Annotated in this window: 54 protein-coding genes, 1 tRNA gene, 2 rRNA genes and 4 pseudogenes (2 of these 61 running past the window's edge); 45 read left to right on the top strand and 16 right to left on the bottom strand. The window is 65.2% G+C overall.

Translation table 11 applies throughout. From position 1 onward, the window contains the following. Positions 1-336 carry the 5' end (the start) of an IS256 family transposase gene (locus JN22_RS09510; protein WP_085553231.1) on the bottom strand. Its footprint begins 861 nt before the window's first position, so 336 of the gene's 1,197 nt are visible here — the first part of the coding sequence; its start codon is at positions 334-336; its stop codon lies off the left edge, out of view. Positions 337-587: 251 nt separating this feature from the next. Here JN22_RS09510 and JN22_RS09505 point away from each other — a divergent pair, with 251 nt between their 5' ends. The 3 genes from JN22_RS09505 (at position 588) to JN22_RS09495 (ending at position 4,086) form a co-directional block, all read left to right on the top strand. Continuing rightward, positions 588-1,358, top strand: a complete 771-nt coding sequence (locus JN22_RS09505; protein WP_085553713.1) for an SDR family NAD(P)-dependent oxidoreductase — start codon at positions 588-590, stop codon at positions 1,356-1,358. A gap of 10 nt (positions 1,359-1,368) precedes the next feature. Beyond that, entirely contained in the window at positions 1,369-2,355 is a 987-nt protein-coding gene (locus JN22_RS09500; RefSeq protein ID WP_085553712.1) for an aldo/keto reductase, read from the top strand. Positions 2,356-3,156: 801 nt separating this feature from the next. Then, complete coding sequence (locus tag JN22_RS09495) at positions 3,157-4,086, top strand: DUF2493 domain-containing protein (protein ID WP_179166109.1); 930 nt, start codon at positions 3,157-3,159, stop codon at positions 4,084-4,086. Between the two features lie 125 nt (positions 4,087-4,211). On the opposite strand, the gene JN22_RS09490 is transcribed toward JN22_RS09495, so the two are convergent. From JN22_RS09490 to JN22_RS09475, 4 genes are read right to left on the bottom strand one after another with little or no spacing between them, the layout of a single operon-like run. Then, the gene (locus JN22_RS09490; protein ID WP_085553711.1) at positions 4,212-4,607 is read right to left on the bottom strand and encodes a response regulator; all 396 of its coding nucleotides are present in this window, start codon (positions 4,605-4,607) and stop codon (positions 4,212-4,214) included. A gap of 51 nt (positions 4,608-4,658) precedes the next feature. Next, entirely contained in the window at positions 4,659-5,015 is a 357-nt protein-coding gene (locus JN22_RS09485; protein WP_085553710.1) for a hypothetical protein, read from the bottom strand. Further along, on the bottom strand, positions 5,002-5,319 hold the full coding sequence (locus JN22_RS09480; protein ID WP_247877500.1) for a helix-turn-helix domain-containing protein: 318 nt from the start codon (positions 5,317-5,319) through the stop codon (positions 5,002-5,004). Before JN22_RS09480 ends, JN22_RS09485 begins: the two co-directional genes overlap by 14 nt. A 55-nt stretch (positions 5,320-5,374) precedes the next feature. After that, positions 5,375-5,692: a hypothetical protein gene (locus JN22_RS09475; RefSeq protein WP_179166100.1), complete on the bottom strand. Its 318-nt coding sequence runs from the start codon at positions 5,690-5,692 to the stop codon at positions 5,375-5,377. Between the two features lie 387 nt (positions 5,693-6,079). On the opposite strand from JN22_RS09475, the gene JN22_RS09470 reads away from it, so the two are divergent. The 17 genes and pseudogenes from JN22_RS09470 (at position 6,080) to JN22_RS09390 (ending at position 20,170) form a co-directional block, all read left to right on the top strand. Further along, positions 6,080-7,123: a hypothetical protein gene (locus JN22_RS09470; protein ID WP_179166108.1), complete on the top strand. Its 1,044-nt coding sequence runs from the start codon at positions 6,080-6,082 to the stop codon at positions 7,121-7,123. 586 nt (positions 7,124-7,709) lie between these two features. Further along, positions 7,710-8,039 (top strand): DUF736 domain-containing protein, encoded by a 330-nt coding sequence (locus tag JN22_RS09465; protein ID WP_085553709.1) that lies wholly within the window; start codon positions 7,710-7,712, stop codon positions 8,037-8,039. 444 nt (positions 8,040-8,483) lie between these two features. Next, positions 8,484-8,621: a hypothetical protein gene (locus JN22_RS09460; protein WP_179166107.1), complete on the top strand. Its 138-nt coding sequence runs from the start codon at positions 8,484-8,486 to the stop codon at positions 8,619-8,621. 1,005 nt (positions 8,622-9,626) lie between these two features. Continuing rightward, positions 9,627-11,222: a methyl-accepting chemotaxis protein gene (locus JN22_RS09455; protein ID WP_179166106.1), complete on the top strand. Its 1,596-nt coding sequence runs from the start codon at positions 9,627-9,629 to the stop codon at positions 11,220-11,222. 356 nt (positions 11,223-11,578) lie between these two features. Next, positions 11,579-11,839, top strand: coding sequence for a DNA -binding domain-containing protein (locus JN22_RS09450; protein WP_085553707.1), 261 nt, complete (start codon positions 11,579-11,581; stop codon positions 11,837-11,839). Positions 11,840-11,972: 133 nt separating this feature from the next. Continuing rightward, a complete protein-coding gene (locus tag JN22_RS09445; RefSeq protein ID WP_317852923.1) occupies positions 11,973-12,206 on the top strand; it encodes a transcriptional regulator domain-containing protein in 234 nt (77 codons plus the stop codon). Positions 12,207-12,303: 97 nt separating this feature from the next. Then, positions 12,304-12,759, top strand: coding sequence for a DUF2285 domain-containing protein (locus JN22_RS09440; RefSeq protein WP_085553706.1), 456 nt, complete (start codon positions 12,304-12,306; stop codon positions 12,757-12,759). Between the two features lie 138 nt (positions 12,760-12,897). After that, positions 12,898-13,188, top strand: a complete 291-nt coding sequence (locus JN22_RS09435) for a helix-turn-helix transcriptional regulator (RefSeq protein WP_085553705.1) — start codon at positions 12,898-12,900, stop codon at positions 13,186-13,188. Between the two features lie 11 nt (positions 13,189-13,199). Then, positions 13,200-14,279: a replication initiator protein A gene (locus tag JN22_RS09430; RefSeq protein ID WP_085553704.1), complete on the top strand. Its 1,080-nt coding sequence runs from the start codon at positions 13,200-13,202 to the stop codon at positions 14,277-14,279. Continuing rightward, a pseudogene (parA, locus tag JN22_RS09425) lies at positions 14,276-14,911 on the top strand (ParA family partition ATPase); the annotation flags it as partial. The gene JN22_RS09430 and the pseudogene parA, both read left to right, overlap by 4 nt. 16 nt (positions 14,912-14,927) lie before the next feature. Then, positions 14,928-15,683, top strand: coding sequence for a DNA-methyltransferase (locus tag JN22_RS09420; RefSeq protein WP_085553703.1), 756 nt, complete (start codon positions 14,928-14,930; stop codon positions 15,681-15,683). Continuing rightward, a complete protein-coding gene (locus JN22_RS09415) occupies positions 15,680-15,913 on the top strand; it encodes a hypothetical protein (protein ID WP_179166099.1) in 234 nt (77 codons plus the stop codon). The genes JN22_RS09420 and JN22_RS09415 overlap by 4 nt, the downstream gene beginning before the upstream one ends. Further along, positions 15,910-16,419, top strand: coding sequence for a DUF2840 domain-containing protein (locus JN22_RS09410; RefSeq protein ID WP_085553702.1), 510 nt, complete (start codon positions 15,910-15,912; stop codon positions 16,417-16,419). The genes JN22_RS09415 and JN22_RS09410 overlap by 4 nt, the downstream gene beginning before the upstream one ends. Beyond that, positions 16,416-16,958, top strand: coding sequence for a S26 family signal peptidase (locus JN22_RS09405; protein ID WP_085553701.1), 543 nt, complete (start codon positions 16,416-16,418; stop codon positions 16,956-16,958). Before JN22_RS09410 ends, JN22_RS09405 begins: the two co-directional genes overlap by 4 nt. A gap of 67 nt (positions 16,959-17,025) precedes the next feature. Then, the gene (locus tag JN22_RS09400) at positions 17,026-17,361 is read left to right on the top strand and encodes a DUF736 domain-containing protein (RefSeq protein ID WP_085553700.1); all 336 of its coding nucleotides are present in this window, start codon (positions 17,026-17,028) and stop codon (positions 17,359-17,361) included. A 4-nt stretch (positions 17,362-17,365) separates the two neighbouring features. After that, positions 17,366-18,262 (top strand): lytic transglycosylase domain-containing protein, encoded by an 897-nt coding sequence (locus JN22_RS09395; RefSeq protein WP_085553699.1) that lies wholly within the window; start codon positions 17,366-17,368, stop codon positions 18,260-18,262. A 153-nt stretch (positions 18,263-18,415) separates the two neighbouring features. Then, positions 18,416-20,170, top strand: a complete 1,755-nt coding sequence (locus JN22_RS09390; protein ID WP_085553698.1) for a relaxase/mobilization nuclease domain-containing protein — start codon at positions 18,416-18,418, stop codon at positions 20,168-20,170. 36 nt (positions 20,171-20,206) lie between these two features. On the opposite strand, the gene JN22_RS09385 is transcribed toward JN22_RS09390, so the two are convergent. Then, positions 20,207-20,923: a YoaK family protein gene (locus JN22_RS09385; protein WP_085553697.1), complete on the bottom strand. Its 717-nt coding sequence runs from the start codon at positions 20,921-20,923 to the stop codon at positions 20,207-20,209. 137 nt (positions 20,924-21,060) lie between these two features. Here JN22_RS09385 and JN22_RS09380 point away from each other — a divergent pair, with 137 nt between their 5' ends. After that, positions 21,061-22,029 (top strand): IS701 family transposase, encoded by a 969-nt coding sequence (locus JN22_RS09380; RefSeq protein ID WP_085553696.1) that lies wholly within the window; start codon positions 21,061-21,063, stop codon positions 22,027-22,029. 149 nt (positions 22,030-22,178) lie between these two features. Here JN22_RS09380 and JN22_RS35355 read toward each other — a convergent pair. From JN22_RS35355 to JN22_RS09370, 3 genes and pseudogenes are all read right to left on the bottom strand, one after another. Next, positions 22,179-22,265: pseudogene (locus tag JN22_RS35355) on the bottom strand (hypothetical protein); the annotation flags it as partial. 76 nt (positions 22,266-22,341) lie between these two features. Next, positions 22,342-22,494, bottom strand: a pseudogene (locus JN22_RS35350) (AAA family ATPase); the annotation flags it as partial. A 746-nt stretch (positions 22,495-23,240) separates the two neighbouring features. After that, positions 23,241-23,876, bottom strand: a complete 636-nt coding sequence (locus JN22_RS09370; protein WP_085553695.1) for a DUF5710 domain-containing protein — start codon at positions 23,874-23,876, stop codon at positions 23,241-23,243. Between the two features lie 159 nt (positions 23,877-24,035). On the opposite strand from JN22_RS09370, the gene JN22_RS09365 reads away from it, so the two are divergent. The 19 genes from JN22_RS09365 to JN22_RS09275 all read left to right on the top strand — a co-directional run bounded on the left by JN22_RS09365 (position 24,036) and on the right by JN22_RS09275 (position 42,803). Next, on the top strand, positions 24,036-26,027 hold the full coding sequence (locus tag JN22_RS09365; protein ID WP_085553694.1) for a conjugal transfer protein TraG: 1,992 nt from the start codon (positions 24,036-24,038) through the stop codon (positions 26,025-26,027). Between the two features lie 9 nt (positions 26,028-26,036). Next, positions 26,037-26,480, top strand: a complete 444-nt coding sequence (locus JN22_RS09360) for a ribbon-helix-helix domain-containing protein (protein ID WP_085553693.1) — start codon at positions 26,037-26,039, stop codon at positions 26,478-26,480. Positions 26,481-26,714: 234 nt separating this feature from the next. Beyond that, entirely contained in the window at positions 26,715-27,098 is a 384-nt protein-coding gene (locus JN22_RS09355; protein WP_085553692.1) for an XRE family transcriptional regulator, read from the top strand. Next, the gene (locus JN22_RS09350; RefSeq protein ID WP_085553691.1) at positions 27,091-28,005 is read left to right on the top strand and encodes an ABC-three component system protein; all 915 of its coding nucleotides are present in this window, start codon (positions 27,091-27,093) and stop codon (positions 28,003-28,005) included. The genes JN22_RS09355 and JN22_RS09350 overlap by 8 nt, the downstream gene beginning before the upstream one ends. Beyond that, positions 28,002-28,247, top strand: coding sequence for an ABC-three component system middle component 6 (locus JN22_RS09345; RefSeq protein ID WP_085553690.1), 246 nt, complete (start codon positions 28,002-28,004; stop codon positions 28,245-28,247). Before JN22_RS09350 ends, JN22_RS09345 begins: the two co-directional genes overlap by 4 nt. Next, the gene (locus JN22_RS09340; protein ID WP_085553689.1) at positions 28,244-30,007 is read left to right on the top strand and encodes an ABC-three component system protein; all 1,764 of its coding nucleotides are present in this window, start codon (positions 28,244-28,246) and stop codon (positions 30,005-30,007) included. Before JN22_RS09345 ends, JN22_RS09340 begins: the two co-directional genes overlap by 4 nt. A gap of 91 nt (positions 30,008-30,098) precedes the next feature. Further along, on the top strand, positions 30,099-30,830 hold the full coding sequence (locus tag JN22_RS09335; RefSeq protein WP_211099621.1) for a hypothetical protein: 732 nt from the start codon (positions 30,099-30,101) through the stop codon (positions 30,828-30,830). A 7-nt stretch (positions 30,831-30,837) separates the two neighbouring features. Beyond that, on the top strand, positions 30,838-31,635 hold the full coding sequence (locus tag JN22_RS09330) for a TIGR02391 family protein (RefSeq protein ID WP_085553687.1): 798 nt from the start codon (positions 30,838-30,840) through the stop codon (positions 31,633-31,635). A gap of 29 nt (positions 31,636-31,664) precedes the next feature. Next, positions 31,665-33,203 (top strand): hypothetical protein, encoded by a 1,539-nt coding sequence (locus tag JN22_RS09325; RefSeq protein ID WP_085553686.1) that lies wholly within the window; start codon positions 31,665-31,667, stop codon positions 33,201-33,203. 374 nt (positions 33,204-33,577) lie between these two features. Then, positions 33,578-34,558 (top strand): P-type conjugative transfer ATPase TrbB, encoded by a 981-nt coding sequence (gene trbB, locus JN22_RS09320; RefSeq protein ID WP_085554611.1) that lies wholly within the window; start codon positions 33,578-33,580, stop codon positions 34,556-34,558. Continuing rightward, complete coding sequence (locus JN22_RS09315) at positions 34,555-34,887, top strand: TrbC/VirB2 family protein (protein ID WP_085553685.1); 333 nt, start codon at positions 34,555-34,557, stop codon at positions 34,885-34,887. Before trbB ends, JN22_RS09315 begins: the two co-directional genes overlap by 4 nt. Then, positions 34,887-35,156 carry a VirB3 family type IV secretion system protein gene (locus JN22_RS09310; protein ID WP_085553684.1) on the top strand — a complete coding sequence of 90 codons (270 nt, stop codon included), beginning with the start codon at positions 34,887-34,889 and terminating at the stop codon, positions 35,154-35,156. Before JN22_RS09315 ends, JN22_RS09310 begins: the two co-directional genes overlap by 1 nt. A 7-nt stretch (positions 35,157-35,163) precedes the next feature. Next, positions 35,164-37,602 carry a conjugal transfer protein TrbE gene (gene trbE / locus JN22_RS09305; RefSeq protein WP_085553683.1) on the top strand — a complete coding sequence of 813 codons (2,439 nt, stop codon included), beginning with the start codon at positions 35,164-35,166 and terminating at the stop codon, positions 37,600-37,602. After that, positions 37,599-38,324, top strand: coding sequence for a P-type conjugative transfer protein TrbJ (trbJ, locus tag JN22_RS09300; protein ID WP_085553682.1), 726 nt, complete (start codon positions 37,599-37,601; stop codon positions 38,322-38,324). Before trbE ends, trbJ begins: the two co-directional genes overlap by 4 nt. A 6-nt stretch (positions 38,325-38,330) precedes the next feature. Next, entirely contained in the window at positions 38,331-39,686 is a 1,356-nt protein-coding gene (gene trbL / locus JN22_RS09295) for a P-type conjugative transfer protein TrbL (protein ID WP_085553681.1), read from the top strand. Beyond that, the gene (trbF, locus tag JN22_RS09290) at positions 39,686-40,375 is read left to right on the top strand and encodes a conjugal transfer protein TrbF (protein ID WP_085553680.1); all 690 of its coding nucleotides are present in this window, start codon (positions 39,686-39,688) and stop codon (positions 40,373-40,375) included. Before trbL ends, trbF begins: the two co-directional genes overlap by 1 nt. Continuing rightward, on the top strand, positions 40,372-41,364 hold the full coding sequence (trbG, locus tag JN22_RS09285) for a P-type conjugative transfer protein TrbG (RefSeq protein WP_085553679.1): 993 nt from the start codon (positions 40,372-40,374) through the stop codon (positions 41,362-41,364). Before trbF ends, trbG begins: the two co-directional genes overlap by 4 nt. Beyond that, positions 41,361-42,548, top strand: a complete 1,188-nt coding sequence (locus JN22_RS09280; RefSeq protein WP_085553678.1) for a TrbI/VirB10 family protein — start codon at positions 41,361-41,363, stop codon at positions 42,546-42,548. Before trbG ends, JN22_RS09280 begins: the two co-directional genes overlap by 4 nt. 3 nt (positions 42,549-42,551) lie before the next feature. Further along, positions 42,552-42,803, top strand: coding sequence for a DUF2274 domain-containing protein (locus tag JN22_RS09275; protein WP_085553677.1), 252 nt, complete (start codon positions 42,552-42,554; stop codon positions 42,801-42,803). Positions 42,804-42,861: 58 nt separating this feature from the next. Here JN22_RS09275 and JN22_RS09270 read toward each other — a convergent pair whose 3' ends face one another. Then, on the bottom strand, positions 42,862-43,917 hold the full coding sequence (locus tag JN22_RS09270) for a LysR family transcriptional regulator (RefSeq protein WP_085553676.1): 1,056 nt from the start codon (positions 43,915-43,917) through the stop codon (positions 42,862-42,864). A gap of 92 nt (positions 43,918-44,009) precedes the next feature. Continuing rightward, positions 44,010-45,008, bottom strand: a complete 999-nt coding sequence (locus JN22_RS09265; protein ID WP_085553675.1) for an AraC family transcriptional regulator — start codon at positions 45,006-45,008, stop codon at positions 44,010-44,012. Positions 45,009-45,467: 459 nt separating this feature from the next. On the opposite strand from JN22_RS09265, the gene JN22_RS09260 reads away from it, so the two are divergent. The 4 genes from JN22_RS09260 to JN22_RS09245 all read left to right on the top strand — a co-directional run bounded on the left by JN22_RS09260 (position 45,468) and on the right by JN22_RS09245 (position 48,124). Continuing rightward, on the top strand, positions 45,468-45,962 hold the full coding sequence (locus JN22_RS09260; protein WP_085553674.1) for a helix-turn-helix domain-containing protein: 495 nt from the start codon (positions 45,468-45,470) through the stop codon (positions 45,960-45,962). 98 nt (positions 45,963-46,060) lie between these two features. Beyond that, positions 46,061-46,417: a response regulator gene (locus tag JN22_RS09255; RefSeq protein ID WP_085553673.1), complete on the top strand. Its 357-nt coding sequence runs from the start codon at positions 46,061-46,063 to the stop codon at positions 46,415-46,417. Positions 46,418-46,670: 253 nt separating this feature from the next. After that, positions 46,671-47,456 (top strand): EAL domain-containing protein, encoded by a 786-nt coding sequence (locus tag JN22_RS09250; RefSeq protein WP_211099620.1) that lies wholly within the window; start codon positions 46,671-46,673, stop codon positions 47,454-47,456. 101 nt (positions 47,457-47,557) lie between these two features. Next, the gene (locus JN22_RS09245) at positions 47,558-48,124 is read left to right on the top strand and encodes a hypothetical protein (protein ID WP_085553671.1); all 567 of its coding nucleotides are present in this window, start codon (positions 47,558-47,560) and stop codon (positions 48,122-48,124) included. 681 nt (positions 48,125-48,805) lie between these two features. Here JN22_RS09245 and JN22_RS09240 read toward each other — a convergent pair. Next, positions 48,806-49,198 carry a response regulator gene (locus tag JN22_RS09240; RefSeq protein ID WP_085553670.1) on the bottom strand — a complete coding sequence of 131 codons (393 nt, stop codon included), beginning with the start codon at positions 49,196-49,198 and terminating at the stop codon, positions 48,806-48,808. A 52-nt stretch (positions 49,199-49,250) separates the two neighbouring features. Continuing rightward, positions 49,251-51,863: a PAS domain S-box protein gene (locus JN22_RS09235; protein ID WP_085553669.1), complete on the bottom strand. Its 2,613-nt coding sequence runs from the start codon at positions 51,861-51,863 to the stop codon at positions 49,251-49,253. 207 nt (positions 51,864-52,070) lie between these two features. On the opposite strand from JN22_RS09235, the pseudogene JN22_RS09230 reads away from it, so the two are divergent. Then, positions 52,071-53,116, top strand: a pseudogene (locus JN22_RS09230) (IS630 family transposase). A gap of 571 nt (positions 53,117-53,687) precedes the next feature. On the opposite strand, the gene JN22_RS09225 reads toward JN22_RS09230, so the two are convergent. From JN22_RS09225 to JN22_RS09215, 3 genes are all read right to left on the bottom strand, one after another. Then, positions 53,688-53,764 (bottom strand) — tRNA-Met (locus JN22_RS09225). Between the two features lie 95 nt (positions 53,765-53,859). Further along, positions 53,860-53,975: ribosomal RNA gene (gene rrf / locus JN22_RS09220) — 5S ribosomal RNA — on the bottom strand. 151 nt (positions 53,976-54,126) lie between these two features. Next, positions 54,127-56,207, bottom strand: a 23S ribosomal RNA gene (locus JN22_RS09215) (it continues 662 nt past the right edge of the window).

Here is a 56,207-nt window from a genome sequence, read left to right as displayed (position 1 = left end):
CGTCGAGATGCCCTGCACGTAGGCCTCCTGGATCACCGCGACCAGCACCTTCTCCGCCGTGCGCCGTGGCTCCAGGAAGGCCGGGAAGTAGGAGCCGCGCCGAAGCTTGGGGATCCGAAGGTCGATGGCCCCGGCGCGGGTTTCCCAGCTCCGCTCGCGATACCCGTTGCGCTTGGTCTGCCGCTCGTCCGTGCGCTCGCCGTAACCGGCGCCGCACAAGGTTTCGACCTCCAGTTCCATCAGCCGCTGGGCGGCGAAACCGACCATCTCGCGCAGGAAGTCAGCGTCGGCGCTCTTCCCAATCAGGTCCTGAAGAGCGATCCTGTCCTCGGTCATCGTGGTCTCCGTCACAGTTGATGGTCGTCAAGCAACCTCAACTTACCGAAGACACACGGTGACCGCCTGCTTCCGAACGGCTGGCCCGCCTGCGCCAGCTAGGGGGGAGCGCTCCGGCGGGCCAGCCTCACGTTCGGACACCACTCACCGGGACGCGACCCTCGAATGAATTCAATTCATTAATAGACCGATCGAGCCTTCGCCCGCAAAGGGTAAGGATGGCACCCGGAACAAAGGGAGCGGAGAACCTCATGCTCGAACAGGTCAGGATCGGCGATCTTGCGGACAAGCGGATTCTGGTGACCGGCGGCTCGACAGGAATCGGCGCGGCGGTCGCACTGGCATTCGCCGAGCAGGGAAGCCATGTCGCGGTGCACTACAACGAAAGCGCCGAGGCGGCGCGGACCGTGCAAGCCAAGGTCCCACAGCGGATCGTGCTGGTGCAGGGGGACATGGGTGAGACGGGCATCGCTCGGACGGTGGTCGATCAAGCCGCCGCTCTGCTCGGCGGCCTGGACGGCATCGTCAACAACGCCGGCGGCATGCTGGGCCGGGTGCCCACGACCCAGGTCACGCCCGAGCATTTCGACCGGGTGCTGGACCTGAACGCCAAGTCGGTCTGGGAGGCGACGATCGCCGCCTATCGCCATCTGAAGGCGGCGGGCGGCGGCTTCGTCATCAACACGACCTCGGTCGCCGCGCGGAACGGCGGCGGCGGCGGGGCGGTGATCTACGCCGCCGCCAAGGGCTTCGTCAGCACCCTGACCCGGGGGCAGGCGAAGGAGTTCGTCGCCGACGGCATCCGCGTGAACGCGGTCGCACCCGGCCTGATCCAGACGCCCTTCCACGACCGGTACACCGCGCCCGACCTGATGGCAACCCAGCGCGCCGCCATCCCGATGGGACGGGAGGGCACGCCGGAGGAGTGCGTCGGCGCCTTCCTGTTCCTCGCCTCGCAGTCCCTGTCGGGATACGTCACCGGCCAGGTGATCGAGGTGAACGGTGGACAATTGATGCCCTGAGGAGAGACAGATGAACGATCGCAAGTTCGGCCGAACCGGCCACCCCGTTTCCGAGATTGGTTTCGGCGCCTGGGCCATCGGCGGCTCCTGGGGGGACGTGTCCGAGGCTGACGCCCACGCCGCGCTGCATGCCGCTCTGGACACCGGGACGACTTTCATCGACACGGCGGATGTCTATGGCGACGGACGGTCGGAACGCATCATCGCCTCGGTCCTGAAGGAGCGTGGCGGCGCGCGGCCCTTCGTCGCGACCAAGGCCGGGCGGCGGCTGTCGCCGCATGTGGCCGAGGGCTATACGGCCGAAAACCTCCAGGCCTTCGTCGACCGGTCACGCCGGAATCTGGACATGGACTGCCTGGATCTGGTGCAGCTCCATTGCCCCCCGACGGAGGTCTTCTATCGCCCCGAGGTCTTCGACGCGATGGAGGAGATGGTCGCGGCCGGCCGCATCCGCGCCTACGGCGTCTCGGTCGAGAAGGTCGAGGAGGGGTTGAAGGCTATCGAGTATCCGAGCGTCGCCTCGGTGCAGATCATCCACAACATCTTCCGCCAGCGCCCGGCCAACCTGTTCTTCCGCGAAGCCAGGCGCAAGGAGGTCGCGGTCATCGTGCGCGTGCCGCTGGCCTCGGGCCTGCTGACCGGCAAGATGAACGCCGGGACCAGCTTCGCCCCCGACGACCACCGCGCCTTCAACCGCAACGGCGAGGCTTTCGACAAGGGGGAGACCTTCGCCGGTGTGCCCTATGAACTGGCGCTGGAACTGGTCGAGGAGATCCGCGCGCTGGTGCCCGAGGGCCAGACTATGGCGCAATTCGCGCTGCGCTGGATTTTGATGGAGGAGGCCGTGACCACCGTCATCCCCGGCGCCAAGAACGCAGCGCAAGCGCGGGCGAACAGTCTCGCCAGCGACCTTCCGGCGCTTTCGCCGGCAACGATGGATGCGCTGCGGACCCTCTATCTCCAGCGGGCCGCACCCTACGTCCATCATCTGTGGTGAAGGTCCCCTGCGATGCGGCGCCCGTCACCGGTCCCAAAGGCCGCCTGACGAGCGCGCCCCGCATCGGGCCAGCGCCCGATCACTCCGGCAAGGCCCCGGCCGAACCGGGGTGACCGGGCCGGTCGCCGCGGCAGTTTCGCTGCACCTTCCGGCAGCAGCGGCCGGCAGCAGCAGAAGGATCGGGTGCATGCTGTCGGTGCGCATGGCCCTGCCCCGTCTGCCGATGGTGGCTGCCCCCCTCCTTCGTTCATCTCGGCACCATTCTGTTCGGCACCGGCCCGCACCGTCTCCGATGCCGATCCGGCTGGCGCGGCGGTTCCAGCCCAACGCGCGGCCGAGGCCGGCATCGAGGCGATCCCCCTGGCACCGGCCCTGGGGGGCGTCAACGACGGTCCTCGCCAGGATGGTCTCCGCCGCCTTGCGCGAAAGCCGCAGGTCCAGACCGCTCCCGAGGATGCCAGCCGCTCATGCCGCCGTCGCCCTGACCGGTACGGGGCGGGGCGTGCCGTCCGCGCCGCCAATCTCCGGCCCGGCGCGTCTCCCGCATGCCGGAGAGGCCGCGCCCGGCCTTCAAGAGGGCGAGCGGGCCGCAAGCGTCCCGGCCCGGCAATGGCTGCGCCCGGCGATTTTCCGCCGCCCCTTCGGGGCTTTGCAGCGCGAAGCAAAATCGCCGGCCTCCGCCATCCTCCGCTGACGCTCCGGCCCTGCGCTCCGCTGCGGGTGCCGGTCCAGTACCGCCCGCGGCTGTCCGTCGCCATGAAGGCCGCGAGGGGCGCGGCCGATCCGGCAAAGGACAGCGCCATGACCACCGATGACGACCTCGAACCGCCGCACGCCGCCAGCCCGACCGCCCACATCCTCGCCGAACTCCAGCTCTACGGCTGGCGTCCCTTCCAGGACGAGCCCGACCCCCGCCCGCTGCCCGAGGGCGACCAGATCGCCGGGGCCGTCGCCGACATCTTCGCCGCCCTGGCCGGCACCCTGAGCGGCACCCGCCTCGAACCCGACCTCGAAGAGTTGCTGTGGGCGGCCGTCAACCTGTTCCACCGCGCCACCGCCCGGATCGAACGGGAACTGGACGACAACGAACAGGCCCAGCAACGGTCCCAGAGGGAACAGGACGGCTCCGAGGTGAAGTCGGTCGAGTTGGAGCGCCTGACCGCCGAGGGGATGACCCTGATCGAGCGCCGCGACGCCATGGAGATCTTCCGCGACGTCGCCGCCGAGGGCTTCGAGCGCCACACCGGGTCCTCCTGGCGGCCACGCACCGGCTCGCTGGTCAGCCACCGCACCCTGACCGCCGCGATGATCGACAGCCGCGATCACCTCGCCGCCCGCAAGCGGGCCGACACCGAGATCATGCTGCCGCCCGGTCCCAAGATCGCCGTCACCGGCGGCCAGGACTTCAACGACCACCGGTTGATCTGGGACAAGCTCGACCGGGTCCGCGCCAAGCATTCCGACATGGTGCTGCTGCATGGCGGCAGCCCGAAGGGCGCCGAGCGCATCGCCGCCGCCTGGGCCGACAACCGCAAGGTCCCGCAGATCATCTTCCGCCCCGATTGGACCCGGCACGCCAAGGCCGCGCCCTTCAAGCGCAACGACGCCATGCTGGCGGTCCTGCCGGTGGGCGTCATCGTCTTCCCCGGCAACGGCATCCAGAACAACCTCGCCGACAAGGCCAAGGCTCTCGGCATCCCGGTGATGCGGTTCGACAGCGGCGCCCTCTGACAGAGGGCATCAAGAGGCCGTGCCGGGCGTCCGCATGGCCTCTTCCCGACACCCGTGGATGGCTCGGAAACCGCGACGTCCCTCCGCCGGCCCGTTCACAAGGGCGCGGGCGGCACCAATAGCCATCAACCCGTCCCCGCCACCTCGAGCCGGTACGGCGAAGGCGTCTGCAGGACAGTGTCGAGGGCATCGAGGAGATCGGTGACAGCGGCCGGTTTGTGCAGGATTTGAATGTTGTTGACGCGGATCAGTTCATGCACCGCCCCGTCGTCCGAGGTGATGACGATGATCGGGGGAAAATCGCCGTTCCGGCGGATTTCGGCGATCAGGTCCATGCCATTGCCTTTGGGAAGCATCAGGTCGGTGATGACGACATCGAAGGGGACGGTGGTAAGCAGACCAACCGCTTCGGCTTCCCCCGAGGCGGTGGAAACACGCAAGCCCTGGCTTTCGAAGAACTCTTGAAAGGCAAGAGCGAGGACCGCCTCGTCCACCACCAGGGCATGCTTGCGATCCGGCATGGGGTATCCTCTTCTTGTATCGCTGCTGCGTTCCGATCAGGGCACGGCCGCTCATGCCACCTTTGCACCCTTGCCGGTCAGCGTGAACATGGCGGCCTTGGCGCACTCCCACAGATGGTCGACGCGCTCCATCCGCTGAAGGACGCCGTTGTCCCGCCACGCCGCTCGGAAGGCCTCTTCAAAGGCCTCGAAATTCCCGTCGCCGAGGAATCCCGACCGCAATCTCAACAGGCGCAGGCAATCAAGAACGCCAATGAGAACATCGATCCGAAGCTCCCGATCCGCAACGAGATCAAAGGCATCGATGTTGGTCGCTCGATCTCGCCGCCACCTGTTCCGCAGAAGCTCCCTCGTACAGAAGAGAACGAGCTCTTCGAACGGGTAGCCCGCCAGTTCATTCTCCGTCATCGTCCTTGCTCTTGTTCAAGAATGAAAGAAACGCGAAGATGCCCTTGCGCAGATTGTCCGGAAGAGCGCCGTAATTTTGCAGGAGCTTGATGTGTTCCCGGCAGACGAGGATGTCGTCGCCGTCCGGCGAAGACGCCCGTTGCGACTTTTTCGAAAGACCGTCGAAGAAATAGGAAACCGACACGCCGAGAGAGTTGGCGAGCCGATACAGCACCGAAGCCGACACACGGGTGGTGCCGTTTTCGTATTTCTGCACCTGCTGAAACGAAACGCCCAGCGCTCTGCCCAGGTCGGTCTGGCTCATCCTCAACAGGGTACGGCGAAGACGGATGCGTTTTCCTACGTGACTGCCAACAGGATCAGGACTTCTCTTCGAAGCCACGCGACCGTCTCTCTGGGTTTTCTGTTGCGTTGACATCATCTGATCTATTGGCAATGCCTACCCGGTCACGATTATACGGCCTGTCGCAGCAGAAGTATTTTCTAAGACTCTCAAATGATTTTTCCGGTCGTCCAGCGCTATGGATCGCCTGTTGTCGGAGGACCACCCCGATCACAGAATCCGGCAAGGGCGACTCCGCTGCCGTGACCATGTCGTCCGCCATCAGTTCCTGACAGGCGGAAAGCCAGCCCGGCAGGCACCGTGCCGCCGCCCGCGCGCGCCGTTCGATCGGCATGTGTCAAACCCTGAAACACCACCCATGTGAGGGAGTTGGAGGATCAACTCCCCCCACACCCGGCCGACATCGGGTTGAAATCCTGTACCAACCGCCCTGGGCTTGACAGGGGAAGCTGCCCATCCCATTCTTTGTTGCGGCGCAGCAAAGACATGAACCTGCTCCCTGGGAGAGACGCTTTCTCGAGTCATGAGGAGGCCATTTGTGAGCACGCGACCCAATCGCCACCCCGCCGGCCCCGGCCTTGTGGAAGGGCATAGCTTCCCGTAAGCAGCCCGGCCGTTCCGTCAACCGACATTCCTTTCGCCCACCCGCACCGCGGCGGTCGCTACGTGGGCTTTTGCGGTCGGCGACCGTTCTTACCGATTTTTTTGGTGGAGTCCGATCATGGAAAGACATGCGGTCGCCCTCGGCGGCTTCGGCGGCTTCAACCTGCACGGCGCCGGCGTGCTGACGGCGCTGGAGCGCCTCGGCACCCTCCCCGATCTGTTCACGGTGACCTCCGGACAGATCGTCGTGCTGGCCGCTTGGCTGCGCGGCGAGGACATCCGGTCCCTTCTGCTCGACGGCACCACTGGAGGCGGACTCCTGCGGGCGTGGCGGACGGCGCTGTTCGGCCATTCCGGCGTGTTCCGCCCGGCCCTGCATGACCATGCGCGGCGCTGGCTCGACGTGCCGCTATCGCCGGAGGCGGTGCTGGAGCGACTGATGCCGGCCCGCCAGTACGCGCCGGTGCGCGACGGCGGGCACGCCGGGGAGATCGCCCACACGCTCAACGAGGCCGCGGTGGGTGTGGTCTTCAACACCTACGACGTCCGCGCCGGCGAGGGCGTGCTGCACGGCAACGCCGCCGCCCGCCGGCTGATGGCCGGCGACGTCGGGCTAGAGGACATCACGCCCGAAGCGGTGGAGAGCGCGCTGTGGCTCTATCTCTACGGCTTCGATGAGGCGCCGGGCGGACTGATCGACGGCGCCTACCACCGCAGCGTCATCCTCGCCGAGTTGCATGGCTTCGAGCGGGTGACTGCCGCTGCCCCCTTCCCGGTGTCCTGGATCGGGCCGGTGCCGCGCAACCAGCTCGAGGTGGAGAACTGGAAGATCCGCCAGTGGTTCGCCAACTCCTACAAGGCGGAAGTGGCCCGCTTGCGCCGCGTCGTCGAACTGATCGACAGGGGCACGCTGCGGGACCCGGCCTACCGTATCCGCGGTCTGACCGAATTACCGCTACGCCAGCACTACGGCTTCTTCGACTATTTCACCGAGAAGGAGGAGGTCTACGAGGACGCCCTCGCCCAGTCCCTCGACCATTTCGCACCGCCCGGGCCAGGCGGAGCTGGGCAACAGCCACCCGATACAGGGGCACAGCCGCCGCGGGTGATTACCCCCGACAGCCGGACCAACCGTGGCTCTGATGTCTTCAGCCCGTCGTGAAGCCTCCCTAGGAGCGACACCTGAGAGAGCACCTCGGTCATCCTTTGTCCTCACCATGACCGGTTTGGCGGCGCAGCGACGATATGCGGTGCGCCGCAGAGGCCCAAAGGGCCTCCCCTCGCCAAATCTCCCGGCAACCGACGCTGCCCCCCTCGGCCAGTGCCGCCGATTCCGGGACGGGAACGGGCCTTCCGCAGCAGAAGGGGGAATCCCAAACCCGCATTCCGGCCTGGACGGGAAGACGGAAACCGCCGGGTCATACCACCGGTCTCCCCGGTCGCGTATGGGCCGCCATCGTCTCCCATGACCACCGCTGTCCCGGCGAGCGCCCCGAACGGCCTCTCCGATGGGCTGATCTGGCCCAAGGCCGGCTGACGCCTCGACCGGCCAGGGCGCAACGGCGCCGTCGTAACTTTCTTCCCCTGGGCTGTGGCCCATTCCTCGCGGAACAAGAAAGTTCCCCCGCTGCCGTCCTCCGCTGCGCTCCGGCCCCGCAGGGGTGCGCCGCCGGTCGCCTTGGGCCGGGCGATCATCATCGAGGCCGCAAGGGGCGGGCTCGAAGACAGCGATCACGAGGAGACTTACCATGGCGACCATCGGCACCTTCAAGAAGACCGGCACAAACGACTACACCGGCGAGATCATCACCCTCAGCGTCCAGGCCAAGAACGTCCGCATCGTTCCCGAAGGCCGCGCCACCGGCGAGAACACCCCCAGCCATCGCATCTTTATCGGCCGCGTCGAGATCGGCGCCGCCTGGTCCAAGCGCTCCGCCGAGGGTCGCGACTATCTGGGCCTGAAGTTGGACGACCCGAGCTTCAACGCGCCGATCTACGCCAATCTGGTCAGCGACGAGGATGGCGATGGGTTCAGCCTCATCTGGTCCCGCCCCCAGGGCCGCCGCAACGGCGAGTGACCCCCGGACCGAGGCCTCGCCCCGCCGGTCCGGGCGGGGCCTTCCCCCCTCAAGACGGAGTGAACCAACCACCTAACTTCCCGCGACGGTGCCGACAGCCTGCCGAGCTTTGGGCTCTCCTCATCCTCGATCGTCCGCCGTTCGATCCCAGGCAGGTGGCACAGGCTCTGGATGCAGCCCCGTGCCGGCGGAAGGGCCAATCCCTCCGTCGTCGCCAGAACCAAAACCCGTCTGCTCGGATCGTCCCAGCATGCCAGCCGCCAGCGGAATGCCTCAAGGTCGTGCGGCACCTCCAATTTTTGCGGGGATCTTCGGAAACGAAGATCCCCGCAAAAATCGGCTCCTCCGCACGCCGGCTGTGCCGGTCGCTGACGCGAACCTTGACTCACCCCGCCGCTCGCCTGGGCACCGACGTCATCCTTCACTTCCGTCGAGGAGATGACGATGACGCTCGAACAGCATATCGAGGAATTGCGCGCGGAACTCCGCCATTGCACCTGCAAGGAGCGGCCCTGGATCGAACGCGAACTCAAGGCGGCCCGCGACCAACTCGCCCGTCTTCTCACCGAAGAGCCGTTATAGCAGTTCCCGTCCGGGCCGCTCCGGTCCTCCTGGAGCGGCTTGTTCGCCGCTTCGCAATGCAGCGGAAGGGTGAGTTTGCACCTGTCATTGTTCCCTTCATCGATCAAAACAAGCCGACTTTAAGAAAATGTCCAAAATAACGAAACAATCTAACTCGTCAGGCTAATAATTTATCCAACACCCTGCGCAAAGACACAATCAATCACTGAAGAAGATAATTTCCTGGCAAACATTCTTTACCATCTCAACCAAAAACGCACTTTCTAAACGTTCTATACCACTATTTGAAACTGGAATGGACGCACAGAAAAAACAGATTGGACCTATGAAAAAGACTCCGTAGCCCGTTCGGCTATATACTTTGGATGTATCATAAATTTGAAGGACGTATACAAATGCAGGCAGGCAGTAACATATTTACTGGAGATTGTCAAGAAAATAATAAAAAATCTCCCAATGTAGTCGAACTCGGACATTTTACATTCTATCGCACACGCTTAATACAATATTATATTACTTCAAATTACTTCGAGAAAACTCCGTCCTGGAACTTTTTCTCTCTGCATCGCAGGAAAACACCCCACCGCCGAAGACGCCAACAGGTCCGGGGGGGTGAAGAGATCGCGTATGCTCCGGACCTGAGCAACTTGGCGCCTGTCGACAACGCGCCAGGAATCCTTCACCAGAATGCTCGGAAAACCGAGTGCCCTTCCAGGCACCTAACTCCATACATCTCGAAAATCGGTCCCGGTCCGGCGTCGAAACGCCCCGGAAAACGGCTCAGAAGGCCGTTCACAAAGGAACTCGCCTGGAAAACTGACATTTCCGACGAAGCCCCCGTAAGACAACCGTCCATTCTGGATAATTACTCCAGACACCAACCAGACGCAAAGGCGTAAAATCATGTTACAATATAGTAACTGGAAGATCCTTTACAAAATACTGCTCGTCCTTGGCTTGATGGGGGTTCTGACGGTCGCCTCGGCTTTCTATGCCGGACATCAGATGACAGTGATCGATGAAGCCGACAGTGCGATCATCGAACATCAGGATAAGGCGGCGATCGCCCTTGCACAGGCCAATCACGCCATCATGGCCTATTATTCTGGTATCTACAGACTGGCAACCGAAACGACCGATGAAGGCGACAAGGCCGCCATGCGCGATATCCGGGACGGGCGGGACGTCTTTTCAAAGAGAATCGCCGAAGCCATCGCTGCTGAGCCAGGACTGAAACCGAAGGCGGATGACATAACCCGCTTGTTCAAGTCCTGCGACGAACGGGCTTGCGGCGAGGCAATCAAGCTGGGGTTTTCAAACGATCCTGCCATGAACGCAAAGGCAGCGGCCTTCATGCGTGAAACATGCGCCCCAGAATTGGGAAAGCTAATAGAAGAAGTCGTGAAATTAACTGACACAACCATTGATCGTGGGAAAGAAATGTCGGCGGCCGCCACGGCGATGATCGATGGCATGGTCGAGACCACCGTGATCGCGATTCTCATCGGACTGGCTCTTGTCCTGGCGCTTGCCGTCTATCTGACCCGCAGCAACATCACCGATCCAATCCGCAGGATTGAAAACGGCCTCGCCGAGTTGGGCCGGGGGAACCTGTCTGCCCAGGTCAGCGGGACCGAGCGCAAAGACGAGATCGGCAGCATGGCGCGCACCTTCGCCACCCTGCGCGAAGGATTGAGCAAGGCCCGCGACCTGGAAGCGGCGCAGCGTGCCGAAGCGGAAGAAAAAGCCCGCCGCGGCGAAAAGGTCGCGCAGTTGGTGAGCGAATTCGAAACCATGATCAAAGGCGCCGTCACCGGCCTTGCCTCATCGGCCGCGGAACTCCAAGCCAACGCGGAGACCATGTCGGCTGCGGCGCAGCAAACCCAGCAGCAAAGCTCCGTCGTCGCTTCGGCGACCCAGCAGGCCTCGGCCAACGTCCAGACCGTGGCCGGCGCCACCGAGGAGATGACGGCCTCCAGCAACGAAATCGGCAAACAGATCAATCTGGCATCCGATATGGCCAACGACGCCGTCACCGAAGCGAAGAACACCAGCGTGACGGTCGACAACCTCGCCAAGGATGCCGAGAGAATCAGTTCGGTGATCCAGCTCATCCAACAGATTGCCGCTCAAACCAATCTGCTGGCGCTGAACGCCACCATCGAAGCCGCCCGCGCCGGAGACGCCGGCAAGGGCTTCGCCGTCGTCGCCAACGAAGTCAAGTCGCTCGCCAACCAGACGGCGAAAGCCACCGACGACATCACTGCGCAGATCGGTGCCGTTCAACAGGCGACCCAGACCACGGTGGGAGCGATCAGGGGTATCGAGGCCACGATCGGCAATATCAGTTCCGTCGCCACCACCGTCGCCTCCGCGGTCCAGGAGCAAATCGCCGCCACCACCGAAATCTCCAACAATGTCCAGCAGGCGGCGCAAGGCACGAACGAGATTTCCCGCAACATCGGCGGCGTGGCAGAAGCCCCTGGTCAGACCGGCATTGCGGCGGAATCCGTCCTGACCGTGTCGCAGGAACTGGCAAGGCAGTCGGAAAATCTCCGCACCGAGGTCAACGTGTTTCTCGCCGCACTCAACGCCGCATGAGAAGTCCGGCGGCGACCGGGGAGCGCTGCCGTGCCTGTACAGAGAACTCCGGCCCTATAAGCCGGAGTTCCACCTTCCATTCCCGCCGCAAGCTTCCAACGGCCGGTAGCGGGGCACGACCCCAAGACCGGTCGGGCGCATCCGGCAAGGCCGGACCGGGCTCTACTCCGCCGGGTGCCCCGGCTCCACGAAGCCCCTCCGGGTCTTCGCGCCACGGGCGTGACGATCCCTTGCGCGCAACACCCATCGACAGAGAGGCGGTTCAGACATCGTTCTCGGCGCAATCCGAAGAGGTGCTCCGAAAAGAATGGCAGTGCCACGAGGATCGATTACATTACCTCCTTGGTGGAGGACAGATGCCGAACAGCTTCCAGGACGAGCCGCCGCAAACCCCAGCGCTCACGGCTTACGACCGGGCGCACATGAAGCTCTATCTGCGCCTGCTCGACGCCGCCACCGACGGCGCCCCCTGGCAAGAGGCGGTGGCCGTCCTGTTCAGCCTCGACCCCGACCGTGAGCCGGAACGGGCCAAACGCGTCCATGACGCTCATCTCGCCCGCGCCCGTTGGATGAGCGAAACCGGCTACCGGCTTCTGCTTCGTCAAGACTACCCCTGACAGTAAACAGAGCTACTTCCGACGAAGAAGTCCCCGTGCAGGCAACACCTGTTCACTTCCCGAGCGCTACCGCGAACACTTCCCTCTCCCAATAGTGTCCTTATGGGGCATCTGGAGCACGATTGTGGAGAGGATGATGACACCCGATACCTCGCAATGGCGGATAGCGGAAATGTATGAGCACGTCGATACGATCGCGGCACCCGATCTCGCCTGGGAATGGCTGCGACGCAACGGGCATTACCAGCAGGCCTACCGCCATCACGCTGCGATGAGCACCCCTCGTCATCACGGCCGGGACGGGACGGACTGGTCCGGCCGCTGGGGGTTGCGATTTCCCGGTCAGGCCCGGCCTCAGCGCCCTTGACACGCGGGTCTACTGGGCACCGGCGGATCACACCTGGACCGTCCTGCTGGTTCCCGCCCTTTCCGCCCTGCCTTGCGGAACCAACCTGTTCCAGGCGTTGGACGGCATCACCGGCGAAACCGACAGCCTGGGCGTCCATCTCCACTATGACCTGGGCAACGGCGACCGGCTGCAACTCCTCCGCCTCGCCACGGTGGCCCCCGACCAACCGCTCGCCGCCCTGGTTCCCCTCGATGGCGACGGGCTGGACCGGCTGGAGGCCATCGACCGGCTGCTGCGCACCCTTCTCGGCCGCAAGATTCCCCAGGATACCCGGCTGACTCCCCAGCAACGCCGCCGCAGCCGGCATATGCTTCAGGCCATCGACGGCCGGATGAACGGCGCCAGCTACCGCGACATCGCCACGGCCCTCTTCGGGGCCGACCGGGTGAACGACCATCCGTGGAAGACCTCCCCGCTGCGCGACATCACCATGGACTTGGTCAAGGATGCCTTCGCCATGATCGCCGGCGGCTATCGCACCCTGCTCCGCCGCCGTCATCGCGGATCATAGCCCACGCCTCCCGTCCCTGGGGGGTGCGAAAAAAGCCCGGCTTTCTTCTCCCTCCCCCCTGCCCGGCCTTCTTCGCCACCGTGTCCGTCGTCCGCCGCTGCTCGCCAGCGGCCGCGCCGACACCACGGAGGCACGATCATGAAGCCCGCTTTCGCCACCCTCCCGCCGCGCTTCCTGCGCACGCCCGAGGCCGCCCTCTTCCTCGGCCTGTCCGGCCGCACCCTGGAGAAGCACCGGACCTACGGCACCGGCCCGGCCTACCGCAAGCTGGGCGGCCGCGTGGTCTACGCCCTGGAGGATCTCCAGTCCTGGGCCAACCGCGGCGCCGTCACCTCCACCTCCGATCCCAAGGGCGAACTCTCCGCCGCCAAGCCCCAGCCCTCCGCCGGCCGGACCGTTCCGCCGCCGGCCGGCCGGCGGCCCCGCTGAAGGGCACGGCCATGACCCGCCGCCTCAGCGCCCCCAGCGAACGTTCCCGACTCGACCCCTTCGTCGTCGCCGTCGGCGAAGCGACACCACGCGATCAACGCGACCTGATGGAGCGGCCCTTCTTCTCGCTGGCCAAGACCAAACGGCTGGCGCCGATCCTCTACGAGTCCGGCGGCGTGCGGATCGAGGTCTTCGCCATGCCCGAACACGGCATGGCGACCATCTGGGACGCCGACCTGCTCATCTGGGCCGCCAGCCAGATCGTCGAGGCGGAGACGCTGGGGCTGAAGACCTCCCGCTTCCTGCGCTTCACGCCCTACCAGCTCCTGACCGCCATCGGCCGCCAGACCGGCGCCCGCGATTACAAGCTGCTCAAGGGCGCCCTGGCCCGGCTGCAATCCACCGCGATCCGCACCACCATCCGCCAGGGCGAGCACTGGCGGCGCCATCAGTTCTCCTGGATCAACGAATGGGAGGAGATGACACGGCACGACGGCCGGGTCGAGGGCATGGAAATCGTCCTGCCCGACTGGTTCTACCGCGGGGTCGTCGACCGTTCGCTGGTGCTGGCCATCGATCCGGCCTATTTCCGCCTCACCGGCGGCCTCGAACGCTGGCTCTACCGCGTCGCCCGCAAGCATGCCGGCCACCAAGCGCAGGGCTGGCGCTTCGACCTCGTCCACCTGCACGAAAAATCCGGCAGCCTGGTGCGCCCGTCCGACTTCGCGCTGCACATGCGCCGCCTCGTCGCCCGCCAGCCGATCCCCGGCTACCGCCTGTCCCTCGAACGGGACGGACGCCGCGAAATGATGCGCATCCTGCCCGGACCGTCATCCATCGCCCCTGTGGACAAATCTGCGGACAACCCTGTGGGTAATTCAGGCGTTGCCGTGAATGGCATCGGGACTTCGCACGCAGGTCTATCGGGACTTCACACGCACGAAGGCCAGTTAACCCTTTGGCCCGGAAAGGCAAATCGCGCTCCTAATAAAGACTCTAATACAGAGTCTAATAAGAATCCCTGTTGTTGCACCCGCCATGGTTCCCCTCCGGCACCGCGGTCCGGCGCGATGCCGGGAGGCCGGCCATGATCGTCGCCCTGCTCAACCAGAAGGGCGGCGCCGGCAAGACGACGCTGGCCCTGCACCTCGCCGGCCAATGGGCCAGGCTCGGCAGGCGCGTCCTGCTGATCGACGCCGATCCCCAAGGCTCGGCACTCGACTGGTCGCAGCAGCGCTCCCGTGCCGGCCTGCCGCGCCTGTTCGGCGTCGTCGGCCTCGCCCGCGACACCCTGCACCACGAAGTGCCGGACCTCGCCCGCGACGTCGATCATGTCGTCATCGACGGGCCACCGCGCGTCGCCACCCTGATGCGCTCAGCGCTGCTCGCCGCCGACCTGGCGCTGCTTCCCGTGCAGCCGTCGCCGCTGGACGGCTGGGCGTCGGCCGGGATGCTGACCCTGCTCGCCGAGGCCCGGGTCTTCCGCCCCCAGCTTGCCGCCCGCTTCGTGCTGAACCGCTGCGCCGCCCGCACCGTCATCGCCCGCGACACCGCCCTGTCGCTGGCCGACCATGATCCGCCGGCGCTCGCCGCCACCATCGGCCAGCGCGTCGTCTATGCCGAAGCGGCGCAGGCCGGCCGCCTGGTGTTCGAGATCGACGGGGTCACCGCCGCCGCCCGCGAGATTGCGGCCCTGGCCGCCGAGATCGACCGGATCGCCCCCGGACGGGGGGGGTGCCATGACCGCCCCCTGGACGCTGCTCACCGGCGACTGCCGCGCCGTCATGCCACCGCGCGGACCGTTCGACCTGATTGTCGCCGACCCGCCCTACGGCGACACGTCGCTGGCCTGGGACCGCCGCGTCGACGGCTGGCTGCCGCTGGCGCGGGCCGCCCTCCGCCCCTCCGGCTCGCTGTGGGTGTTCGGCTCGCTGCGCAGCTTCATGGCCACCGCCGCGGCGTTCGAGGAGGCCGGCCTGCGCTACGCCCAGGAGATCGTCTGGGAGAAGCAGAACGGCTCCGGTTTCCACGCCGACCGCTTCAAGCGCGTCCACGAGCTGGTCGTCCAGTTCTACCGCGCCGACACGCCGTGGAGCGCCGTCCACAACGCCGTGCAGACCACGCCGGACGCCACGGCACGCACCGTGCGGCGCAAGCAGCGCCCGCCCCACACCGGCGACATCAACGCCGGCCATTACGTCAGCCGGGACGGTGGACCGCGCCTGATGCGCTCGGTGCTCGCCATCCGCAACTGCCATGGCCGCGCCATCCATCCCACCGAAAAGCCGGTGGCACTGCTCGACATCCTCGTCCGCACCAGTTGCCCGGCGGGCGGCCTGGTCGGCGACTGGTTCGCCGGTTCCGGCGCCGTCGGTGCGACCTGCCGGCTGGCGGGCCGGCGCTACGTCGGCTGCGAAACCGACGCCGCGATGGCCGAGCGCGCCCGTGCGCACATCGCCGCCCTGCTGCCCTTTCCGGCGGGAGACGGCGCATGACCAAGCGCCCTTTCACCGCCCGGCCCGGCGACGCCGAGCGCTGGATCAAGACGCCGGACCCGCCGGCGCGCGCCGACGCCCCCTTCTCCGCGCGGCTGACCGTCGACGTAACGCCGGAGCTGCGCGGCCGCATCAAGATCGCCGCATTCCGGCGCGGCCAGACGATGGCCGACATGCTGCGCGAGCTGCTGAGCCGCGAGTTCCCCCCAACTCCGGGAGACACGCCATGAACGACGCGAACCCGTCACGCTGGCCCGAGCCGGCCATGACCACCGGCCGCCTCACCGAGGTCGAGCTGACCTGGATCGAACAGCGGATCGAGCACTGGATCAGGTTCGGCCACGATGTCGAGGAACGGATCATCGACCGCCGCCGCCGCGTCCTGTCCTTCCCGCCCGACAGCGTCTTCGCCTTCGTCCGCTGGGCCTCCAACGACCATGGCACGGTCTTTTCCCACATCGCCATCCTGCGCGCGGTGGCGCCGGGCCAACCCTACCAGACCATGCCGGCGGTGCGGCCCGGCGGCGAGATCCTGCTCGCCATCGGCGGCTGGCCGAAGGTCGAGCGGGTGCTGCAGGCGATCGACGCCATCGACGCCTTCGGCATCGATCCGGCCGCGGTTTCCCCCGACCACTGGCAGCACGTCCACAACCGCCTGACCGCCGGCCAGGAGCCGCGCGGCTACACGCCCGGCCAGCACCGGGCCTTTCTCCTGCGCCGGAGGGCGACGCCATGACCCGCTTCGGATACGTCATGACCACCTACGTTTCCCTTCTCGCCGTCGGCGGGCTGTCCCTGGTTCCGGTGACACCCCGGCTGTTGTGGAACGCCACCGCCAGCACACCGGTCGGTCTCTACGCCGTGCGGCCGGACGGCCCCCCGGCGGTCGGTGATCTGGTCGCCATCCGCCCGCCCGAACCGCTGGCCGGCTTCCTCGACGAGGGCGGCTACCTGCCCCACGGTGTGCCGCTGCTGAAGCGGGTGGCGGCGCTGCCCGGACAGACCGTCTGCCGCACCGGCGTCACCGTCACCATCGACGGCGCGGTCGTCGCCACGGCCCATCGCCGCGACCGTCTGGGGCGCCGGCTGCCGGTGTGGAGCGGCTGCCTGACGCTGCGGCCCGACGAACTCTTCCTGCTCAACCGCCATCCCGACAGCCTCGATGGCCGCTATTTCGGGCCGATCCCGGCGAACACGGTGTTCGGCCACGCCCGCCCGCTGCTCACCGACGAGGCCGGCGACGGCGCCTTCCAATGGCGGGCGGCAACGCGGTGACCGCCCAGCCTGACGGCCGAAAAGCCCTTCGCCGTCGCTCTCCACCGCCTATACCGGAGCACACGCCATGTCCCAGATCGGTCACTTCACCCGCGGCACTTCCGGCTTCTCCGGCCGTGTCCGCACGCTCACCCTCGACATCGCCCTGACCGTCGTCCCCGCCGCCGCATCGGACGCCGAGAACGCGCCCGACTACCGCATCCACCTCGGTGAGGAGGACGGGCCGGAGGTCGGGGCCGGCTGGAAACGCAGCAGCGAGAAGGCCGGCAACTTTGTCTCGCTGCTGCTCGACGACCCCGCCTTCACCCAGCCGCTCCGCGCCAACCTGTTCCAGTCGCCCGACGACAAGACCGTCTGGACGCTGCACTGGAACCGCCCTTCCAAACGCAGCGACCGGGATTGAGCCCATGCCGTCGCCCTTCCGTCCGATCACCGTCACCAGGAACGCCGGGTGGAGTCGCACCGCCCGGCGAACCCTTCCCTTCCTCCTTTCCGGCCTGGCCTGTCTCAGCGGCCATCCCGCCATCGCCCAAACCGGCGGCGCCGCACCGGCGGCATCCACCACCCGGCCGATGGACCGCGTCCCGCCCGACCGTCCCTTCGCCGTTCACGTCGCCGAGGCGGCGCAGCGCTTCGGCCTTCCCGCCGCCTGGATACGCGCCGTGATCCAGGCGGAAAGCGGCGGCGATCCGCGCGCCGTCTCCGTCAAGGGCGCCATGGGCCTGATGCAGATCATGCCCGAAACCTGGGCGGACCTGCGCCTGCGCCATGCTCTCGGCGACGACCCGTTCGACCCGCGCGACAACATCCTGGCCGGCGCCGGATATCTGCGCGACCTGCTGGACCGCTACGGGTCACCCGGCTTCCTCGCCGCCTACAACGCCGGCCCCGGACGCTACGAGGACCATCTCGCCGGGCGCCCCTTGCCGAGCGAGACGCGCGCCTACCTCGCCACCCTCCTCCCCACGCTCGACGACGCCGGACACACGGCCCGGATGGACGCTGGGAGCAAGCCGGAACGCACGTCCTGGACCGCGGCACCGCTGTTCGTCGCGCTCGCCGGCCGCACGCCCGCCGCCGATCCGGTGCAGCCCGGCCGCACGCCGGAGGGCACCCTGCCGGCGGCTCCGGTGCGCGATCTCTCCGCCATCCTGCCGCAACCGGGCGGCCTGTTCGTCACTCCGTCCGGTGCCGGCCTGCCCGAACGCCGTGCCCGCTCCCTGGCGAGCCCTGGCGTGCCATCTGATGGAACGGACGGTCAGGCGGGAGGGACGGAAGACCACGACCAACGGACGGCGAGATAAAAGGGGGGTGCCGGCTCAACGGCAAGCCCTTGACAGGGCTTGCGTTTTGCCATGCCGGTCGGTCGGCGTGCGTGCCGCCCGCTGGATTTTCCGCAATGATTTCAACGTCATTTCCGGCACCGTGCCGCTCGATCCCGTCTGAAGGGGGAGCCCATGAGCGACGATGACAACAGCTTTCGTGTTCGTCCCGGGCGCATCCGCTCCAGCCGCTCCCCGCAGGCCAAGAGCTTCGTCCATCAGGTGCTGCGGGCCGCCAAGAAGGCCGGCCCCGTTTCCGGCAAGACCATCGGGAGCGGACGCGGCCCCGCTCATGGCCGCTCGACGTTCGGCCGGGGCCGCATCAGCTTCAGCCGCCCCCGCCTGTTCACCCCGGCCCGGCGCGTCATGGTGAAGGCCCGCATCGTCCGCCACCAGGGGAAGTCTTTCCGCTCAGCGCCGCTCAGCGCCCACCTCTCCTATCTCAAGCGTGAGGGCGTCAGCCGGGACGGGGAAAAGGGGGTGATGTTCGACGCCGGGTCGGACCGCGCCGACGACCACGCCTTCGCCGAACGCTGCACAGACGACCGCCATCATTTCCGCTTCATCGTCTCGCCCGAGGATGCTGGCGAGATGACCGACCTGAAGGCCTTCACCCGCGATCTCGTCCGGCAGATGGAGAGCGACCTGGGGACGAAGCTCGACTGGGTGGCCGTCGATCACTGGAACACCGACAACCCGCATGTCCATCTGCTGGTGCGCGGCGTCGACGAGACCGGAGCGGACCTGGTCATCTCCCGCGACTACATCAGCCACGGCCTGCGCTCGCGCGCCGAGGAACTGGTGTCGATCGAACTCGGCCCCCGCCCCGAACACGCCATCCGGAATTCCTTGGAAAAGGAGATCGGCGCCGAACGCTGGACCCGCCTCGACGCTGAGATCCGTTTCGCCGCCGACGAGTTGGGGTATCTCGACCTGCGGCCCGTCGCCGGTGCCGTCGATCCCGAGATTCGCCGCCTGATGATCGGGCGGCTCCAGCACCTGGAGACGATGGGGCTGGCCAGCCGGAGCCGGTCCGGCGAATGGGTGGTGGCGCTGGAGGCCGAGCGGCGGCTGCGCGACCTCGGCCTGCGTGGCGACATCATCAAGACCATGCATCGCGCCTTCACCGAACGCGGCCAGGACCGCGGTGTCGCCGACTACGTCATCGACGGCGGCAGCGGCACGCCGATCATCGGCCGGCTGGTCGACCGGGGCCTGCATGACGAACTGACCGGCGAGGCCTATGCCGTGATCGACGGCATCGACGGCCGCGCCCATCATGTCCGCTTCCGCGGCGTCGAGGCGTTCGAGCACGCCCCGCCCCCGGGCGGCATTGTCGAAGTGCGCCGCTTCGGCGGCTCCGATGACGGACCCCCGACCCTTGTGCTGGCTCCCCGCTCCGACGCCGACCTTGATCGTCAGGTCACCGCCCCCGGCGCCACCTGGCTCGACCACCGCCTGGTCGAACGCGAGCCGATGCCGCTCGCCATGGGCGGCTTCGGCGCCGAGGCGCGCAAGGCTTTGGCGGCCCGCACCGAGCACCTGATCGCCGAGGGGCTGGCGCAACGCCAGAATGGCCGGATCGTCTTCCAGCGCGACCTGCTGGCCACCCTGCGGCGGCGCGAACTGGAGGCGGCCGGGGCGGAACTGGCCGCCAGGACCGGCCTGCCCCACCGGAGCGCCGAGGCCGGCGATCCCGTCTCCGGCGTCTACCGTCAGCGTCTGGCGCTGTCCTCCGGCCGCTTCGTGATGATCGACAACGGGCTCGGCTTCCAGCTCGTGCCGTGGTCGCGGGAGATCGAGACGAAACGCGGGCAGCCTGTCACCGGCATCGCCAAGGTCGGGGGCATCGAATGGAGCATCGGGCGGAAACGCGACTTGGGGATCTGAGGGGCCGCTTCATGACCACGCTGCTGCCCGATCCCTTCACCGGACGCTCCGGCGTTCGGCCAGGATCGCCGGCATCGCAAAGGCGGACAAGACGAGCGACAGGACAATAAACAGCAAAGGTCCCCAAGCCGCATATCCCAGCACGCCGAGGACACCGCCAACGAAAAAGAAGCCGACCGTCGGGATATGGGTCTTCAGTCGGGCGAACATCAGCGAGGCCCGCAGAGCCGGTGCGCACTGGAGCAAGCCGTCGAGCAGGTTGCCCAATTCGATCCCGATGTCGGTGATCATGCCGGTGACATGGGTGGTGCGCACGCGCGCGTCGGAGATGCGGGTGACGATCGCGTTCTGCAACCCCATCAGGAAACTCAGCCCCATCACCAGCGTTGGGCCACGCAGATCGCCCAGCCAGAGATCGGCCCCCCCAAGGCCGGCGAGCATCCCGGCTTCGAGGAGGACGCTGTACGCATAGATGGCCGGCCGGTTCCGGCGCTGCCCGACATTGATCAGCAGCGTGGAGACCGCGGCACCGGTAATGAACATGAACACAATGGCAAGGGCGCTCGACACGGTGGTGAACTGGCCAAGCGCCAGATGATCGGCCATGGTCGAAATCGTACCGGTCATGTGGGACGAATAGAGGCCGGCGGCATAGAAACCGGCCGCGTTGATCGCTCCCGCAATGGCAGCCAATGACCAAGCTAATTGCCGGTCGACCGAATGGCCCCGGTCTTCCCCCTGACGGATCAACATGCTGATGTCTCCGGTCCCCGCACGGGCTCCCTCTATACCGCCAGGCTTTCAGTTCTGTCCATGCTGGACCTGAAGCTGAGGGGATCGGAAAACTTGTCCCGAAAGAATGGTGCGAGACGCTGCCCGGCACCGCTGCCATGGTGGCCAACTGCCAGGTCCTGGTCACCCTGACCCTGGCCCGCCGGGAGGTGCCGGTCCCGATGGCCATGCGCCTGTTCCTGCCCGAGGCGTGGACGAGCAAGCCCGCTCGGTGCCGGCGCGCGCAGGTGCCGGAAGCCCAGCAGAAGCCGCGGACCAAGCCGGAGCTGGCGATTGAGGAAGTGGATCGGGTCCTGGCCCTGGGAGTGCGCTTTGGCTGCGTCGTCGCCGACGCCGGCTACGGCATCAGCGCGGCGTTCCGGCGCGCGCTGAGTGAGCGGGGACTGCGGTGGGCGGTTGGGACGGTGTGCGTCCAGAACGTCTACGCGCCAGACGTGACCCTCTCCTGGCCGAAGGCGGCCACGGGGCGCCCCCGCAAGCACCCGCTGCCCAGTGAGGATCCGATCTCCGTCGCCGCCATGCTCAAGAAAACGACGTGGCGGCGGCTCACGTGGCGCACCGGGACCAAAGGGGCGCTGAGCGCTCGGTTTGCCGCGATGCGGGTACGCGTGGCCGATGGACCAGCGATGCGCACGGGCAAACATCAGCCGGGCGAGGAAGTCTGGTTGGTCGGCGAACGCCGCAGTTCCGGTGAAACCAAATATTACCTGAGCAACTTGGCCCCGGACACGCCGCTCCGCACCCTGGCGTCCTGGATCAAGGCACGCTGGGTGTGCGAACAAGGGCACCAGCAGATGAAGGAGGAACTGGGGCTCGATCACTTCGAGGGCCGGAGCTGGCACGGCCTGCACCATCATGCGATCCTGGTGATGATCGCTTTGGCGTTCCTCCAGCACCTTCGGCTCGCCGCCACGCCGGAGCGGGGGAAAAAGGGCCGACGGGGACAGCGGGCCACCCCCGCAGCCGACGCTGCCCGCCGTGCGCCGAGCCATTCTCGCGCACATCGTTCAGACGGCACCGATCCGATGTCCCTGCTGTCGGTGCTGGCTCGCCCCGTACAGGCGTGAGTAAAACTGCCAAAGTAGTGCGAGGATGACTTGAACTTGCCAAGACGCCGTTCGACGATGGCGCGGGCAGCCGCCGCGTCCGGCAGCGAGTATTCGATCACCTCGTCAAAGCGCCGAGCCAGAGCCTCGTCCAGAATCTCGACATGGTTGGTTGCCGCCAGCACAAGGCTGTCGGTCGAGTTCGGCTCTTCCATGAAAGCCAGAACGGAATTCAGCACGCGACGGATCTCGCCCACATCGTTGGGGTCGCCCCGGCGGGCGCCGATCGCGTCGAACTCGTCGAGAAGATACCCCCCGCGTCTGGGCGATCTGATCGAAAAGCAGGCGCAGCTTCCCTGCGGTCTCACCAAAGAAGCGGCTGAACAGGGATTCCAAACGCACGGTGAAGAGCGGAAGACGCAGTTCTCCAGCCAAAGCCGATGCGGTCATGGTCTTGCCCGTTCCGGGCGGGCCGACGAGCAGCATATGGGTCGCCGGTGTCTGGCCATGCTCCCGCAAGGTCGCACGCTCCTGCTGCTGGCGCACGATGCGCGTAAGGCGCTTGTCCACGCTGTCCGCCAGCACCATGCTCGACAGCACGACCTTCGGATAGGTGCTTTCGACCAGCCCTTGCAACTCGCCTCGCGGCCGTGCCAGCGGAATTGGCGTCTGCCCACCGACAGGTTTGCCGCCTCTGCGCTGATCCCTTGCTTTCTGGACGAGGCGCTTGAGCTTCTCCGCTTCCTCCGGCCGCCCCTGGCGGGCTTCCTGGGCAGCGATCTGCAAGGCGATCGAGAGGACTTGATCCTCGTCCCCGTCTATGTGCGAATTCAGGAGGGCGAGAATGTGCTTGGTCGACATGTGGCCCTCCTTTCTTCGAAACGGCCTCGCTATACCATGGTCCACTCACGACGCCCATGGCGTCGATGATTCTATCCGCAAACGTCGCCAAAGGCCATGTCGCCCTGTCCGATGGCAACGCTCTCATCCGAATGAACACGGCCCGACGGTCGCCGTTCAAACGAGCCCAATCACCCAGCTTTTCCCCCATCGCAGGTCGTGTGACCCGGCCATCCCCCTACCATGTCCGGCACGCCATTGATCCCGCCAAGACCGGCCGCGGCTCGGAAGGGAGCGTCAGGAGGAAGCGCGGCCGGGGCTTTCACGGGCGGGCTGCCCGCTCAGCACAACCTCCAGGGCGGGCATGACTGGCATCATATCCCCCGCATGGCTCAAAATCTCCTCATATGATTGAGGAAATCCACATCGACACTGTATCCGCCACAGCTCGCTGCAAAAGGCTCCCCGATGAAGCGGAGAGAAATACCGGAAGCGGCGTGCTCGTCCATAGGCATGAACGCACCTCCCGGCTCACAATGCATGCCGAAATCGCCCTGCTTCATGCCGCAATGATGGCAATGGTTCATCCAATACGAGCTTTGGGTGGTTTTGCTGTAATCGAGCCGATAACTATTCCCGGACAGTGCGGACATCTGCCTCTGCACCGGGAGAGGAATCTGTTCAACGTAATGGACAATCGTGGGGGTCTCCACCCTCACCCACTCCCATATCCCCTCGTCACTCTCATCCGCCGCAACATCCTCCAGGACCTCATGCCCGGCGGGCAACAGGAAGCTGAAGGCATGAGCTTGCCTTCCGCATTTCCAACAGGGGGCCGCGGATTGAGCAATGGCGTAACTAGGCGCACGGAGATTGCCCTCCGGCTCCCGCGGCAGCCATTTCCCGAACAAGGCGGAATCAAGTCCCGCCGGGACGTACCAGACCTTCTTGACGGCGTCCCACCGGGCGCCCAGGCGCTTGGCGTCATCCTTTTCCGCAAACGGCACCCGCAAATCAATACGTGTCATGAGCACTAACCACCGTGGGAGGGAAAAAGCTATGATTCCACCACCTCCAGGTTTTTGCACGCCATTCCAGCCGATCCTTCGACCACTTTCCGCGCTCTCTTGACTCCACCGCCCATGGCGATCGATCTCCAAGCTGTCTGCTGAAAAGGGATCGCCACCATGTCCGCGACCAAGATCCTCTGGGGCCAAGTCATCACCGTGCTGCTGATCGTGCTGGCCAGCACCTGGGGGGCGACGGAGTGGACGGCTTGGCGGCTCGGCTTCCAGCCCCAGCTCGGCACGCCCTGGTTCACCCTGCTCGACTGGCCCGTCTATCACCCGCCGCTCTTTTACTGGTGGTGGTACGCCTATGACGCCTACGCCCCCGGGATTTTCGACGAGGGCGGCGCCATCGCGGCTTCCGGCGGCATCCTCTCCGTCATCGTGGCGATCGGCATGTCGGTCTGGCGGGCGCGGGAGATCAAACGGGCGGAGACCTACGGCTCCGCCCGCTGGGCCGACCGGAAGGAGGTGAAGGCCGCCGGCCTGCTCGGCCCGGACGGTGTGGTGCTGGGGAAGCTGGAGCACGGCTACCTGCGCCATGACGGGCCGGAGCATGTGCTGTGCTTCGCCCCCACCCGCTCCGGCAAGGGCGTCGGGCTGGTGGTGCCGTCGCTCCTGACTTGGCCGGGATCGGCCATCGTCCACGACATCAAGGGCGAGAACTGGCAGATCACCGCCGGCTTCCGGTCCCGCCACGGCCGCGTCCTGCTGTTCGACCCCACCAACCCGCGCTCCGCCGCTTACAACCCGCTGCTGGAGGTCCGCCACGGCGACTGGGAGGTCCGCGACGTGCAGAACATCGCCGACGTGCTGGTCGATCCCGAAGGCTCGCTCGACCGGCGGAACCATTGGGAGAAGACCAGCCACTCCCTGCTGGTCGGCGCCATCCTGCATGTGCTGTACGCCGAGGAGGACAAGACCCTGGCCGGCGTCGCCGCCTTCCTGTCCGATCCCAGGCGCCCCATCGAAAAGACCTTGCGGACGATGATGACCACCCGGCACCTGGGCGAGGCCGGACCGCATCCGGTGGTCGCCTCGACGGCGCGGGAACTGCTGAACAAGTCCGACAACGAACGGTCGGGCGTGCTCTCCACCGCCATGTCCTTCCTGGGCCTCTACCGCGACCCGGTGGTGGCCCGGGTGACCCGGCGCTGCGACTGGCGCATCACGGATCTCGTCGCCAACGGCAAGCCGGCCACCCTCTACCTGGTGGTGCCCCCCTCCGACATCAGCCGCACCAAGCCGTTGATCCGGCTGGTGCTGAACCAGATCGGCCGCCGGCTGACCGAGGAGCTGAACGCCAAGGACCGGCGCCACCGCCTGCTGATGATGCTGGACGAATTCCCGGCCCTGGGACGGCTGGATTTCTTCGAAAGCGCGCTGGCCTTCATGGCCGGTTATGGAATCAAGGCCTTCCTCATCGCCCAGTCGCTCAACCAGATCGAGCGGGCCTACGGGCCGAACAACGCCATCCTCGACAACTGCCATGTCCGGGTCAGCTTCGCCACCAACGACGAACGGACCGCCAAGCGGGTCTCCGACGCGCTCGGCACCGCCACCGAGATGAAGGCGATGAAGAACTACGCCGGCAGCCGCCTGTCGCCCTGGCTCGGGCACCTGATGGTGTCGCGGTCCGAGACCGCGCGAGCGTTGCTGACGCCCGGCGAGGTCATGCAGCTTCCGCCCGCCGACGAGATCGTCATGGTGGCCGGGACACCGCCGATCCGGGCGAAGAAGGCCCGCTATTACGAGGACCGGCGTTTCGCCGAACGGGTGCTGCCGCCCCCCGATCCCCAATCCTGCGGCACATCCCCCCACGGCGACGGCTGGTCGTCGATCGCCCCGCGCAAACCCGATCCCGGCCTGGTCGCGGAGGCCGAGAAGGCGGACCAGGACAGTGCCAACGGCGGCCTGCGCCGCGAACCCGAACTCCCCGAGCATGTCGCCGTGGCGCCGGAAACCCCCGCCGCCAAGCCGGTAAATGAGTTCGACCTGGTGCAGGACGAGGAACCAGGGGATGCCGCCCGCCAGCGTCAGGTCCTGCGCCGGCGGATGCACGGCCTGGCCCGCCAAGTCTCGATGGACCCGAACGACGGATTGACGCTCTAGGAGAAGACCATGCGCGACCGGATGAACGTCTATTTTCCACCGGCGATGCTGCGCGAAATCACCGAGCTGGCCGAACGCCGCAAGCTCTCCCGCTCGGCCATCGTCGAGGCCGCCGTCGCCTCCTTCCTGTCACCCGACGGTGCCAACCGGCGGGAAGCTGCCTTCACCCGCCGCCTCGACCGGCTGTCGCGTCAGGTCCAGCGACTGGAGCGCGACCTCGGCATCACCGCCGAGACCCTGGCGCTGTTCGTGCGTTTTTGGCTGACCATCATCCCGCCGCTGCCCGACGACGCCCAGGCTGCTGCACAGATCAAGGGCCGAGCACGCTATGAGAGCTTTGTCGAGACCCTGGGGCGCCGCCTCCAGAAGGGCCAGAGCTTCCTGCGCGAGATTCCCGACGACATCATCGATCCGGAACCGGACACCGCTGGCGAGAGGAGTGAACCCAGCTAAGTCGTACTGATAGGGTGAGGCCCATATTTCCGACGCCTCCCGCTGTTCTGGTCGCCGGACGTCTCGGACCATATCGCCGCGCCGGGGGATGGATCGTCATCTCTGCCATTGACCCCAACATAGCTTCAGGGCTATATGCGTGAATACGTCAACGGGCGAAATCGCATCACGGCAGATCATGCCCGAAGGGCAATGGCCTGCTGCCACCAACTCTCATAAAGGAAGGACAACAGGATGGGCCGGAGCGTCGACGACATCATTGCCGTCCCTCCCCATGACGAGCAAGGTGTAATCGAAGCGCACCATGACGCCTTGAAACAGGAAGTCGAAGGTTTGCGTGAATTGCGCCAGATCGCGGGCAAGGCGCAAGCGGACATCGCATCCGCGCTCAACATCACCCAGCCCTCGGTCTCCAAGATCGAGAAACAGGCCGACATGCACCTCTCGACGCTTCGCAACTACGTGGAAGCCATCGGTGGCGAGCTGGAACTGACCGTGAAGCTGCCCAAGCGGCCGGCGTTGCGGATTCATCATTTGGGCGATCTTGCACCGGCCGGTGCTGCCGTGCCGGCCCGGAAGAAGAGCGGTGATCCGTCACCAAGGCGGCGCCATGGATGAACTGCAACGGTCCATCTATGTCGACCGCTTCCGCCTGGCGTTTCACACGAAGAAGGGTGCGGCCTTCCAGGATTGGTTCGTCCTTCTGGCTGGACACGCTTTCGGCCCCGATTTCGAGGAAGTCCGCCCCTACGGTCCCTATGGCGATCTGAAATGCGATGGCCGTCGCATCAGCTCCGGCTCCGTGTTCCAGTGCTATGCTCCCGACGCCATGAAGGAAGCCGACCTCATCGCCAAGGTCGATGCGGACTTCCACGGCGCACGCGCGCATTGGGCCGGCAATATGCTGGAGTGGGTGTTCGTCCATAACGACGGACGCGGGCTTCCGCCGAACGCGGTCCAGCATCTCGACGGGCTTCGCCAAGCCCATAGGCCACTTCAGATCGCAACTTGGTCCGAGCCGGAATTGCTCGATCTTGCCATGATGCTTGATCTGGCTGCGCTTCAGGCTCTCTTCGGTCCTGCAGCTTCGATCGCGATCGTGGATCGCCTCGTCATGTCCGATCTGGTGCCGATCATCGAGGCGCTCCAGCGGCAAGAACCCAATCCGAGTGATCCGCCCCTGACGCCACCGTCACCGGAAAAATTGGAGAAGAATGCCCTGTCCGAGGAATCAGGCCTGTTCTTGCGCATCGGTCGCCGAAAGTCGGCGCTCGTCGATACCTTCTTCCGCAAAAGCCCGCGCCCCGATCTCGGCGAACGCATCGCCGAGGCGTTTCGGCTGCGCTATGCTGAGTTGAGGGCTTTCGATCTTCCGGCCGATACGATCTTCAAGCACCTTCAGGATTATGCCGGCTTCAACGGTGAGCCAAAGCGGCAAGGCGCGGCGCTGGCAGTCCTCGCCTATTTCTTCGATAGCTGTGATATCTTCGAAGATCCGATCGTCATTTCCGTGGAGGCGTCATGATCCTCCCAACCAAACATGTCCGTCCCGATCGCGCACTCATCGGCGTCGGCGCCGAGGTTCTCGATATTCTCAAGAGGCCGATGACCATGTCACGGCTATGGGATGAGATGCGTGGGCGCCGCTCGCTCCATGCGCCCAACGCCCCGATCGACTATCAGTGGTTCATCCTGTCGCTTGACCTGCTCTTCACGATCGGCGCGGTCGATTTCGATCGTGGCCTAGTGCGGAGGATCCAGTCATGATCCGCCGGTTCGGCAGCGACCTCGCGTCGTTCAAGACACTGACCTTCAAGCCTGGCCTGAACATCCTGCTGGCCGACAAGAGCGAGGGCGCGAATGATCGCCAGTCGAGAAATGGCGCCGGTAAGACCAGCTTCATTGAGCTGGTCCATTTCCTGTTCGGTGCCGATGCCCGCAAGGACAGCATCTTCCGTTCCGATGCGCTGACGGCCTGGACGTTCGACGTCGCCGTCGACGTCGCAGGAGAAGCCATCTCGGCGGCGCGCAGCGGCGCCAAGCCGAGCCGGATCGTCGTCAATGGCCCAGTCGAAAACTGGCCGATCCCACCGCAGTTCGACAGCCGCGCCGGGCTGTTCGAGCTGTCGAATGAGAACTGGAAGGCCAATCTCGGCCAGCTCTGGTTCGGCCTGCCGATTTCGGCCGGGGACGAAGGCGAGCGTTTCCAGCCGTCGTTCCGCTCGCTCTTCTCCTATTTCGTCCGCCGTCAGAATAGCGGCGGCTTCCAGCAGCCGATGCAGCATTCCGGGATGCAGCAGGCATGGGATCAGCAGGTTTCGATCTGCTACCTGCTTGGCCTCGACTGGAGCATCCCCGGTCGTTTTCAGGAACTGCGCGCGCAGGAAAAGGTCGCCCAGGAACTCCGCAAGGCGGCTCGGAGCGGCGACCTTGGCCGGTTCTTTGGCAAGGCGGCCGATCTCAGGACGAGATTGACCATCGCCGAGGCGCGCGCCACGCGGCTGCGTCAACAGCTTGAGACGTTCGAGGTCGTGCCGGAATACAAGGCTCTGGAGCGCGAGGCAAACGAGATCACGCGCGAGATCGACGGCATGAACGTCGAGAACGTGATCGATGGCGATCTCCTGCAACAGCTTCGTGCCTCGCTGTCGGACGAGGATGCGCCCGATCTGGGGGATGTCACGAAGCTCTATGCCGAGGCCGGGGTCGTTCTGCCCGACATGGTGCGGCGGCGTTTCGACGAAGTGGAACGCTTTCACCGGACCATCATCGAGAACCGGCGCGCGCATCTGGCCGCCGAAATCGCCTCGGCGGAGGCTCGCGTTGCCGATCGCGATCAGCGCACCGCCGAACGCGACCGCCGCCGACGGCAGATCATGGGCGTGCTTCGCTCCGGCGGCGCACTGGAACACTACACGTCGCTGCGCGAGGAAGTCGGCCGAGCCGAGGCGGAGGTCGAGGGACTTCGCCAGCGGCTCGACACCGCCGAGCGGATCGAGAGCACCAAGGCCGAACTCGACATCGATCGGGCCAACCTGACCAAGGCGCTGCGTGACGACATCCACGAGAGGGCCGACCTCATCCGCGAGGCGATCCTCACCTTCGAGTCGCTGTCGGAATCCCTTTACGAGAAGGCGGGCAGCCTGACGATTTCCGAAACCGGAAGCGGCCCCCAGTTCGAGGTCCATATCGACGGGCAGCGAAGCAAAGGCATTACCAACATGCAGATCTTCTGCTTCGATCTCATGTTGACCGAAATCAGCCTGAAGAACGGCCGTGGTCCCGGCTTCCTGATCCATGACAGCCATCTGTTCGATGGGGTGGATGAGCGGCAGGTCGCCAAGGCGTTGCAACTCGGTGCCGAACGGGCCGAGGCCGCCGGTTTCCAATACATTGTGACCATGAACTCGGACGCGCTGCCCCGCGAGGGGTTCCAACGCGGCTTTGATGTCCATGCGCATGTCATCGACACCAAGCTGACCGATGCGACGGATACCGGTGGCCTGTTCGGCCTACGCTTCGAGTAGGTTTCCAATGCGATCAGCGCCTTTCACACGTCCGACCCTCCTTGCTGCAGTCGAACTGCTTGAACTGCATAGCCAAGCCAAATTTAATCAGATGGTACTGCGGCTTGAGCTTGAAGACGAGATTTCCTCCAGCACGGCTCTCAGCGTCGCAAAAAAATGCGATCTCCTTGGGCGCGTTGTCCTACAACGCTCCGACACGATCCTCGACACGCTCAACGGCAGCATGACCTTGGGCGAAGCGGTGATCCGGCAGGCCGCACAACTGGCCCGGCAGGATTCGGAGCAACCGCTCCAAACGGCATTCGCGCGCGGACTTGCGCGCGACGGATACGTTCTGGTCTGGGACGATTATGGTCGGAACGCATCGATCCGTGCCGCCCTCCCCGGCGAGATTCAGCTCCCGGAGAGCGACGACGAAGTGCATCAGCTCCTCAAGCGCTTCAGCTTCGCCACACCGCTAGGGCACCTCGATCAGGCAATCGAAGCGCATACGCGCGGCGATTGGGCCGCCTGCAACGGACAGCTCCGAACGTTCATCGAGAGCCTGTTCGACGATATTGCGCGAAATGTGCGGCCCGCGGAATCGGCGACACGCTCCAGTTCAGAGAACCGGCGCGCGCTTCTTGCCGAGATCGGCTTTCTTGCAACGGATCGCAACGAGTGGACCCTGGACGGGAAGAACTACATCAACGGCCTCTTCAAAATGCTGCACACCGAAGGCTCGCACCCAGGCCTTTCCGATGAAGATCACAGCACCTTCCGGCTCCACGTCGTCCTGGTGACAGCCAGGACGTTCCTGCGACGCCTCGCCAACGGCCGGTGAAGAGGCCATGGCGTTCTTCTCTCAAGATCAGTTGGAAGCCATCGCGGGCGCACTCGGCGACACATCAGAGGGTCTGACCGGGCCGGAAATCGAGCACCTGCTCGCCTCCTGCAAGATCACCGATCCGGGACCTGCCACGAAGCGCATCCGCCTCTACAACGCCTTCGCCGAGTGCCAAAACGCAAAGCAGAACCGCACCAATATCCTGGAATTCATTCGGCTCGCCATGAAGCCGGCGCGGTATAGCCGGGAACCGGACCGCTACGAGCCAATGCGGGCGCGACTTAACCAGGCATTGGCGTTCGCCGGTCTTCTCGTCGATCAATCGGGCGAACTGAAGATGGCCGACGCCGCCCAGACCTTGCCCGAGGCACAGCGGCGCGCTCGCGATTTGCGCGCGGATCTCGAAGGACGTGGCGTGCACGCCGATGTTCTCAAGTTCTGTCGCGCCGAACTTCTCGCCGACAACTATTTTCATGCGGTCCAGGAAGCGGTCAAAAGCGTTGCCGACAAAATGCGGACGCGGACGGGGTTGACCGATGACGGCGCTGCGCTTGTCGACCGTGTGCTCTCAGGCAGTCCGCCGCTTCTGGCGATCAACGCGCTGTCAACCGCCAGCGAGCGCAGCGAGCAGAGTGGATTTGCCAACCTTGTCCGCGGCACGTTTGGCATGTTCCGCAATCCGACGGCCCACGAGGCACGCATTCACTGGTCAATGTCCAAGGAAGATGCCGAAGACCTCCTATCGATCGTGTCGCTGATTCATCGGCGCCTCGACGCGGCTCATATGCCGGCCCGCGTATGAGGATCGAAGGTTCAGGCCAAAGGAGCTGAATGGAAAGCAAATTCGATCCCGATCGCATCGGCCGCATCGGCGAACGGGAGTTCGAAGCGCTCTGCGAGCGCGCGGGCCTCTATTGCAACAAGAGCGCCGTCGACGTCATGGGCTGGGATTTCATTGTAGAGTTCCCGATGACGCCGGCCGGCCAGTCGCTACCTCTCGATCAACGCCCGACCAATGCCGCCCGGGTTCAGTTGAAGTCGACACTCGGCGGCACCGGCAATCGCATCCGCCTCAGCCTGTCCGCCATCGATCGCCTGGCCAAGGACCCTCGACCGACGCTCATCGTCGTGTTTCGGCTGCGAGCTGACGGCGAACCCCAGTCCGCTTATCTCGTCCACCTTATCGGGAATGAGCTTGCGCGCGTCCTGGAGCGATTGAGACAGGCGGAGGCCCGCAAGGCTCATGATATCAACCACACTGATATCAGCTACGACTATGAGAAAGTCGGAGTGCGCTTCGAGCCCACCCCCACCGGGTTATTGGCGGCCCTGAGTGCGGCCTGCGGGCAAAATCCCGGCGCCTACATGATCGAGAAACAACGGCAGCTCGCCGAACTTGGCTATGAGAACGGCCAATTCGAGGCTGAGGCGCTTATCCAGATCGAGAGTCCGGAGCATTTCAGGAATCTATTGCTCGGTCTCGCGCCCTTGAAACCGCATCGACTTCGTGTGTTCGATAACCGGTTCGGCATACGTCTTCCCTATCAAGGCACGCTGTTCGACGACCTTGAGGAGTTGCGTCTTACACCGCCTACGCTGGGTTCCTGCGAGATTTCGATCCGCGGCTCCGGCTTCGGACAAGCAGCGCGGTTCGACGGAGAAATGTTCATCGGCCCACCAATGGTCGAGCCGCACGGAGCTGAGCTTCTCGTCCGTACCTCAGACTTCATCATCCGGCTGACGCCACCGGCGCTGAAGTTCGAAAGCATCGGTTTGATCGATGACATGGAGCATACCCTGGAGGAGTGGGCAGAGTTGCTTCGTGCGATCACGCTCATGGCAACCGCACGAGCGACGCTGACGATCGCCGGGAACGACCAGATCCCGTCGATTGCTTTCCCGGTCGATCAGTCCGTCACCGGGCCGTATCTTGAGGAGTTGCCGGTCATCTCCGCATTTGTGGATGGATGGTTGCGCCTGCTCACGAACGCAGGCCTTCGCTCCACCGCCAGATTCAAGTTCGATGCGTTCTGGGAGTCCAACGACGCACGCATGGCCGTGGACATCCTGCTCAAGCCGAAATCGGAGGCTCGCTTCGAGTTCCAGACCCTTGAGATTGAAGAGTCGTCGCAGCCGCTCGAAGGCCTGTACTTCAATAGCACGTCGTTTGTCGATATTAGCATAACCTTCAGCGCGAAGGTTTTCTTTGAGAAGACGGACGATCCGGAATGGCAGTATCGATCGACAGGCTTCGAAGCACTCGATGTTCGGCCCAAAGTCGACGACCTCGAAGAATACGGGATGGACCAGGCGACCGCATCCGATCTGAAGCTCATTGTCAATCCACGGAACATCACCATTGTGTCTTGAAGAGACGCAGCCGGGATCGGTTGCTGACTATCCTGATGATCGTCTAGCGCTTTCGCAACAACCTCTTCCACGGCGAGAAGTGGGCGTACCACCTCCGGGACCAGCTCTCGAACTTCACCCACGCGAACGCCACCCTGATGCGGCTGCTCGAACGCCATGGACAACTGGCTGCGTAGGAACACTGGTCACCACGTTATGGTCTTCCGGCAAGCCGAGACTTGACCCAGCCGTACCTCACTCCGCCGATCCCCTGTCTTTGCACGCCAAGGCCCTACTACGCCCAAGCCCTTGTTGCGTCTGACTGATTTCTGCCTCTTCTAATTATCCCCGTCGCCGATCCCGCAGGTGTGGACCAGCCGTGAACGGGGATGACCATGACCCCTGCCGCCGCCCATTCCGAATCCTTCCAGCGCAGCGCCCGCATGCTTCGCACGGCGCTTGGGCCGGCCATCGCCGCCTTCCTGGAAGACCCGGCCATCGTCGAGGTGATGCTCAACCCCGACGGCCGGCTGTGGATCGACCGGCTGGCCGGCGGGCTGGAGGACACCGGCGCCACCCTGTCACCGACCGACGGCGAACGCATCATCCGCCTCGTCGCCCATCATGTCGGCGCCGAGGTCCACGCCGCCAGCCCCCGGGTCTCCGCCGAGCTTCCCGAGACCGGGGAACGGTTCGAGGGCCTGCTGCCGCCCGTGGTCACCGCCGCCACCTTCGCCATCCGCAAGCCGGCGGTAGCGGTGTTCACCCTCGGCGACTACGCCGCTGCCGGCATCATGACAGTGGACCAAGCCGACATCCTCCGCAGGGCCGTCGCCGCCCGCAGGAACATCTTGGTGGCCGGCGGCACTTCCACCGGCAAGACCACCCTGACCAACGCCCTGCTGGCCGAGATCGCCGGCGCTACCGACCGCGTGGTGCTGATCGAGGACACCCGCGAGCTGCAATGCCGGGCGCCCAACCTGGTGGCCCTGCGCACCAGGGACGGCGTCGCCTCCCTGGCCGACCTGGTCCGCTCATCCCTGCGCCTGCGGCCCGACCGTATCCCCATCGGCGAAGTGCGCGGGGCCGAGGCGCTCGACCTGATCAAGGCCTGGGGCACCGGCCATCCCGGCGGCATCGGCACCATCCACGCCAGCTCCGGCATCGGGGCGCTGCGCCGCCTCGAACAGCTCGTCCAGGAAGCGGTGGTCACGGTGCCCAAGGCCCTGATCGCCGAAACCATCGACCTCGTCGCCGTCCTTGCCGGCCGCGGCTCCCAGCGCCGCTTGGCCGAGCTGGCCATGGTCGCCGGCCTCGATCCCGCCACCGGCGACTACCGCGTCCTCCCCGCCCCTCTCAACGGAGACTTCCCATGAACCGCCATACCCTGCGCGTCCGCCGCCACGTCGCCACCGCCGCGCTGGTGACCCTCGTCGCCCTGGCTTTCGCGCCCGCCGCCCACGCCGCCGGCTCCGCCATGCCCTGGGAGACGCCGCTGGAGCAGATCCTGGAATCCGTACAGGGGCCGGTGGCCAAGATCGTCTCGGTGATCATCATCACCGTCACCGGCCTGACGCTCGCCTTCGGCGACACCTCCGGCGGCTTCCGGCGGCTGATCCAGGTCGTGTTCGGCCTGTCCATCGCCTTCGCCGCCAGCTCGTTCTTCCTGTCCTTCTTCTCCTTCAGCGGCGGGGCGCTGGTCTGATGACCGCAAGCGATCCTGTCCCCGGCTTCAGCGTCCCGGTCCACCGGGCGCTGACCGAGCCGATCCTGCTGGGCGGCGCACCGCGCGCCGTGGCGATCGCCAACGGCACCCTGGCCGCCGCCATCGCGCTCGGCCTACGGCTGTGGATACCCGGCCTGATCGTCTGGGTTGTCGGTCATGCCGCCGCTGCCTGGGCCGCCAAGCACGATCCCCAGTTCGTCGAGGTGGTGCGCCGCCACCTCCGCTATCCCGCCTATCTGCGCGCGTGAGGCCGCCATGCTGAACCTCGCCGAATACCGCAGCCACCCCGCCGGCCTCGCCGACTTCCTTCCCTGGGCAGCGCTGGTCGCGCCCGGCGTGGTGCTCGACAAGGACGGCAGCTTCCAGCGCACCGCCCGTTTCCGGGGACCGGACCTCGATTCCGCCACCCCGGCGGAGCTGGTCGGCGTCACCGCGCGGCTCAACAACGCCCTCCGACGCCTCGGCTCCGGCTGGGCGCTGTTCGTCGAAGCCGACCGGCGGCCCGCCACCGACTACCCGGAGAGCCGTTTCCCCGACCCGGCCTCGGCCCTGGTCGATCTGGAGCGGCGGGACGGCTTCGAACAGGCCGGGGTGCATTTCGAGAGCCGCTATTTCCTCACCCTCCTGTGGCTGCCGCCGGCCGAGGAGGCCAGCCGGGCCGAAAGCTGGCTCTACGAAGGCCGCTCCCGGAGCGGCGTCGATCCGCACGAACTGCTGCGCGGCTTCATCGACCGCACCGACCGCATCCTGCAACTGGTGGAAGGGTTCGTCCTGGAGGTGGCGTGGCTCGATGACGGCGAGACCCTCACCTATCTGCATTCGACCGTCTCGACCAAGGCGCAGCGGGTCCGCGTTCCCGAAATCCCGATGCATCTCGACGCCCTGCTGGCCGACCAGCCGCTGACTGGCGGGCTGGAGCCGCGGCTGGGCAGCGCCCACCTGCGCACGCTGACGGTGGCCGGCTTTCCCAGCTCGACGCACCCCGGCATCCTCGACGACCTCAACCGCCTCGCCTTCCCCTACCGCTGGTCCACCCGGGCCATCCTGCTCGACAAGACCGAGGCGGTCCGGCTGCTGACCCGCATCCGCCGCCAATGGTTCGCCAAGCGGAAGTCCGTCGCCACCATCCTGAAGGAGGTGATGACCAACGAAGCCTCGGTCCTGGTCGATTCCGACGCCGCCAACAAGGCCGCCGACGCCGACGCCGCGCTGCAGGAGCTGGGGGCCGACGATGTCGGGCAGGCCTACCTCACCGCCACCGTCACCGTCTGGGACGAGGACAGCGGCCTCGCCGCCGAGAAGCTGCGCCTGGTCGAGAAGGTCATCCAGGGCCGCGACTTCACCTGCATGACCGAATCCCTGAACGCGGTGGAGGCCTGGCTGGGATCGCTGCCCGGCCATGTCTACGCCAATGTCCGCCAGCCGCCGGTCAACACCTTGAACCTCGCCCACATGATCCCGCTGTCGGCGGTGTGGGCCGGGCCGGAACGGGACGGGCATTTCCAGGCCCCGCCGCTGTTCTTCGCCAGGACCGAGGGATCGACGCCGTTCCGCTTCTGCCTCCATGTCGGCGACGTCGGCCACACCCTGGTGGTCGGTCCGACCGGCGCCGGCAAGTCGGTGCTGCTGGCCCTGATGGCGCTGCAATTCCGGCGCTATCCCGGATCGCAGGTGTTCGCCTTCGACTTCGGCGGCTCGATCCGCGCTGCGGCGCTGGCCATGGGCGGCGACTGGCACGATCTCGGCGGCGGACTGTCGCGGGACGGCGCCGCCGGAGTCTTCCTCCAGCCGCTGGCGCGGATCGACGATCCGGCCGAGCGCGCCTGGGCGGCGGAATGGGTGGCGGCGATCCTGGCCCGGGAAGGGGTGAAGGTCGATGCCGCGGTCAAGGAGCATGTGTGGTCGGCACTGGAATCCCTGGCCTCCTCACCGGTCCGCGAGCGCACCATCACCGGCCTCGCCGTACTGCTGCAATCGGCCGCCCTGAAGCAGGCCCTCCAGCCCTATTGCGTCGGCGGGGCGTCCGGCCGGCTGCTCGACGCCGAAAGCGAACGCCTCGGCACCTCCCCGGTCCAGGCGTTCGAAACCGAAGGGCTGCTCGGCGCCGGTGCGGCGCCGGCCGTGCTGACCTACCTGTTCCACCGCATCGAGGGCCGGCTCGACGGCCGCCCGACCTTGCTGATCATCGACGAGGGCTGGCTGGTCCTCGACGATCCCGCCTTCGCCCAGCAACTCCGCGAATGGCTGAAGACGCTCCGCAAGAAGAACGCGAGCGTGATCTTCGCCACCCAGTCGCTCTCCGACATCGCCGACAACCCCATCGCCCCGGCCATCGTCGAAAGCTGCCCGACCCGCGTCTTCCTGCCCAACGACCGCGCCATCGAGCCGCAGATCACCGCCATCTCCCGCCGCTTCGGCCTCAACGACCGCCAGATCGAGATCATCGCCCGCGCCACGCCGAAGCGCGACTACTACTGCCAGTCGCGCCAGGGCAACCGGCTGTTCGAGCTGGGCCTGGGGCCGGTGGCGCTCGCCTTCTGCGCCGCCTCCGGCAAGGCCGACCACGCCGCCATCGAGCGGGTGGCCGCCGAACACGGCCGCGACGGTTTCGCCGCCGCCTGGCTGCGCGAGCGCCGTCTCGGCTGGGCTGCCGACCTCATCCCCGACCTGAGCAACCTGGAGGCATCGCCATGACCGCGCGCCGTTCCCTTCTGTCCGCCCTGGTGCTGGCCGCCGGATTGTCGCTGTCGCCGGCCCGGGCCCTGACGGTCTTCGATCCGAGCAACTACGTCCAGAACGTCATCCAGGCCGCCCGCGCCCTGGAGCAGATCAACAACCAGATCAGCTCGCTGGCCAACGAGGCCCAGATGCTGGTCAACCAGGCCCGGAACCTCCAGAGCCTGCCGCTGTCGACGCTGTCCCAGATCCAGTCCTCGGTCCAGCGCACCCAGTCCCTGATCGCCCAGGCCCAGAACATCGCCTACGACGTCCAGCGGATCGAAGCCGCCTACGCCGCCGATTATGGCGCGGCGTCGGCCTCGGCGTCGGATGCGGCGCTGGTCGCCACGGCGCGGACCCGGTGGCAGAACTCGGTCGGTGCCTTCGAGGACAGCCTGAAGACCCAGGCCGGCGTGGTCGGCAACATCCCGTCCACCAGCGCCGCCATGGCCTCGCTGGTCGAAGCCAGCCAGTCGGCCTCCGGCGCCTTGCAGGCCGCCCAGGCCGGCAACCAGTTGCTGGCGCTGCAATCCCAGCAGCTCTCCGACGTCACCGCCCTGCTCGCCGCCCAGGCCCGCGCCGACGCACTCGAACAGGCGCGCAACGCCGCGACCGAGGCGCAGGGACGGGAACAGTACCGCCGCTTCTCCACCCACAGCGGCTACACGCCCCACGACGTGACCATGTTCGGGGAGTGACCCGCCATGGGCGACGCCGGCGTCATCGACCTCTTCCTCAACACCTTCACCACCTACATCGACAGCGGTTTCGGCCTGCTGAACGGCGAGATCGCCTATCTGTCCTCGGCCCTGATCGTCATCGACATCACGCTGGCCGCCCTGTTCTGGGCCTGGGGCAGCGACGAGGACATCGTCCAGCGGCTGGTGCGGAAGACGCTCTACATCGGCTTCTTCGCTTATCTCATCGGCAACTTCAACGCCTTGGCCCGCGTGCTGTTCGACAGCTTCGCCGGCCTCGGCCTGCTGGCCGGCGGCTCCTCCATCTCCACCGCCGAGTTCCTCCGGCCCGGCCGCCTCGCCCAGGTCGGGTTCGACGCCGGCCAGCCGCTGCTGGACGCCGCCGCCCAACTGGTCGGGCCGGTCGCCATCTTCACCAACGCCATCCAGATCGCCGTGCTGATGGTCTCGTGGCTGATCGTCCTGATCGCCTTCTTCCTCCTCGCCATCCAGCTCTTCGTCACCCTGATCGAGTTCAAGCTGACCACGCTCGCCGGCTTCGTGCTGATCCCCTTCGCACTGTTCAACAAGACCGCCTTCCTCGCCGAGAAGGTGCTGGGCAACATCGTGGCGTCCGGCATCAAGGTGATGGTGCTGGCGGTGATCGTCGGCATCGGCACCGGCCTGTTCGGACAGTTCACCGCCGGCTACGGCGCCGACCAGCCGTCCATCGAACAGGCGCTGTCGGTGGCGCTTGCCGCCCTGGCGATGCTTGGCCTCGGCATCTTCGGCCCCGGCATCGCCACCGGGCTGGTCTCGGGTGCCCCGCAACTCGGCGCCGGCGCCGTCGTGGGAACCGGGCTTGCCGTGGCGGGCGCCGCCGTCGGGGCCGGCGCCACGGTCGCCGGAGGTGGCGCCGCCCTGGCCGCCGCGGGCCGGGCCACGGCGGCGGCGGCCGGGGGAGCCGCCCGGATGGCGGGTGCCACCTCCAGCGCCTACAGCCTGGGCGCCGCCGGACAGTCCGGCACGACCGGCGTCGCGTCCGGTCTGGCCGGAGTCGGCCGGGCGGCGGGACAGGCGGCGGCCACACCGATCAAACGCATGACCGCCAATGCCACGGCCGGCCTGAAGGAACACCATCAGGCCGGTGCCCGATCCGCCTTCACCGCCACCGGCGGCGTTTTGACCCAGGGCACGACGGCCGGCGCGACGAACGGAGGCGCCCCTCCCTCCCCCTCCGACAACGCGCCCCCCGACTGGGCCAAGCGCATGCACCGCAGCCAGGCCATGGGCCACGGCGTGTCCACCGTCGCCCACGTCGTCCGTTCCGGCGACAGCGGCGGCGGCGGCCATTCCGTCGATCTCTCCGAAAGGGACCGCTGATGCCGCTCTTCCATCGCGCCTCGGTGCGCTACGGCCGCACCCCCGAACCCGAGACCCCCTACCAGAAAGCCGCCCAGGTCTGGGACGAGCGCATCGGCTCGGCCCGCGTCCAGGCCCGGAATTGGCGGCTGATGGCCTTCGGCGCGCTGATCCTCTCCGGCGGCTTGGCCGGCGGGCTGCTCTGGCAGTCCGCACGCGGCACGATCGTGCCGTGGATCGTGCAGGTCGACAAGCTGGGCGAAGCCCAGGCGGTCGCCCCGGCCCAGGCGGACTACCAGCCGGCCGATCCGCAGATCGCCTGGTATCTCGCCCGCTTCATCGAGGACGTGCGCGCCCTTCCCGCCGATCCGGTGGTGGTCCGCCGCAACTGGCTCAGGGCCTACGACTTCACCACCGCCTCGGGTGCCGCCGCGCTCAACGACCACGCCCGGGCCGACGATCCCTTCGCCAAGATCGGCAGGCAGCAGATCGCGGTGGAGGTGTCCAGCGTCATCCGCGCCTCCCCCGCCAGCTTCCGCGTCGCCTGGGTGCAGCGCCGCTACCAGGACGGCGCGCTGGCCGACACCACGCGCTGGTCGGCGATCCTGTCCGTCGAGGTACGGCCGCCCCGGGACGCCGACCGGCTCCGCAGGAATCCCCTCGGCATCTACGTCTCCGCCATCAACTGGTCGAAGGAGTTGGGACAATGACCCCCGCCCGCACAACCGGCCTTCCCGCCCTGCTGCTGCCCGGACTGCTGCTCGCCGGCTGCGCCGGAACGATGCCGCCGCCGGACATCCGCTACGACGACGCCAGCCCGGCCGTAGAGATCCCCGACCCGCCGCCGCCGGTCACCGTGGTGCCGATCCCGGAGCCGCTGCCCCTGCCCGGCCAACTGAAGCCGGTCCCCGGCGGCAAACCCCCGCCGGAACCGGCCAGTCCCGCCACCCGCGTCGACCGGGCCAACGCCGCCGCCCGCGTCCAGCCGGTCCGCGACGGCTTCCTCAACGCGATCCAGGTCTATCCCTATTCCGGCGGCGCCCTCTATCAGGTCTACGCCGCTCCCGGCCAGGTCACCGACATCGCCCTGCAGGACGGGGAGCGGCTGGTGGGCGCCGGTCCCGTCGCCGCCGGCGACACGGTGCGGTGGATCATCGGCGACACCGAGAGCGGCACCGGGGCCGCGACAAGAGTCCATATTCTGGTCAAGCCGACACGGCCCGACATCAAGACCAACCTCGTCATCAACACCGACCGCCGCACCTACCATCTGGAGCTGCGCGCGACCGCCGCCACCTACATGGCGTCGGTGTCCTGGCAATACCCGGAAGACCAGCTCATCGCCCTGCGCCGCCGGAACGCCGAGGCCGAAGCCCGGCTGCCGGTCGCGGCGGGCATCGACATCGCCTCCCTGAATTTCCGCTACGCGATCGACGGCGACAGCGCGCCGTGGAAGCCGCTGCGCGCCTTCGACGACGGATCGAAGGTCTACATCGAGTTCCCCGCCGGCATCGTCCAGGGCGAGATGCCGCCCCTGTTCGTCGTCGGTCCGGCCGGTGGCCCCGAACTGGTCAACTACCGGGTGCGCCGCAGCTATATGATCGTCGATCGCCTGTTCGCCGCCGCCGAGCTGCGCATGGGCGACGAGAACAGCCAGCGCCGCGTCCGCATCAGCCGCACCGATGGCAGGCGGCCATGACCACGCCCACCCCGGACCCGCATCCTCCCGCCCCGCCGCCGGTGACGGAACCGAACCTGCGCCTGTACGCCGAAGGTCCCCGGGTGACCCGGCTGTCGCGCCGGGCGCTGGTGGTGCTGGGCGGCCTCTCCGCCCTGGCCGTCGCCGCGGCGCTGGGGTACGGGCTGCAAAACCGGAAAAGCGCCGGCCCGTCGCCGGAACTGCTGGGAACGCAGGGCCGCCCGGCGGCGGAGGGCTTGGCCGGACTGCCGCAGGATTACACCGGCGTGCCCCGGCTCGGCCCCGCCCTGCCGGGCGATCTCGGCAAGCCGATCCTCAACGCCCAGAGCCAGGGCAAGCCGGTGGCGACACCCGGCGCCGGCCCGGATCAGGCGGCGCAGCGTCTCGCCCAGGAGAGCGAGGCCGCCAGGGTCAGCCGCCTGTTCGCCCAGACCGGGCGGCCGGCCGAAGGCGCCGCACCGGCGCTGCGGGCGGGCGGCCTCCGCTCAGCGGCCGCGCCGGACGCCATGCCGCCGGCCGACGCCAGCGTCGCCCAGAACATGCAGGACCGGAAGCTCGCCTTCCTCAACGGGGATGCCGACCGCCGCACCGTCGCACCCGACCGGCTGGCCGGCCCGGCATCGCCCCATGTCCTTCAGGCGGGCGCCGTGATTCCGGCGGCGCTGGTCACCGGCATCCGGTCCGACCTGCCGGGCCAGGTCACCGCCCAGGTGACGGAGGCCGTCTACGACAGCCCCACCGGCCAGCACCTGCTGATCCCGCAGGGAGCGCGGCTGATCGGCCAGTACGACAGTGCGGTGGCCAGCGGGCAAAGCCGCGTGCTGCTGGCGTGGACCCGCCTGATCATGCCGGACGGCAGCTCCATCGTGCTGGAGCGCCAGCCCGGCACCGACCCGCAAGGCTATGCCGGGCTGGAGGACGAGGTCGACCAGCATTGGGGCTCGCTGTTCAAAGGGGCGCTGCTGTCCACCCTGCTGAGCGTCGGCGCCGAGGCCGGATCGTCCGGCCAGGACGACGCCATCGTCCGCGCCCTGCGCGAGGGGGCCTCCAACAGCATCGGCCGGACCGGCCAGCAGATCGTGCAGCGCCAGCTCAACATCCAGCCGACCCTGACCATCCGGCCGGGTTTCCCGGTCCGCGTCCTCGTCACCCGCGACTTGGTCCTCGAACCCTATGGAGGATGACCCATGACCAGGCTGAAACTCACCAGCATCCCCGACGACAAGCCGGTGAAGCTGACCATCGAGGTGCCGGCGGCCGTGTTTCAGGAGTTGGCCGCCTACGCCGAGGCGATCCGCCGGGAGGGTGGGCAGGCGACGGTGCCGGCCAAGCTCATCGTCCCCATGATCCAGCGCTTCATGGCAACGGACCGGGCGTTTGCAACGGCCCGCCGCAAAGCCGTCGGCCCCGCCAATCCACCGGGCAGGACGGCGGAATAGCATCCCCGACGACGAGGGACCGGGGCGGGCGGCCGGGAACGGTGCCCGTCCTGGCCGCTCAGTCGGTCAGGACATTGCGCAACAGGCAGTCGACGCAGCGCTTCGGCACGATCCGGCCCAGACGTTCCGTCAGTGCGGCGTCACGGTCGCCGCTCAAGGCACCCGCTTGGGATCGGTCGTCATCCTGGACGTCATGGCGGTCCGTCCGGGCGGCACACCCCGCGCACTGCTTCGCCAGCACCTTGGCCAGACTGAGGAAGCGCCGCAGGGCGGGGTTGTCGTTCTCCGACAGCCACACCGCATGAAACGGCAGGCTTTCACCAAGGAGCGGCCGGTACACCAACCCGCGAAACGGCTCGGACGCTCTCGCCTCGCCCACCAGCGTCAAATCCGCGCCGGCCGCGACGACATGCATCACCGTATCACGATAGATCGTCACCAGATCGACGCTTGGCTGGAAGCCGAGTTCCATGAGCCGCATCTTCACGCACTGCTGAATCTCCGGTCCTGGCGGAGCCGCGCTGAAGATAAGATGCCGTCCGCCGAGATCCGTCCACTCGACCGTTTCCTGACGGCTGAGTGGATCGCTTTCTCCCATGGCGACGAAGATCCGCTCGCTCCAAAGGGCGAGGCTGTCGCAATCGTCGCCCTCAACCGGGTGAGGCAGGAAGGCGATGTCGAGCCGATGCTGCCGGATGGCCAGAACATGCTCGGCGGTGCCGGCCTCGGCATAGCTGGTTTCCACGTCGGCATAAACCGCCCGGTGGATGGTGGTCAACATCGCGGGAAAGTCGCCGGCCAGCGACGACAGAAGCCCGATGCGGATGACGCCTTCCCGCCCGGCTCCGGCCGCCCCGGCTTCGCGGATCGCCTCGCCGATCTCAGCCATTACCCGGCACGCCCGCGGGAAGAACATTTTTCCAGCGAAGGTAAGCTGCACGCCGTGGGAACGCCGAATGAACAGGGCGGCGCCGATCCTGTCTTCCAGATCACGGATGCACCGGCTCAAGGCCGAAACGCGGATGCCCATCAATTCCGCCGCGCGACGGAAACTCCCTTGCTCAGCCGCCGCAATGGCGTAACGGAGATGGCGCAATTCGATCCCGCTTTCCATCGCCTCCTCTCGACGTGCCGCCAGCCCCCCCTTCGGCAGCGGCGGAAAACCCCCACCCATGGCCGAGCACCGCAATCAGGCGGCTTACGGCTTCACAGCGGCTCCTCCAGCGCGGCGACCAGGCTTGTCAAAGGGGAACCGTGGGCCGCCACAGACTTGGGCGTAACCCCGAAATACTCGTGGAATCTTGTCGAGAAATGAGCCTGATTGACGAAGCCGCAGCGATAAGCGACGTCACCGATGGAAACCCGCGTCTGCTCCGCAATCGGCGCGGTCAGCAGGCGGTGAGCCTCCGCCAACCTGATTTCCATGAGCTTTTTGGAAACCGTCTTGCCATGCAACTGGAATATCCGGTGCAGGTTGCTGACGGACATATGATGTATGACGGCCAGCTTGGCCGGCGTCAGCTCGGGATCGCTGAAATTGTCCTGCATGTAGGCCAGGAGCCTTTGATACGTCATTTCCCCCAGGACGTAACGTGCCTTGGCGTCGATCGGCATCTCATCACGGGTTTCCAGCATCAGGCATATAAGATCGACAAGAACACGCTCCATCTCTCTGTAGGTTTCACCGCAATCGAACTTCAGCAATTGACTGGCAAACTGACTGACAACAGGCACCAGCAGACGATTTGCGGAATCGAGATCCGCTGCACAGATATCGTCAATATTTCTTACTCTGTCTCGAATCAGATTACATGGGATCTTCAGGAAAAGATCGCTGGAACGGGAGATTTTTGTGAACGAATGCGCCTCGGAGTGATGGAACAATCCGACATTGCCGGCCAACACCCGCCCGGCCCTGTTGCGCTGGTCGTACAAAAAACCACCGGACTTTACAATTGAAAGAAGAAAATATTCCGTATTGTCGCGATTGATCAGATCCCTTCCCCTGGATACCGACACGGGAGATGATTTCCCGCCAAATATCGAAACCGTGTCCAGATCCACGTATGACCCTGAAAACGAAACGGCGCCGCTGCCAACGCCGGCCAAATTCACCTGGAACTTGTGCCAGAACGCCTCCTTCATTACGGCGAGGCGCTTTTCCATCGGAATCGAGGCAAGGGAAAAATGATCCAGGTTCGGCATGCGTCACCCCCTCCTACCAGCGGTTAGCCGACCACTGATCATCGTCAATTCCGTGCGTCCATCTCAAGCCATATTGGACTTACAGAAAAAACAACTTGGCCCCGTGGAAAAGACCAAACCCTTAACCTGCTGTACAAAAACTCGGGGCGTCACGCGCGCCCTGGGGTGTGGAAACCCCTCGCTAAGCGGTTTGGCGCCTGCCGATAGGGTGCCGTGATCCTCGACCCTTGGTCGGGGTGCCTGTGGCGTATGTCCAGGCATCTTCGTGCTAAAGGTCACAGGAACCGTTCTTAGTGCGGTTTTCCAACTCCCCGACTGCGGGTTCAGGAGGCTGTTTGCGGGGGCGCCCGCAAACGCAGCCCCTTCCTGTTCGACCAGCCGTTTGCGCCGCTCGAGGACGCGTCCCTCCTTATCATGAGATGGGACATCCGTCCGAGGGATCGGCCGAGGGAAGTCGCCATGGACCAGAGGACGCCAACGAAACACCAGGCCCGGAGACACCGCCGCACAACCTTGCGGGATGGCCCCGACCCCATCGACGTCCATGTCGGCGCCCGCATCCGGCTGCGGCGCATGCTGATGGGCCTCAGCCAGAGTGAACTGGGCGCGGCGGTTGGCGTCACCTTCCAGCAGATTCAAAAATACGAGCAGGGCACCAACCGGATTTCCGCCTCCATGCTCCACCATCTCGGCCAAGCACTGGACGTGCCCGTCTCCTTCTTCTTCAACGACCTGCCGGAGAATCTGAAAGGTGCCTCCTCGCCCAGGCACGCCGATCCGTTCGGGCGGGACGAAAGCATAGAATTGCTGCGGGGCTATTACAGCACTCCCGAGCAAGTCCGAAAGCGGATCTACGATCTGGTCAAAGCCCTGGAGCAGGAAAACAAAAGCGCAAGAAACGGATCGCCTCCTGCCGATGCAGACCAATGCCCACACCGGAAACGAAGCCGGTGATGCGGCAAGGACCAGTTCGGGCATGTGGTGCCGCTATTGGCAGTTGACCCAAGTTTACCGCCGCAGCGCGGCTGCCTTGAGGAAGGACTGATACTGAAATGCCGGATCGCAAGCATATCCTGGTGGCGGATGACGATCTTCAGATCGTCGCCGCATACCGCGTCCTGTTCGAGAGCCTGGGGCTGCGCGTTTCTTCCGCTTCGAACGGAAGCGACGCCCAGAAATTGCTCGCCACCATGCGTTTCGATGCCATCGTGACGGATTTGTCGATGCCCAACTGCGGAGGCGTCGAGCTGATCGCCGAAGCCCGCCGCCGGGCCGATACGCCTCCGATCATTGTCGTCACCGGGGATAGCGACGCGGAGCATCGGCTGACCGGGTTCGACAACGTCCAGATTCTGCACAAACCGGCGAATGCCGCCTGCGTCCTCGGCGCGCTGGGTGATGTCCTATAACTGAGGGTGCGTTTGCCTTACCGGCGCTTGGAACGTGAAGCCAAGCCCCCAGCGGCCATGCAATCCGGCCGCCCTGGCAAAGGACCGGCTGCGCGTTCACGGGGATACCGGAAGGGCGCCGCCCAGTTTGCGGAACTTGCCGAACATCATTCGGATCGTACCGACGACAGGCCCATCGGGATCGATCCCGATACCCCCCTCATCTCCGGCAGCTTCATGGAGGCGCTTCATGGTCCCGACACAGAAACTCCGGATGGCGGACGCTCTCAAGGACTCCTTGTGCCGGAAACAACTCAGGCTGGTGTTTCAACCACAGTTCACGCTGAGCGGGGAATACCAGCTTGTCGGCGCGGAAGCCTTGCTGCGGTGGCATCATCATGAACTCGGGAATGTATCACCGGCGGATTTCATACCACTCGCCGAGCAATCCAGCCTGATCGTCAAGGTGGACAAGTATGTCTGCTTCAAACTGATCGAGCACGTCCAGGCTTGGCGGGAATCAGGAGTTCCCGTCTCCGACCTCCCGATCATGGCTTTCAACCTCTCGCCCCGGACGCTCTGCGAACCGGGGTTCGCCGCCGAACTGGTTCGAGAGATTGACCGCACCCACATTCCCCCGTCGCTCCTGCAAGCCGAGATCACGGAAAGAGAGCCCCTCCACAAGGACAAAGAAACCCGCATAAACCTTGAAATCCTGCGGCGGAAAGGCATCGGGCTCTCCATCGATGATTTCGGGACCGGGTACTCGTGCCTTGCCTACCTGAAAGAGAAAACCGTCTCCGAGATCAAGATCGATCAAGGCTTCGTCCAAGGACTTGGACAAACCCAGATCGACGAGACGATCGTCAGGTCGATCCTCACTTTGGGGCAAACCTTGAACATCAGGATTGTCGGGGAGGGGATTGAAACCCTCGATCAGTTGGAGTGGCTTCGCACCGCCCATTGCCCAATCGGTCAAGGCTACCTTCTTTCCAGGCCACTTGAACAACGTGACTTTGAAGAATTATTACAGAAATATACACATCTCCACGTTCGCTAAAATCCCGAAACCACACGTCTCCTACTTTGCTTGCCTCCATTACTCCCTAGAAATGGACATCAAAGTGCAAAACCAATCCTCCTCATGAAAGAAGAATTACCATGTGGAAGGATGCCGCTAACCTGATGTTCTTTGGCATTGCCTCTCTTGGTTTGGCCTATGCCGCTGGCAAGCTCGTACTGTTGGTCGGTGAATGCAGGATCAGACACCATGATGGTGTGCGCGGCATGGGAGCCACGATGGCCTGCCGGGCCAGGATCGAAGCCGGCCTGCAGGCTCGACAGCTGGAGAGAAGCCGGGAGTTGGCGACTCTCGAGGCTGAAATCGAGGGTTTGCATCGCCGGCGCAAACAGCTTGAACGTCAACTCGACGAAATGCAAAAAGCCGATGGACACCTGATCCGCATTGTTGGCGAAGAGGATCGCAGGAAAAAATGCTACACCTTTCTCGTCATGAATAAATATGTTTCCAGAAGAGGTTTTCATCAGAATGAATATGCGTGGATCGATGCGAGCTGGCAACATCCGCAGACCGTCGAGGTTTGGGCTCGATCGATCAAAGAAGCGCAAGAAGAGCTTACCAAGCACTATCCAGTCGCCCTTGGCTATGAAGCGACCAAGGGGCGGATGCGGCAGCACGACAACGGTTCGGGTACGGATGCTGGCTGACCGGTCAGCATGGTGGGTTTGACAGGCCTTCTGACCATTTTCTCATCTCGGGCATGAGCAAGGGTTGGGTCACGCAACGGATCAAGCCCAGCGCCGACGATCTCTCCCGAAAGCCCTCCGCACAACGCCTGTGCCGCTTTTTTGAAGGTTTGGACAGCATCGCTCACGTCTCTTGACCGGCTCGTGGCACGAGAGTACAGGGACACCAACGTCACCGCAGGATCGGTCGGCGCACGCGTGTCCATGATCGACCACGGCCCCCGCCGAGAAGGCAAGAGATGGACAGCCCCAGTAGTCGACCTCGACCCAACACCGCGACGGAGCTGACTTCAGGCTGACCTGCCGAACAGGTCCACCACGGTCGGCGCTGTTGCCGGACCGAACACAGGTGGACCATGGTGAACATTCCCCTCACCATCCGATACCCTGTGCGCCCGCTGTGTTTCCGCTGCGGTCTGCATTGTGTGTCGCGCGAACCGACTCCGCGAAGTCGGTGATCCGGCCCCGCTTCCCCTGAGCGGTCCCGGCGCTCCTTCGTCCGCGCCAGGACGGCGTTCGTCATGCTTTACCAAGCGCTCCCCGGCTCCATTGCGGCTGGGCGGGATCGCGGAATGGAATGATCATATACAATGGGGGCAGCCCCGCCACCTGAGCGGCGGGTCTCGAAAGCGCCATCTGCCTTCAGCGTTGGAGCTGCTGGGCCAGATGCCGTGTGAGCACCGCGACCGCGGTCGGTTTAGGGTAAATCGTGACCAGTGGGAACCGTTCCGACAAGGTGGACGGCAGTGGGGTTGCGGTGTGGAGAACAACCGGCACTCCCTTTCCGTCCAGCGCCTCCAGAACCGCTCCGGCAAACCCATCGGACAGGGTCATGTCCAAAATGGCAGCGTCCACCTCACCGGAGTCGATCAGGTCGAGCGCCTCCCGCACCGTTGCCGCCGGACCGACTGGCGAGCCATGGGCGTCTTCGACGGCCAGGACAAGATCATAGGCGATGAAGGGCTCATCCTCGACGACGAGAACATGGGCATTTCCAAGATCGGGCTGGGTTCTGGAAGAGAGCGTATGGACCATGATGTCAAATTTCCCAGGGGGGATGCAGTTCGCACAACAGTCAGCAGAGCGTTCAATGGCTCAGTTTTTCGATCGGAATCAGGAGAGCAACGCGCAGGCCGGCACTGCACCACTCATGGCTGATGCGGCCACCGAGCTGACTGGCGATGCTCATGTGCATGAGCTGCGAGCCGAAGCCACGTCGGGAGGGAGGTCCTTGGACGGCTGGCCCTCCGCTTTCCTGCCACAGCACAATGAGCGCACCGCCCTCTATCAGCCAGGAGACCGTCAGCGTTCCTTGCACCGACGACAAAGCGCCGTACTTTGCGGCATTCGTCGCCAGTTCATGAAGCGTCAGAGCGAGACTGGTCGCTGCAGCCGCACCGGCATGGACGTGTGGGCCGTCGAGATGGAGACTGTTGCTCCCCTTGACAAGATGGGGGGTAATCACCGCCTGCATCAACTCCAACAAAGTGGTGCCATCCGTTGTGGCGGTTTCTCCGGTCACGGCCGGGCGGATCAGGTCATGGGCTCGCGCCAAAGCTAAAAGGCGGCCGGTGAGGGCATCTGCCATATCCCGCACCCCGGCGGAGGTGCGCGCCGTCATGGCGACCATACCCACGGCGACGGCAAACAGGTTCTTGACCCGATGGTTGAGTTCACGCACCAGCAGTTGGCGGTCTTCCTCCGCCCGCTTCCGGCTGGTGAGATCGATGGACGTGCCGACCAGGCCGACGACCTGCCCGGCCTCATTGCGGAACGCCGACTTGTGGGACAGCCAAATCCGCGGTCCCCGCTCGTCCTGCCCGACGATCTCTTCCAGTTCTTCGGTCGCACCGCCGTCCATGATCCGCCGGTCGGTCTCCATGATCCGTCGGCCTTGCTCCTTATCGTCGAGGAGTTCCAGATCGGTGTGTCCCTCCACCTCGCTCCAGGGCTTGCCGATCAGCTCCATCACCGGGCCGTTGGCGATGCGAATACGGCCATCGACGTCCTTCACATAGATGAGCGCCGGCACCGCTTCGATGACGGTCCTGAGGAGGCGGGTCGCTTCGGTAGCTTCCGCTTCCTTCTGGCGCAAGTCCTTCTCAACCTGCTTGCGCTTGTGGATGTCGATCAACACGCCTGGAAAACGGAGCGGCTTTCCCAACGTATCGAGACTGCAATGCCCATTGGCCTCGACCCAGCGGTAGGTGCCGTCGAACTGACGCACGCGGTATTCGGCGCTGTAAGCCCCCCCTGTCTCCATGGCAGATGCGACCGCCTGCCTTACGGAAGGCCAATCCTCCGGGTGAATCGACGCCATCAGAACGTCCAGGGACAAGCCGTTTTGACAGTGCTGCGGCGAAAGGGCGAAGAAACGGGCAAAGCGCTCATCGACGGTGAAGCGATCGACCGGAATGTCCCAAACCCAAGTGCCGAGGATGGCTCCGCTGGTCAGAGCGAGATCGATGCGCTCGACCGCGATGCGCAGAGCTTCTTCGGTCGCCTTGTGGTCGGTGATGTCGATCACGACACCTGGGAAGCTCGTCGGGATGCCATGGTCATCATGGGCGCAGTGTCCCCGTGCCAGAACCCAGCGTGTCTTCCCGTCCAGACCGGTCACCCGGTACTCCGCCAGATAGTCGGCTCCATCGTCGAGGGCACGCGCGATCTGCGCGGCAACCATGTCGCGATCGTCCGGGTGGATGGCCGCTACATAGGCCGTGATCGGCAGCCCCTCCGCCGTCCGTGCCGGCTCGACACCGAACAGGGAGGCGAAGGTGGCATCGGCGGTAACACTGTCCGCCCGGACATCCCAATTCCAAGTACCGACGCCTCCCGCCGCATCGAGAGCAAAGCGGAACCGCTCTTCGCTGGCGCGGAGCGCCTCCTGAGTTGTCTTGAGATCGTGCACGTCGGTGCAGGTGCCGTACCAGCGGACGATCCGCCCCGCCGCATCGCGGACGGGCTGGGCTCTGCCGATGACCCACCGGTACCGGCCGCTCCAATGACGCAAGCGGTATTCGATGTGGTAGGGCTCACCGGTGTCGAGTGATTGACGCCACATGCCCCAAGCCCGCTCGCGGTCGTCGGGGTGGAACATGCCGCTCCAAGCCTCGCCTTCGGTCGCCCCAGGCGGCACGCCGGTGAACTCGTACCAGCGTTGATTGAAATAGTCGTGGTATCCATCCGGCCGCGTCGACCAGATCATCTGATCGATGGAGTCGACGATGGCCTGGAACTTGGTTTCGCTCGCCTGCAGTTGCGCCTGGGCTGCCTTCCGATCGGTAATGTCACGCATGAAGGCGGCAACCCCCAAAACGCGGCCGTCGGCAGCCGTCATGCGGTTGGCCGTGATGGACACATCGACAAGGTTGCCGTCTCTATGCCGCCGTACGGTTTCGATCCGAACCTCGTCGCCGGACAGGGCGCGGTCGAACACACCAGCCGGCCCCTCCGGACAGGGATCGGGCAGCAACAAAGTGACCGGCGCACCGATCGCCTCCTGCACGCTATAGCCGAACATCCGGGTGGCAGCCGCATTCCATGCAGCGATCCGGCCATCCTCGGCCGCAAAGACAATGATGGCGTCGGGCGCAGCCTCCACGATTGCCGCATAGCGGACGGCTTCCTCATGACGCTCGGCCCGTCCGTTGGGAGTGTTTCCAGAGCTTGGCTCACCGGTATACGGAAAGTCAGACATCTTTTCTATCTTTGATTGGACTTTTCACCATCAGGCATATCGGCCTCTAAGTGTTACAAGTCTACAGAAGACGAGGCATTATACTATGTTAAACAGGTAATACCAAGTCCTGCGGAGTACGACTCATGCGGCGATTCCCGCTGAGCCGGGCGGTGTGATTCACCGGAGGGACCACAGCGACGAGGTCCCCCTACGGCCGCTCCGGTCCTGCTGCGCAGCGATTACGATGCCGCCGCCCTGCGCCGGCTTACTCGTTCCTCTCACGATCCCGGCCAAGTGCGCCGGCTGCTTGCTCTGGCCGCGATTTATGACGGAGAGCCGCGATCGGCTGCGGCGGACATCGGCGGGGTCGGCTTGCAGACAGTGCGCGACTGGGTGCTGCGCTTCAACGACGCGGGACCGGCCGGTCTGCTGACCGGCAAGGCGCCGGGCCCGCAGCCGCGTTTGGCCGGGCACCACCGGTCGGCCTTGCGCCGGGTCGTCGAGGAGGGGCCGATCCCGGCGGTGCATGGGGTGGTGCGTTGGCGGATCGCCGACCTGCTGCACTGGCTGTGGGACGAGTTCCGCCTCTCGGTCTCGAAGCAGACGCTGAGCCGGGAACTGCGCGCTCTGGGGTTCCGCAAGCTGTCGGCCCGCCCCCGCCACCACGCCAAGGAGCCCGAAGCGGCCGAGGCGTTCAAAAAAAGTTCCCCACCCTGCTGGCGCAGATCGCCGCGCACGAGGCCGCCGGCAAGCCTATAGAGATCTGGTAGCAGGACGAGGCCCGCGTCGGCCAGAAGAACAAGATCACCCGCCGCTGGGCACGCCGCGGCACCCGGCCGGCGGCCCCACGTGACCAGCGCACGCGCTCGGCCTATCTATTCGGCGCGATCTGCCCGGCCCACGGCAAGGGCGCGGCCTTGGTGCTGCCGCGCTGCACGAGCGAGGCGATGGCGCTGCTCTTGGAGGAGATCGCCCGCGCCGTGGCGCCCGGTGCCCATGCCGTCGTGCTGCTCGATCAAGCCGGCTGGCACACCTCGGCCAAACTGCCGGTGCCCGGCAACATCACCCTGCTGCCGTTGCCGCCGAAATCGCCCGAGCTGAACCCGGTGGAGAACATCTGGCAGTACATGCGTGACAACTGGCTCTCCAACCGCGTCTTCGCCTCCTACCAGGACATCCTCGATCACTGCTGCTTCGCCTGGAACACCATCGTCGCGCAGCCCTGGACCATCATGTCCATCGGGCTGCGCGACTGGGCGCATCGGTCATGATCCACGAGTCTTGGTATAACCTTGGATTATTTCCCATGAGAATGGTTTGGTAATTTCCATAAAAATAATTCATTGAATGAGATACATGCTTTCGCGTCCTGACAGCGGACGCGCTCAGGTGGGAATAGCAGCTGCGCCACGGCCTGAATGACCTTTTGCCGGCGGTCGGTTTCAGCCTGACCTGTCGGTGCTTCAGCAGGCATCGGTCACGTCCATCCCGAGGGCCGTAGGGAGCGCCCGGTCGCACGGAGCGAACAATGGCTTTCCTGAGGGGGGCAGCAACGATGCGGCGTGCAGCCCCCGCTGCCGTAGGCGCTTTCCTACGTTCTCCCTGGGTGCTTTCCGCCGAAATATGCACCCACCAGCTTCATTCTCTCCAGGGGCGGTTTCACCCCGCCAGGACATGCGCCAGCTACATGCCAGCCATCTTCTTTGTGCATTCTTGGCCGCCGACTCTATCCGGAAGTTTTCGCCCTGGCGCTTCCACGACGCTGCCACGGCGGGCGTTTGGAGGCAGTACGCGGAGAGCAAAAAGCCCCTGAAAGCTGAACGCTTTCAAGGGCCTAAGCGTTGGATGCGGGGACAGGATTTGAACCTGTGACCTTCAGGTTATGAGCCTGACGAGCTACCGGGCTGCTCCACCCCGCGGTTGCCGGTGTGCGTGAAGATGGCGCGCGTTTTCGGAAGCATTTCGTTTGGTTTGGAGATTTTGTGATGTCTGGTTTTGACCCTGTGCCTTGGAGACCTGGCGGCGACCTACTCTCCCACGCCTTAAGACGCAGTACCATCGGCGCAGAGGCTTTTCACGGCCGAGTTCGGGATGGGATCGGGTGTTTGTCACCTCGCCATGACCACCAGGTCACCGAGGCACAGGAACCGGACGTCTCGTCCAACCGGAGCGTTTCGCGTTCGCGCTGTCGTGCAAGTGACGTGTTTTGAGGATCGAAACGGCGTTTGCCGTCTGGGCTTGAAGCGGGCTTGCCGCTGCGCGCGGCGCGCTTTGTCGGTGAGGGATCAAGCCAATCGAGCGATTAGTAAGGCTTAGCTTCGGGCGTTGCCGCCCTTCCACACGCCTCCTATCGACGTGATGGTCTGTCACGGCTCTCAAGGGAGGTCTGGTTTAGAGGTGGGTTTCCCGCTTAGATGCTTTCAGCGGTTATCCCGTCCGCACTTAGCTACCCGGCCATGCCACTGGCGTGACAACCGGTGCACCAGAGGTGCGTCCATCCCGGTCCTCTCGTACTAGGGACAGATCCTCGCAAAACTCCTACACCCACGGCAGATAGGGACCGAACTGTCTCACGACGTTCTAAACCCAGCTCACGTACCACTTTAATCGGCGAACAGCCGAACCCTTGGGACCTGCTCCAGCCCCAGGATGTGATGAGCCGACATCGAGGTGCCAAACGACGCCGTCGATATGGACTCTTGGGCGTCATCAGCCTGTTATCCCCGGCGTACCTTTTATCCGTTGAGCGATGGCCCGTCCACATGGAACCACCGGATCACTATGGCCGACTTTCGTCTCTGCTCGACTTGTCAGTCTTGCAGTCAGGCGGGCTTATGCCATTGCACTCGACGAGCGATTTCCGACCGCTCTGAGCCCACCATCGCGCGCCTCCGTTACACTTTGGGAGGCGACCGCCCCAGTCAAACTACCCGCCATGCAGGGTCCCGGACCCGGATAACGGGCCGCGGTTAGATGCCAGAGACCTCAAGGGTGGTATTTCAAGGTTGGCTCCACACGAGCTGGCGCCCATGCTTCCAAGCCTCCCACCTATCCTACACATGAGATCCCTAGCACCACTGCAAAGCTGTAGTAAAGGTGCACGGGGTCTTTCCGTCTGACCGCGGGAACTCCGCATCTTCACGGAGAGTTCAATTTCGCTGAGTTGGTGTTGGAGACAGCGGGGAAGTCGTTACGCCATTCGTGCAGGTCGGAACTTACCCGACAAGGAATTTCGCTACCTTAGGACCGTTATAGTTACGGCCGCCGTTTACCGGGGCTTCAATTCGGAGCTTGCACCCCTCCTCTTAACCTTCCGGCACCGGGCAGGCGTCAGACCCTATACGTCGCCTTGTGTGGCTTCGCAGAGCCCTGTGTTTTTAGTAAACAGTCGCCACCCCCTGGTCTGTGCCCCCCGCCCATGCTTGCGCACGAACGGGGCCCTCTTCTTCCGAAGTTACGAGGGCAATTTGCCGAGTTCCTTCAACACCATTCTCTCAAGCGCCTGGGTATGCTCTACCTGTCCACCTGTGTCGGTTTGGGGTACGGTCTGATGCGGGGGCTATTTCCTGGAACGGGTCCCCAGCGCGGCCAATCCGATAAGGCCGCACACGCTTTCCCATCCGTCACACACCCGCTGGCCCACGACTATTAACGTGGTTCCCATCGACTACGCCTTTCGGCCTCGCCTTAGGGGCCGGCTCACCCTGCGTGGATTAACCTTGCGCAGGAACCCTTGGACTTTCGGCGAGAGTGTTTCTCACACTCTTTGTCGCTACTCATGTCAGCATTCTCACTTCCGATACCTCCAGGCGGCCTCACGGACACCCTTCGCAGGCTTACGGAACGCTCCGCTACCACGTGATCTGAGATCACATCCGCAGCTTCGGTACACGGCTTGAGCCCCGATACATTTTCGGCGCAGGCCGGCTTAACTAGACCAGTGAGCTATTACGCTTTCTTTAAAGGATGGCTGCTTCTAAGCCAACCTCCTGGTTGTCATGGCCTTCCCACATCCTTTCCCACTTAGCCGTGATTTGGGGACCTTAGCTGGCGGTCTGGGCTGTTTCCCTCTCGACGATGGACCTTAGCACCCACCGTCTGTCTGCCGGACTGTGCTTCCGGGTATTCGGAGTTTGGTTAGGTTTGGTAAGGCTCGCGCCCCCCTAGCCCATCCAGTGCTCTACCCCCCGGAGCAATATCCGACGCGCTACCTAAATAGCTTTCGCGGAGAACCAGCTATTTCCTGATTTGATTGGCCTTTCACCCCTAGCCACAGGTCATCTCCGACTTTTTCAACAGGCGTGAGTTCGGTCCTCCAGTGCGTGTTACCGCACCTTCAACCTGCCCATGGCTAGATCATCA

This window comes from Azospirillum agricola (genome assembly GCF_020005195.1).
GTDB lineage: Bacteria > Pseudomonadota > Alphaproteobacteria > Azospirillales > Azospirillaceae > Azospirillum > Azospirillum agricola.
The sequence above is the reverse complement of the archived record's forward strand: the minus strand, read 5'-3'. Positions and strand labels throughout refer to the sequence as shown.

Excerpts from the sequence above, each read along its gene's own strand:
- JN22_RS09435 (WP_085553705.1), top strand. The coding sequence starts at position 12,898 with ATGAAGCCCGCTTTCGCCACCCTCCCGCCGCGCTTCCTGCGCACGCCC.
- JN22_RS09350 (WP_085553691.1), top strand. The coding sequence starts at position 27,091 with ATGGATGAACTGCAACGGTCCATCTATGTCGACCGCTTCCGCCTGGCG.
- JN22_RS09480 (WP_247877500.1), bottom strand. The coding sequence starts at position 5,319 with ATGAGCCAGACCGACCTGGGCAGAGCGCTGGGCGTTTCGTTTCAGCAG.
- JN22_RS09485 (WP_085553710.1), bottom strand. The coding sequence starts at position 5,015 with ATGACGGAGAATGAACTGGCGGGCTACCCGTTCGAAGAGCTCGTTCTC.
- JN22_RS09255 (WP_085553673.1), top strand. The coding sequence starts at position 46,061 with ATGCCGGATCGCAAGCATATCCTGGTGGCGGATGACGATCTTCAGATC.
- JN22_RS09280 (WP_085553678.1), top strand. The coding sequence starts at position 41,361 with ATGACCACGCCCACCCCGGACCCGCATCCTCCCGCCCCGCCGCCGGTG.
- JN22_RS09400 (WP_085553700.1), top strand. The coding sequence starts at position 17,026 with ATGTCCCAGATCGGTCACTTCACCCGCGGCACTTCCGGCTTCTCCGGC.
- trbJ (WP_085553682.1), top strand. The coding sequence starts at position 37,599 with ATGACCGCGCGCCGTTCCCTTCTGTCCGCCCTGGTGCTGGCCGCCGGA.
- JN22_RS09335 (WP_211099621.1), top strand. The coding sequence starts at position 30,099 with ATGGTACTGCGGCTTGAGCTTGAAGACGAGATTTCCTCCAGCACGGCT.
- trbE (WP_085553683.1), top strand. The coding sequence starts at position 35,164 with ATGCTGAACCTCGCCGAATACCGCAGCCACCCCGCCGGCCTCGCCGAC.
- JN22_RS09265 (WP_085553675.1), bottom strand. The coding sequence starts at position 45,008 with ATGCCGAACCTGGATCATTTTTCCCTTGCCTCGATTCCGATGGAAAAG.
- JN22_RS09235 (WP_085553669.1), bottom strand. The coding sequence starts at position 51,863 with ATGTCTGACTTTCCGTATACCGGTGAGCCAAGCTCTGGAAACACTCCC.
- JN22_RS09380 (WP_085553696.1), top strand. The coding sequence starts at position 21,061 with ATGGTGGCCAACTGCCAGGTCCTGGTCACCCTGACCCTGGCCCGCCGG.
- JN22_RS09385 (WP_085553697.1), bottom strand. The coding sequence starts at position 20,923 with ATGTTGATCCGTCAGGGGGAAGACCGGGGCCATTCGGTCGACCGGCAA.
- JN22_RS09330 (WP_085553687.1), top strand. The coding sequence starts at position 30,838 with ATGGCGTTCTTCTCTCAAGATCAGTTGGAAGCCATCGCGGGCGCACTC.
- JN22_RS09450 (WP_085553707.1), top strand. The coding sequence starts at position 11,579 with ATGCCGAACAGCTTCCAGGACGAGCCGCCGCAAACCCCAGCGCTCACG.
- JN22_RS09395 (WP_085553699.1), top strand. The coding sequence starts at position 17,366 with ATGCCGTCGCCCTTCCGTCCGATCACCGTCACCAGGAACGCCGGGTGG.
- JN22_RS09345 (WP_085553690.1), top strand. The coding sequence starts at position 28,002 with ATGATCCTCCCAACCAAACATGTCCGTCCCGATCGCGCACTCATCGGC.
- JN22_RS09475 (WP_179166100.1), bottom strand. The coding sequence starts at position 5,692 with ATGCCGATCGAACGGCGCGCGCGGGCGGCGGCACGGTGCCTGCCGGGC.
- trbL (WP_085553681.1), top strand. The coding sequence starts at position 38,331 with ATGGGCGACGCCGGCGTCATCGACCTCTTCCTCAACACCTTCACCACC.
- JN22_RS09365 (WP_085553694.1), top strand. The coding sequence starts at position 24,036 with ATGTCCGCGACCAAGATCCTCTGGGGCCAAGTCATCACCGTGCTGCTG.
- JN22_RS09360 (WP_085553693.1), top strand. The coding sequence starts at position 26,037 with ATGCGCGACCGGATGAACGTCTATTTTCCACCGGCGATGCTGCGCGAA.
- JN22_RS09390 (WP_085553698.1), top strand. The coding sequence starts at position 18,416 with ATGAGCGACGATGACAACAGCTTTCGTGTTCGTCCCGGGCGCATCCGC.
- JN22_RS09240 (WP_085553670.1), bottom strand. The coding sequence starts at position 49,198 with ATGGTCCATACGCTCTCTTCCAGAACCCAGCCCGATCTTGGAAATGCC.
- JN22_RS09465 (WP_085553709.1), top strand. The coding sequence starts at position 7,710 with ATGGCGACCATCGGCACCTTCAAGAAGACCGGCACAAACGACTACACC.
- JN22_RS09500 (WP_085553712.1), top strand. The coding sequence starts at position 1,369 with ATGAACGATCGCAAGTTCGGCCGAACCGGCCACCCCGTTTCCGAGATT.
- JN22_RS09445 (WP_317852923.1), top strand. The coding sequence starts at position 11,973 with ATGATGACACCCGATACCTCGCAATGGCGGATAGCGGAAATGTATGAG.
- JN22_RS09415 (WP_179166099.1), top strand. The coding sequence starts at position 15,680 with ATGACCAAGCGCCCTTTCACCGCCCGGCCCGGCGACGCCGAGCGCTGG.
- JN22_RS09455 (WP_179166106.1), top strand. The coding sequence starts at position 9,627 with ATGACAGTGATCGATGAAGCCGACAGTGCGATCATCGAACATCAGGAT.
- trbG (WP_085553679.1), top strand. The coding sequence starts at position 40,372 with ATGACCCCCGCCCGCACAACCGGCCTTCCCGCCCTGCTGCTGCCCGGA.
- JN22_RS09315 (WP_085553685.1), top strand. The coding sequence starts at position 34,555 with ATGAACCGCCATACCCTGCGCGTCCGCCGCCACGTCGCCACCGCCGCG.
- JN22_RS09490 (WP_085553711.1), bottom strand. The coding sequence starts at position 4,607 with ATGCCGGATCGCAAGCATGCCCTGGTGGTGGACGAGGCGGTCCTCGCT.
- JN22_RS09250 (WP_211099620.1), top strand. The coding sequence starts at position 46,671 with ATGGCGGACGCTCTCAAGGACTCCTTGTGCCGGAAACAACTCAGGCTG.
- JN22_RS09470 (WP_179166108.1), top strand. The coding sequence starts at position 6,080 with ATGGAAAGACATGCGGTCGCCCTCGGCGGCTTCGGCGGCTTCAACCTG.
- JN22_RS09420 (WP_085553703.1), top strand. The coding sequence starts at position 14,928 with ATGACCGCCCCCTGGACGCTGCTCACCGGCGACTGCCGCGCCGTCATG.
- JN22_RS09260 (WP_085553674.1), top strand. The coding sequence starts at position 45,468 with ATGGACCAGAGGACGCCAACGAAACACCAGGCCCGGAGACACCGCCGC.
- JN22_RS09275 (WP_085553677.1), top strand. The coding sequence starts at position 42,552 with ATGACCAGGCTGAAACTCACCAGCATCCCCGACGACAAGCCGGTGAAG.
- JN22_RS09370 (WP_085553695.1), bottom strand. The coding sequence starts at position 23,876 with ATGACACGTATTGATTTGCGGGTGCCGTTTGCGGAAAAGGATGACGCC.
- JN22_RS09270 (WP_085553676.1), bottom strand. The coding sequence starts at position 43,917 with ATGGAAAGCGGGATCGAATTGCGCCATCTCCGTTACGCCATTGCGGCG.
- trbF (WP_085553680.1), top strand. The coding sequence starts at position 39,686 with ATGCCGCTCTTCCATCGCGCCTCGGTGCGCTACGGCCGCACCCCCGAA.
- JN22_RS09410 (WP_085553702.1), top strand. The coding sequence starts at position 15,910 with ATGAACGACGCGAACCCGTCACGCTGGCCCGAGCCGGCCATGACCACC.
- JN22_RS09355 (WP_085553692.1), top strand. The coding sequence starts at position 26,715 with ATGGGCCGGAGCGTCGACGACATCATTGCCGTCCCTCCCCATGACGAG.
- JN22_RS09495 (WP_179166109.1), top strand. The coding sequence starts at position 3,157 with ATGACCACCGATGACGACCTCGAACCGCCGCACGCCGCCAGCCCGACC.
- trbB (WP_085554611.1), top strand. The coding sequence starts at position 33,578 with ATGACCCCTGCCGCCGCCCATTCCGAATCCTTCCAGCGCAGCGCCCGC.
- JN22_RS09310 (WP_085553684.1), top strand. The coding sequence starts at position 34,887 with ATGACCGCAAGCGATCCTGTCCCCGGCTTCAGCGTCCCGGTCCACCGG.
- JN22_RS09325 (WP_085553686.1), top strand. The coding sequence starts at position 31,665 with ATGGAAAGCAAATTCGATCCCGATCGCATCGGCCGCATCGGCGAACGG.
- JN22_RS09245 (WP_085553671.1), top strand. The coding sequence starts at position 47,558 with ATGTGGAAGGATGCCGCTAACCTGATGTTCTTTGGCATTGCCTCTCTT.
- JN22_RS09505 (WP_085553713.1), top strand. The coding sequence starts at position 588 with ATGCTCGAACAGGTCAGGATCGGCGATCTTGCGGACAAGCGGATTCTG.
- JN22_RS09460 (WP_179166107.1), top strand. The coding sequence starts at position 8,484 with ATGACGCTCGAACAGCATATCGAGGAATTGCGCGCGGAACTCCGCCAT.
- JN22_RS09430 (WP_085553704.1), top strand. The coding sequence starts at position 13,200 with ATGACCCGCCGCCTCAGCGCCCCCAGCGAACGTTCCCGACTCGACCCC.
- JN22_RS09405 (WP_085553701.1), top strand. The coding sequence starts at position 16,416 with ATGACCCGCTTCGGATACGTCATGACCACCTACGTTTCCCTTCTCGCC.
- JN22_RS09340 (WP_085553689.1), top strand. The coding sequence starts at position 28,244 with ATGATCCGCCGGTTCGGCAGCGACCTCGCGTCGTTCAAGACACTGACC.